Origin of the sequence: Oceanobacillus caeni, assembly GCF_042678465.1 — a bacterium.
GTDB lineage: Bacteria > Bacillota > Bacilli > Bacillales > Amphibacillaceae > Oceanobacillus > Oceanobacillus caeni.
Genome location: NZ_JBHTKV010000010.1, coordinates 57672 through 111555, shown reverse-complemented (window position 1 = coordinate 111555; position 53884 = coordinate 57672). Strand labels below are relative to the sequence as shown.

The window sequence follows — 53884 nt, the reverse complement described above, 5'->3', positions numbered from 1 at the left end:
GCCGAAAAAGTGTACAAAAATAGAGTGCCGGAAATATTGGTGTGAAAGACACACCGAGAAAAACTTGACACATACATAGTTAGAGTCATTCTTTTAAAATAGGCTAATATATAGTATACTTTTCATATATTAGCAGGGTTTAAGGAGGATTTTTATGTCCATAGAGCTAAATACGAATGATGGTCAAGTTACGATTACGAATGAAGTAATTGCGACAATTGCTGGGGGAACCGCCGAAGAATGTTATGGTATTGTCGGCATGGCCTCAAAAAGTCAAATTAGAGACGGAATAGCTGAAATACTTAGGAAAGAAAATTATTCTAAAGGTATTATCGTTCGTCAAGAAAACGAAAAATTACATATAGATATGTATATTATAGTTAGCTACGGAACCAAAATATCCGAAGTTGCTAGTAATGTACAGTCTCAGGTAAAATACGCACTGAATCAGTCGCTTGGTCTATCCATTGACTCCGTGAATATTTACATTCAAGGAGTTCGGGTAGCCCGAGATTAGGTTCTTTAAGTAGGAGGAAGTATTGTGACATTTGAAAAAATAGATGGCGTTATGTTAACAAATATGATTTTAACTGGAGCACATCATTTAGCCAATAACGCCAAAATGATTGATGCATTAAATGTATTTCCAGTACCGGATGGTGACACTGGAACAAACATGAATTTATCCATGACTTCGGGTGCAAATGAAGTGAAAAAATTAAATAGTTCCAATGCCTCAGAAGTTGCGAATGCATTTTCCAAAGGGTTATTAATGGGTGCTAGAGGAAATTCTGGGGTAATTTTATCTCAAATTTTCCGGGGCTTTGCAAAAGGGATGGAAAAAAAGGAAACCCTTACTGCTGAGGATTTTGCGATGGCAGTTGACTTTGGAGTGAAAACTGCTTATAAGGCAGTGATGAAGCCTGTAGAGGGTACCATTTTAACGGTAGTTAAAGATGCTGGAAAAAAGGCAGTAGAGACAGCAAAAACCGAAACAGATATTATCCAATTAATGGAAGTCATTTTGGAGGAGGCTAAGGCTTCCTTAAAGCGAACTCCAGAGCTCTTGCCTGTATTAAAAGAAGTTGGTGTTGTTGATTCAGGTGGACAAGGTTTGGTAACTATTTACGAGGGGTTTTTAGCCGCACTTAAGGGTGAAGAATTACCCGAAGGACTTTCTAATATCGATATGGAAGAAATGGTTAATGCAGAGCATCATAAAGTGACACAAGATTTTATGGATACTTCTGATATTAAATTTGGTTATTGCACGGAATTCATGGTGAAGTTTGAAGAAGAAAAGTTAGCTGAAAATCCATACAATGAAGATGAATTTCGAAAAGAATTAAGTGAAATTGGTGACTCTTTATTAGTTGTTTCTGATGAAGATATTGTAAAAGTCCATGTACATTCTGAAACTCCGGGGACTTGTCTTACGTTAGGTCAACGATATGGTAGCCTCATCAACATGAAAATTGAGAACATGCGTGAGCAGCATAGTGCAATTGTTGGAGATACGCATAAGAAAAAGGTTGCGGAAGAAGAAAAGAAAAAGTATGCTATCGTAACCGTTGCAATGGGTAAGGGGATTAAGGAACTTTTAGAAAGCCTTGGTGCTACCGTTGTTATTGAAGGTGGGCAAACGATGAACCCTAGTACTCAGGATATAGCAGATGCGATTAAACAAGCAAATGCTCGGAACGTTATAGTCTTACCGAATAACAAAAATATTAGAATGGCTGCGGATCAGGCTGCTGAATTAGTAGAAGAAACGGTTGCGGTTGTACCGACAACAACGATCCCGCAAGGTATTAGTGCCATACTTGCATTTCATCCCGAATCAGATATCGAAACAAATCAACAAACAATGGATTCTGCTAGACAACAAGTAAAGACCGGTCAAATTACTTATGCAGTTCGAGATACTCAAATTAATGGCATTACAATTGAAAAAGATAACTTTATGGGTATCATTGACGGAGATATTAAATCTTCTCATCCTAATAGAGAAGAAGCACTAAAACTATTGTTAAAAGAAATGATATCAGATGATGATGAAATAGTAACCGTGTTATATGGGGAAGATGTTCAATCGTCTGAAGTCGAGAAGCTTGTGGCATATATTGAAAGTGAATATGAGGATATTGAAGTGGAAGTGCACAAAGGGGATCAACCTATCTATTCCTATATTTTATCAGTTGAATAAATAAAACACCAAATTTTTGTACGAACCCGAAACTATAGTTTTGGGTTCGTCGGTTTGGTGTTTTTTATTTTTGAATCTCTACATGGTGATTCTGCTACTTTTTGTTATAATTTAATCTAAAGTTAAAAACGATTTTAATAGTTATTAATAGAAAGAGTGATTAATTTGCTTGATGAGTCTATTACAGAACTAACTGGAATAGGTGAAAAATACGCTGAGGAATTGGCATTATTAAATATTTATACCATAAGAGATTTATTAGAATATTTCCCTTATCGATATGATGTATTTGAAATTAAACCGCTTATTGAACTCATTCATGAGGACAAAGTGACGATTGAAGGTACCGTCATACATGAACCAAGACTTCAAGTTTATGGCAGAAAAAAATCACGACTTACGTTTACTGTTGAAGTAGAAGGTGTAGCGGTTAAGGCAGTAATGTTTAATAGAGCTTTTGCCAAGAAACAAATACATTCAGATGCCACTGTGACGTTAACGGGAAAATGGGATGCCCACAGGCTTCAAATAACTGTCAGCAATTATAAAATCGGACCAGCTAATCAAGATGCAACCATTCAACCTATGTATTCACTAAGAGGGAAGCTTACGAATGCAAGAATAAGAAAAACCATTCAATCTGCAATGGATTATAAATGGAATGAAATAACAGAATTTATTCCAGAGAGATATTTAACTTCCTATAAACTTCCTGAACGAAAAACTGCGATTAAAACAATGCATTTCCCACCGAATCGAATAGCTTTAAAACATGCGAGAAGAAGATTTATATTTGAGGAATTTTTACTTTTTCAATTAAAAATGCAATTATTACGTAAAATCAATCGTGAAGCTTCTATAGGAAACGCACAAAGTTACGATGAAAAGGAAGTTGAACAATTTATTCAAGGTTTCCCTTTTACCTTAACAAATGCACAAAGGAAATCTTTAAAAGAGATATTAAAAGATATGAAATCCCCGTACCGTATGAATCGTTTATTACAGGGAGATGTAGGGTCAGGAAAAACGGCTGTCGCAGCTATCGGGTTATACGCAGCAAAGACAGCGGGAAAACAAGGAGCTCTCATGGTACCGACAGAAATTTTAGCGGAGCAGCATTATGAATCCTTACTTGAATTATTTAAGGATAAAGCCAATATTGCGTTGCTAACGGGATCCATTAAAGGTAAGAGAAGGAAGGAAATCATATCTGCATTAGAAGAACATAAGATAGATATTTTAATAGGGACACATGCGTTAATTCAAGAGGATGTAAATTTTTCTGATTTAGGATTTGTTATTGTTGATGAACAACATCGTTTTGGCGTGGAGCAACGTAGAATGTTACGAGATAAAGGACTTAAACCTGATGTTCTTTTCATGACTGCTACACCAATTCCTCGTACGTTGGCTATAACGGCTTTCGGAGATATGGATGTCTCCACTATTAATGAAATGCCAAAAGGAAGAAAGGAAATTGAAACATACTGGGCGAAAGACAATATGTTCGAGCGAGTGTTACGTATGATTGAGAAACATGTAGCATTGGGAGAACAAGCATATGTTATTTGTCCACTTATTGAGGAATCGGATAAGTTAGATATTCAAGATGCGGTCGACTTATATGAGCAATTAACGGAATTTTTTCCACCTGAAGTTAAAGTAGGGCTGATGCATGGACGATTAAAATCGGCTGAAAAAGAAGAAGTAATGAAACAATTTGCCGACAATGAAGTACAGGTATTGGTATCGACTACAGTTGTTGAGGTAGGTGTGAATGTTCCTAATGCTACGATCATGGTAATTTATGATGCAGAACGTTTTGGACTATCGCAATTACACCAATTACGCGGAAGGGTTGGTAGAGGAGATAAACAAAGCTATTGCATTTTAATTGCTGATCCAAAAGGAGAAGTCGGTAAGGAAAGAATGAAAATTATGACCGAGACATCGAATGGTTTTGAATTATCAGAGCAAGATCTTAAATTAAGGGGACCAGGTGACTTTTTTGGTAAAAAACAAAGTGGTATGCCCGAATTTAAAGTAGCGGATATGGTACATGACTTTAAAGCCCTTGAAACAGCACGCTCCGATGCACAAGAAATTATTGAGAATAATCTTCTATATGCTGATGAGGAATATTATTATTTAAGACAACTATTAGAAAAAGACCCCTCATTTGCAAATATATTAGATTAATAACATTACTTGCATAAATATTAATGGTATAATATATTACTATTAGTACCAAGTCATAGAATGAGTCGGAAATGTGAAGTTTGCTGGCCGTTGTAGCCGGAGGGAATAAAGCTAATAGATTGAACGGTGCGTGATAGGATGAAGCGATCAAAGTCAGAACGACAAAAATTATTAAAAGAAAAGATAGAGAAAACACCATTTATAACGGACGAGCAATTGGCGAATTACTTCTCAGTTAGCATACAAACCATCCGGCTAGATCGGATGGAGCTTTCGATTCCGGAATTAAGAGAAAGGATAAGAAATGTAGCAACGAATCAATGGAATGAGACTGTAAAAGCACTACCACTTGAGGAAGTCATCGGAGAAGTAATTGATCTAGAATTAGACAGAAGAGCTATATCTATATTAGATATAAATAAAGATTTAGTATTCTCAAGAAATAAAATAGCCCGTGGTCACCATTTATTTGCTCAAGCCAATTCTCTTGCTGTTGCACTAATTAATGATGAACTAGCACTCACTGCAAAGGCTGATATAAGATTTACTAGGCAAGTAAAAGAAGGCGAACGAGTAGTGGCAAAAGCAATGGTAGAGGGGAACCAAAAAGGGCTAACAAAAGTTAAAGTAAATAGTTTTGTAGGAAATGAAAAAGTATTTACTGGAATATTTCATATGTACAGATCTACGGATAAAGGAGAAGACAATCATGAGATTAGCAATTGACGCCATGGGAGGAGACCACGCTCCGAAAGAAATAGTTTTAGGAGCTATGGAAGCTGTCTCTGAAATAAAAGATCTACATATCACATTAATAGGGGATGAAAAACAAATCAATCCACTATTAACGAATCGTGAGAATCTTGATATTATCCATACAGAAGAAGTTATTACTGGAAATGACGAACCAGTGAGAGCGGTAAGACGAAAGAAAAATGCTTCTCTTGTTTTAGCTGCAAAGGAAGTAAAAGAAGGACGTGCTGATGCATGTATTTCTGCTGGAAATACTGGTGCATTAATGAGTGCGGGGTTGTTTGTCGTAGGAAGAATACCTGGAATTGATAGACCTGCACTGTCACCAACATTACCAACTATAGATGGTAAAGGGTTTCTACTATTAGATGTAGGTGCAAATGTGGATGCTAAGCCACAACACCTTGTACAATATGCTATTATGGGTTCCGTTTATGCTGAAAAAGTGCGTTCCATTACTAACCCTACTATAGGATTATTAAATGTTGGTACGGAAGATGGAAAAGGCAATGATTTAACTAAAAAAACATTTGAACAATTAAAGAACGCACCTGTCAATTTTATTGGAAACGTGGAAGCACGTGATTTACTTGACGGGGTAGCAGATGTTGTAGTTACTGATGGATTCAGTGGGAATATCGCCTTAAAAACAATCGAGGGAACAGCAAATAGTCTTTTTACAATATTAAAAGATACGATGATGTCTTCTTTTAAAACAAAACTAGGTGCAGCAATTCTAAAAAATGATTTACGTGGTTTGAAAGGTAAATTAGATTACTCTGAATATGGTGGTGCAGGTTTATTTGGCCTAGCAGCTCCGGTTATAAAAGCTCATGGTTCTTCTAAACATAGAGCAATTGTAAGTGCTGTAAAACAAGCGAAACATATGGTGGATCATAATGTAACAGATACTATCAAAACAACGGTTGAATCAATGGAATATGAGAAGGAGTGAAGAAAATGAAACGTGTTGCTTTTATGTTTCCAGGTCAAGGTTCCCAAGATATTGGGATGGGAAAAGAATTTTATGATACATATCCAGAAGTTCAAGAACTTTTTCATAAAGGAAATGAATTATTAAATAAAGATATTACCAAATTAATGTTTGAAGGGCCGAAAGAAACGTTAACGGAAACGGAAAATGCTCAACCTTCATTATTGCTTTCAAGTATTGCTGCACATCAACTGCTTATTAAAGAGGAAATTGAACCTGTTATGACAGTTGGACATAGTTTAGGGGAATATAGTGCATTAGTTGCTGCAGGTGCAATAAGTTTTGATAATGCATTACCACTTGTTGCCACCCGAGGGAAATTAATGGAAAATGCCTTTCCAAAAGGCAAGGGTACCATGGCAGCTGTATTAGGCTTAAACGAGCAGGAAATCGCAAAGGCAATACAATCTATTACAGATGAAGTAGTGGATATTGCAAATTTAAATTGTCCAGGACAAATAGTTATTTCTGGTTCGAAGGAAGGAATTGAAGAGGCAAGTAAATTATTAAAGGAAAATGGTGCGAAGAGAGTTTTACCTTTAAATGTTAGTGGTCCATTCCACTCCAGATTAATGAAATCCGCGAACGAGGAATTCTCTAACTATTTAAATCAAATAGAATTTAATGATTCTAAAATTCCAGTTTACGCTAACGTTTCTGCTAAACCAGTTTCAAAAAAAAATGAAATAAAAGATCTTCTTATTAAACAATTGTATTCTCCTGTGAGATTTGAAGAGTCCATACGTAACATGATGGAGGAAGGAATAGATGCATTTGTGGAAGTTGGAAATGGCAAGGTTTTAAGCGGCCTTTTGAAAAAAATCGACCGGAAGATACCAACTTTCTCAATACAAGATATCGATTCAATGAATAAATTTATCTCATGGTATAAGGAGGATAACTAATGTTAAAAGGCAAAAATGCTTTAGTAACCGGTGCATCTCGAGGTATTGGAAGAGCAATTGCACTTGAACTAGCGAGGAAAGGTGCAAATGTTGCTGTGAATTATGCTGGCAGTGAAGAAAAAGCGCAACAAGTTGTGGAAGAAATTGAAAGCTACGGTGTAAAAGCATTCAAAATCCAAGCGAATGTTGCGAATGAATCGGAAGTTAAAGGCATGATAAAAGAAGTTACCAGCCAATTTGGTAGCCTAGATATACTTGTAAATAATGCTGGTATAACAAGGGATAATCTTTTAATGCGAATGAAAGAAGAAGAATTTGATGATGTCATTACTACAAACTTAAAAGGGGTATTCTTATGTACGAAAGCCGTAGCTAGACAAATGATGAAGCAAAGATCTGGTAAAATTATTAATGTTGCTTCGATTGTTGGTGTATCTGGTAACCCTGGACAAGCTAATTACGTGGCTGCTAAAGCAGGAGTCATCGGTTTAACAAAAACAACTGCGAAGGAATTTGCTTCACGTAATATTCTAGTGAATGCTGTAGCACCTGGATTTATTGCAACAGATATGACAGATCAATTAACAGATGAACAAAAAGAAGGAATGTTAGGGTTAATTCCTTTACATAAATTAGGACAACCTGAAGATGTTGCGAAAGTAGTTCGATTCCTTGCTTCAGATGATGCAAATTATATGACAGGTCAAACGCTTCATATTGATGGCGGAATGGTTATGTAAATTTCTTGAGTTTTTACTAGTAATTTATTTTATGGATATGATATTATACAATTTTAAGAAAGTCTTTTGAAATTAAAAATTTAGCTAAGAATAAGTTTTGCTAAATTAATTGATACTATTTGAAGGGAGGTGAATAGTAATGGCAGATGTGTTTGACAGAGTTAAAGCAATTATTATCGATCGTCTTGATGTAGATGAAGAAAAAATCACGCTAGAAGCATCTTTTAAAGATGACCTAGAGGCAGATTCACTAGACGTTGTTGAGTTAGTAATGGAACTTGAAGATGAGTTTGATATGGAAATTGCTGATGAAGAAGCTGAAAAAATTAATACAGTAGGGGATGCTGTTAATTACATAAATAGTCAACAGTAAACAATCCTAATAATAGGAAAGTCTCGCAAATTATTGCGAGACTTTCCGTATCTACTTCTCAGAGGTGAAAATATGGAACAACTGGAAAAGCAATTAAACCTGTCCTTTCATGATCATGATTTAATCAGGCAGGCTTTTACACATTCATCGTATGTGAATGAGCATCGGAAGGAAGTATTTTCGGATAATGAACGGTTGGAGTTTTTAGGGGATGCTGTTCTTGAACTAGGTGTGTCTCAATACTTGTATCGAAATCATGAACAAATGCCAGAAGGTGAAATGACGAAGCTAAGAGCTGCGATTGTGTGTGAACCATCTTTAGTAGGATTTGCACAAGATCTTCATTTTGGGGATTATTTGCTACTAGGTAAAGGGGAAGAGCAAACTGGTGGAAGAGAACGCCCAGCAATTTTAGCCGATGTATTTGAAGCCTTTCTTGGCGCGTTATATCTCGATCAGGGATTTGATATAGCTTTAGATTTTCTAAAAGAACATGTTTTTCCGAAAATAAAAGCTGGTACTTTTTCGCATGCGATGGATTATAAAAGCCAATTACAAGAATATATTCAGCAATATAAAAACAGAGTTATTGAGTACAAAATAGTGAATGAAAAAGGACCCTCACATAATAAAGAGTTTATTGCTAATGTATTCATTAATAATGAAGTTGTTGGCGAAGGAATTGGTAGAACCAAAAAAGAAGCAGAGCAAAGAGCAGCAAAGATTGCACTGGATACTTTTAATGCTTAGTAGAAAAGCTGTTATTCTGGGAATAACAGCTTTTTGCTATTTCTTATTTCTTTCTTATAGAGCCCAATTCTTCGACAAATGCTTGCGTCTCTAACGTACTAAGTTGTCCTTTTTTCTTAATGATATCGTACATTAGTTTCAGATCATCATATTTATTAATATCATAATCCTCAGCATCTAGTAACCCTCGATTTACCACATTTAATTTATCTGCTAATTCATCAAGAAGAATTTTAAGATTCTCTTGTGATGCTACTTTTAAATCCATTTGCAATCCCCCCATTTTAGATACAATTGCTAATCTGCGTTATGTATTGATTCCATACTTCTTTATGTCACTAATTTTATGATAAGATAAATGCGACAAAAAGCCAATGACTTTTTATCAAGTACGATAAAAAATCCGCCTTAGTTATCTGAACCCTCTATTATAATTATAACTTGGTGTTATTCCTTTTATTTATGTTTAATTATAAAAAATTGTTATTTCAATTATGGCTACGCTTGCAGTAAACTAAAAATAACCAATTTAATTAGTGTTCTTTACCTTTAAAAGATAATTATTTAGCTAACTTAAAAAGGAGTAGATTAAAAATGAGTCCGTACAAGATTGGCGTTCTATATGGTGACGGAATCGGTCCAGAGATTGTAGATTCAACTGTTGAGATAGTTAACGCAGCTAGCAGACGTTTGGAGCTGAACGTTTTGGAATTTCAATATCTCCCTATTGGTTGGGAAGCTATTGATAAATTAGGTCATCCGGTACCATCTTCAACAAAAGAAGCATTAGCTGAGCTAGATGGTTGGATTATGGGTCCCCATGATTCAGCTTCCTATCCTGATAAATTTAAAGAGATAAGAAACCCTAGTGGAGAATTACGTCATTCCTTTGATTTGTATGCGAATATTAGACCTTCGAAATCGATTCCAGGTGTAAAAGGTTTGGTAGAAAATGCAAATCTAGTTATTTATCGAGAAAATACGGAAGGCTTTTATCCAGATCGCAACATGTATTCAGGATCTGGGGAGTGGAAAATAACGCCGGATGTAGCTGTGTCCACCGGGGTCTTCACAAGAAAGGCTATTACAAGAATTGCGAAGGCAGCCTTTGAAGCGACTATGAGTAGAAGGAAAAAAGTGACGATTGTACATAAAGCGAATGTAATTAGACTAGGAACCGGTATGTTTAAAGATATTTGTTTGGAGGTTGCAAAAGATTATCCAGATGTTCAAGTGGATGATTATCATATTGATGCAATGACGGCTCACCTTGTAAGAAATATTCATCAGTTTGATGTTATTGTAACAGAGAATATGTTTGGAGATATTTTATCAGATTTAGCGGGAGAACTTGCAGGTAGTTTGGGGTTGGCACCATCCATTAACACGAATAGCCAACAGGTAATGGCTCAAGCTGCTCATGGATCTGCTCCAGATATAGCTGGTCAAAATAAAGCCAACCCCGTCGGAATAATCCTATCAACCGTAATGTTGCTTCAATGGCTTGGTGATAAGCATAAAGATGATAAGTTAATTGAAATTGCCAATCTGATAGAACAAAGTATATATACAGTTATGGGGAAAGGAATAAAGACGGTTGATTTGAATGGAAAGGAGACGACAACTTCTTTTACCAAAGCCGTTATGAATAAGATTCAACAACAAAAGTGAGAAATTACTACATAGTTATATACTTCCATACCAATACTACTCCCTAAAGCAACAAAGTAGACCACTATAAAAAACAGGTCTAGAATATAACATATAGGGTGGTATCTACCCTAAGAAATTTGCACACATTCATGAGAGAAGGGTTTTTATGGTATTTAAAAATGTAACTGTTGCTGGTAGTGGTGTACTAGGTAGTCAAATTGCTTATCAAATTGCCTTTAAAGGTTTTAACGTAAGCGTATATGACATTAATGATAAGGCTATAGAGACAGCAAAGGGACGGATTGAAAAGCTTAAAGATCGTTACAAAGAAGATCTTGGTGCCACTGATGAGCAGGTAAATCAAGCATATAAAAGTATGAACTTTTATTCTGATTTAGGAAAAGCTGTTGAACAGGCGGATTTGGTAATTGAGGCTGTTCCGGAACTAACGGATATTAAAATAATTTTCTACCATCAATTAGCGGAGGTTGCTCCAAAGCATACGATCTTTGCATCCAATTCTTCAACAATGCTTCCGAGCCAATTCGCTGATGCAACAGGTCGTCCAGAGAAATTTTTAATGCTGCACTTTGCAAATGAAATTTGGAAAAATAATACTGCTGAAATTATGAAGCATGAAAGAACGGACATGAAGGTATTTCAAGATTTAGTGGATTTTGCAAAAGAGATTGGTATGATTCCACTTCCAATCTACAAGGAGCAGCCTGGCTATATCTTGAACTCCCTATTGGTACCATTCTTGGATGCAGCTAAACAATTGCTAGTCAATGAAATAGCAGATGCTGAAACAATTGACAAAACGTGGATGGTTGCAACAGGTGCACCGAATGGACCATTTGCTACTCTTGATATCGTTGGGATTCGTACACCATATAACCTATCTAAAGCAAAAGGTGAAGCAGGAGACGAAAATGCCAAGAAAGTTGCTGAATATTTAAAGGTGAATTATTTGGACAAGGGTAAACTTGGTGTTGAATCAGGTGAAGGCTTCTACAAATATCCAAACCCAGCTTATAAAAATGAAGATTTCTTGAAATAGGTATTAAAAAGCGAAACTTATTCCCAAGTAGGGATTAAAAATATAAGTAATATGATTAAAAAGCTTCTCGAAATACGAGAGGCTTTTTTTACTTTTAGAGGAATATAGTAATAGAGTACAATACAAATATGCCTAATTAATATGTTTATGGTAAAATAAATGCGGTAAAAAGCCAATGACTTATGTGAAAGAACGAAAAAAGGTTCTTTTTATTTAGATATAGGAGAATGATTATGTATTTAAAACGGTTAGAAAGTGTTGGATTCAAATCATTTGCTGAACGTATCAGTGTTGATTTTGTTCCAGGTGTTACTGCTGTCGTTGGTCCTAACGGTAGTGGTAAAAGCAATATAACAGATGCAATCAGATGGGTGCTTGGAGAACAATCGGCAAAAACGTTACGTGGATCCAAGATGGAGGATATTATTTTCCAAGGTAGTGATTCAAGAAAACCGTTAAATGTAGCTGAAGTAACATTAGTTTTAGACAATCAAAATCATTCATTGCCATTAGATTATGACGAAGTTAGTGTAACAAGAAGGGTATATCGATCGGGTGATAGTGAATTTTATATAAATAAACAATCATGTCGTTTAAAAGATATTATAGACTTATTTATGGATTCTGGTCTTGGCCGTGATGCTTTTTCCATTATTAGCCAAGGAAAGGTAGAAGAAATTTTAAGTTCCAAAGCGGAAGAAAGACGAACTATTTTCGAAGAGGCTGCCGGGGTCTTGAAATATAAACAGAGAAAAAAGAAAGCAGAATATAAATTAGCTGAGACCCAAGAAAATTTAAATCGTGTGGAAGATATTATTTATGAGATTGAACAACAGAAAGAGCCCTTATGGGAACAAGCTGAAAAAGCAAAAAATTACATGAAATTAAAAGAAGAACTGAAGCAAGAGGAGATATCTCTTTTAATTACCGAAATTGAAAAGCTACATAATGAATGGAAAGCATTGTTGGATATAATCAATGAGAAAAAAAATGAAGAAATAAAGATGAAAACCTCCATTCGTCAAAAAGAATCCCAAATTGAAAAACAAAGACTACAAATAAATAAATTAGATAAAGAAATTGAAAATAAGCAAGATGAATTACTCCAGACTTCAGAGTTGCTCGAAAAATATGAAGGGAAAAAGCAATTATTTAACGAACGTTCGAAACACTTTGATGAAAATAAGCAAAAGTTAGAACGTTTAAAAGAAGAAACAGCAGAAAGTATTAGGAATCTAGAAAAGGAATTATTAGAAGAACAAGGGAAATTAACGAACTTATTAGATTCCAGGAAAAAAGCGAAGCAACAAATACAACAGTTACAGGAAAAATTGGCAATAAGTGAAGAGTCCATTTCTGATCAGATTGAAGGTTTGAAGTCAGATTATATTGAGTTTCTAAATAAACAAGCAGCTATCAGAAATGAAAAGCAATCCATTAAACAACAAAAACAACAAATATTTGGGAGGAAGGATAGACAAGCCTCAAGGTTTAAAGATTCATTGAGGCAAAGAGAAGAACTTTCGCTAAAGAAAGAAGAAACGGAAGCCAAATTAATTCAACAAGAGAAATTATGGACAACCATTCAAGAAGAAACGACCGATATTAAATCGAAGTTGGAAAAAGAAAGGAATTTATTTCAGGAATCACAAACAAAGTTTTATCAAGGTTATCAATATATAGAAAAGTTGAAATCCCAAAAAGAAATGCTTGAAGAAATGAAGGAGGACTTCCAAGGTTTTTTCCAAGGCGTAAAGGCAATTTTAAAAGCACGTGAACAAAAACAGTTAGAAAATATCCATGGTGCAGTCATTGAATTAATTGATGTTCCAAAGAATTACATTACAGCTATTGAGACCGTGCTTGGTGGTCAAGCTCAACATATTGTTGTGCAACATGATCTTGCAGCTAGAAATGCAATTCAGTGGTTAAAACAAACGAATAATGGTCGTGCTACTTTTCTCCCACTAGAGTCAATTCAAGAACGTTTCATAACGAATGACGTGCTTTTACAAATTAACAAACACCCCGGATTTATCGGTGTTGCTGCTAATCTCGTTCAAGTAGAATCTCTTTATCGTAAAGCCGTTAATCATTTAATGGGGCATGTAATCATATCGAAAACATTAAAAGATGCCAATGAAATTGCTCGAATGATCGGGCGGAGATTTCGGGTTGTAACGTTAGATGGCGATGTTGTGAATCCTGGAGGTTCGATGTCAGGCGGTGCGCTTAAGAAAACGAATCAATCTTTATTTTCTAGAGATAAAGATATAAAAGAATTAAATGAAAAGATAAATCAATTTCAACAAAAAATTACCTTGTTTGAACAAAAATTGGCTAATCAAAAAGAAAAAATTTCCGATCTAGAAAACCAATTCAAGACCAATGAAGAATCATTAGTACAAGAACAACAATCATTGCAAAAACTTCAGTCCTATTGTAAAGAATTAGAACTGAAATTGGATTCCTTAAATAACAATCTCTCTATATACGATCAGGATCATAAACAATATATTCATGAGAGTGAACGGCTAGAAAAAAGGGATAAAGAACTGACAAAAAAATTGCATGATATTAAACAGGAATTGGAAGAAATTCAAAAGAAGATGGATCAATTAAGTGAAGAAGAAACACAACTTAGAGATAGTAAAGAGGTAATGCAACAAGAATTACATCAATGTCAAATTTCTTTAGCAGAACAGGAAGAAAGGATAAAAAACCAGAAAGAAAAGGTAAAATCTGTAGAAACAAGGATAACGGAGTCTAATAATTTGCTACGTTCTTATAAAAAGGACCTAGATAATTTATACGAAATGGCTTATATTGAGGAAACGGAAGAAGAAATTGATCAAAAGCTGGAATTAAATCGCAAGAAAAAAGAAGGATTAACCAATCTTATTCAGGAAAGACGTTTACAACGCGCACAATTAACACAGATTATCCAAGATGAGGAAAAAGAATTAAAAGAAGAAAATAAAAGGCACCAAACTTTTGCTCAAGAGATACAACAAAAAGAGGTTCAAGCAAATCGTCTAGACGTCGATTTGGAAAATAGGTTAAACCATCTACAAACCGAATATACGATTACTTTTGAAAAAGCATCACAACTTTATGAAAAAGTAACAGATGTGACGGAGTCAAAAGCCCTTGTAACTGATTTAAAGGCAAGAATAGAAAGATTAGGAACGGTGAATTTAGGGGCAATTGACGAGTACGATAGGATTTCTGAACGATATGAGTTTTTATCTGGCCAAAGGAATGATCTTGTAGAGGCAAAAGAAACGTTATATTCTGTTATTTCGGAAATGGACGAAGAAATGATAAAACGATTTGATGATACATTTTCTAAAATAAAAGAAGAATTTGCGGTTGTTTTCCAGCAATTATTTGGTGGTGGTCATGCGGAATTAAAATTAACCGATCCCAAACATTTATTGGATACAGGTGTGGATATTATCGCCCAACCACCAGGGAAAAAATTACAAAACTTAGGGCTTTTATCTGGTGGAGAGCGATCTTTAACTGCTATAGCTTTATTATTTGCTATATTACGAGTACGTCCAGTCCCTTTTTGTATACTGGATGAAGTAGAAGCTGCTTTAGACGAAGCTAACGTTACTCGTTTTGCAAAATATATTAAATTGTATAGTGAAAATACACAATTTATTGTTATCACTCATCGTAAAGGAACGATGGAAGAAGCGGATGTCCTTTACGGAGTAACAATGCAGGAATCAGGGGTTTCTCGATTGGTTTCTGTAAGACTTGAAGACACGAAGGAATTAATTAATTCTTAAGGAGGTAGTTCACAATGGGTTTTATGGATAAGTTGAAAACTAAGTTTACACAAAATAAAGAAACCAAAAAAGTAAGTGAAAAATATAAAGAAGGTATGAAAAAAAGTAGAAATACTTTTTCCGGTAAGATTAACGACCTAATTGCGAGATATCGGAAGGTAGATGAAGACTTTTTTGAAGAATTGGAAGAAGTGCTTATTACTGCAGACGTAGGAGTTATGACAGTAATGGATCTAATTGACGAATTGAAAATGGAAGTGAAACGTCAAAATATAAAAGATACAAGTGAAGTGAAGAATGTCATTTCAGAAAAATTAGTTGAGATTTATCATGGTGACGATGATGAAGAAATAAAAACATTAAACATTCAAGAAGAAGGCTTATCCGTAATTTTAGTAGTTGGTGTAAATGGTGTAGGAAAAACAACTTCTATAGGGAAATTAGCAAATCAATTAAAACAGCAAGGGAAAAAAGTTGTGCTTGCAGCAGGGGACACTTTTAGAGCTGGTGCTATTGAACAGCTTGAGGTTTGGGGAGAACGTGCTGGTGTTGATGTCATTAAACACAGTGCGGGAAGTGATCCTGCCGCTGTCGTTTTTGATGGTATAAAAGCTGCCAAATCAAGAAATGCAGATGTTTTAATTTGCGATACTGCTGGGCGGCTTCAAAATAAAGTTAACTTAATGAACGAGCTTTCTAAAGTTAAACGCGTAATAGAGCGTGAAATTCCCGGTGCTCCACATGAAGTGTTATTAGTTTTAGATGCTACTACAGGTCAAAACGCGTTAAATCAAGCGAAAACATTCTCTGAAGCAACAGATGTAACTGGAATAGTTTTAACGAAATTAGATGGTACTGCAAAAGGTGGTATTGTACTCGCAATTCGTAATGAACTTAATATTCCAGTAAAATATGTTGGACTTGGAGAAAAAGTGGATGATCTTCAGCAATTTGATGCTAATGCATTTGTCTACGGATTATTCGCAGATATGTTAGAAGAAGAGGTAGAAGAAGAATAACTAGGTAGGAATATAATCCTTGACAGACAACCTTGTTAAAGTATGATATTATGTAAAGGAGATTCACTTAACAAAGGGGTGACGTTTTGATAGAGAAAACAACCCGGGTAAATTATTTATATGATTTTTATCAAACTTTATTAACTTCAAAACAACGAAACTATATGGAACTGTACTATTTGGAAGATTATTCTCTAGGTGAAATTTCTGAACTACATCAAGTTTCTAGACAAGCAGTTTATGATAATATTAAACGAACTGAATCGATGCTTGAGTCCTATGAAGAGAAACTTCACCTATATGAACGTTTTTTAAAACGGGCTTCTATATTAGAAAAAATGGAAGAATATACTTCAGATGAAAATATACTATCTTTCATTCAGCAATTAAAAGAATTAGATTAGGGGGAAACCTTCTATGGCATTTGAAGGATTAGCCGACCGTCTGCAAAGTACGATGAAAAAAATTACCGGTAAAGGTAAGGTTTCAGAACAAGATGTTAAAGAAATGACTCGCGAGGTACGCCTTGCATTGTTAGAAGCAGACGTTAACTTTAAGGTTGTGAAAGACTTAATTAAACGAATTAAAGAACGTGCTGTTGGACAGGAAGTGATGGAAAGTTTAACTCCTGGTCAACAGGTTATTAAAGTTGTTAAAGAAGAATTAACGAATTTAATGGGTGGAGAACAAAGTAAGATTGCGGTAAGCGACCGTCCGCCAACTATTATTATGATGGTAGGTTTACAAGGGGCTGGTAAAACAACCACTACAGGAAAGTTAGCTAACCATCTTCGTAAAAAACATAATCGTTCTCCACTGCTCGTAGCATGTGATGTGTACCGTCCAGCAGCGATTAATCAATTAGAGACGCTTGGTCAACAATTAAGTATGCCAGTTTTTTCTATGGGAACAGAAGCTAATCCTGTAGATATTGCTACAAAAGCAATTGAAAAAGCGAAAGAAGAACATAATGATTATGTCATTATTGATACTGCTGGTCGTCTTCATGTCGATACCGATTTAATGGATGAACTGCAACAAATCAAAGAAAATGTCAAACCAGATGAAATCTTCTTGGTAGTAGATGCCATGACTGGACAAGATGCGGTTAACGTTGCGGAAAGCTTTAATGAACAGTTGGACATAACTGGAGTAGTATTAACTAAATTAGATGGGGATACTCGTGGTGGTGCAGCCTTATCTATTAAAGCTGTTACCGATAAATCAATTAAATTTGCCGGAATGGGTGAAAAATTAGATCAGTTAGAACCATTCCATCCTGAACGAATGGCTTCTAGGATTTTAGGAATGGGGGATGTACTTTCCCTTATCGAAAAAGCACAAGCAAATGTTGATGAAAAGCAGGCAAAAGAATTAGAAGAAAAAATGCGTACCATGTCATTTACTTTTGACGACTTTCTTGAACAAATGGGGCAAGTAAGAAATATGGGGCCATTAGATGAACTTATTAACATGATCCCAGGTGTAAATAAGATGAAAGGTCTTAAAAATGCCCAAATAGATGAGAAACAGCTCTCGCAAGTAGAAGCTATTATTCAATCTATGACAAAAAAAGAAAGGCAAGAACCCGGCATTATTAATGCTAGCCGTAAAAAAAGAATAGCTAAAGGATCCGGAACTACCGTATCTCAAGTTAATCGTCTTTTAAAACAGTTCAATGAAATGAAGAAAATGATGAAACAAATGACCAACATGCAAAAAGGCAAAAAAGGCAAAGGATTTAACCTTCCGTTTATGTAGAAAAAGCATATGCCGACATTGGCCGCAAAGGTCGCATTTAGTCGGCCTTCCTTTATTACTTTGGGTCGATGTTGACTTTCATCACAAGGGTATAAGTGCGACTAAGCCTATGGTTTCACCAGTCCGAAAGTCTTCTTTATCGTGTCATGAGGTAAAGGAAGTCTCGCTACGGCTTTAGCGCTGGAGCTAGATTAGAAAAAGCAGACGCGCTCGGAAATTTGATTTATGGATTGTTACTTTATATAATGTAATGGAAAAACACTTTACAGACAAAAAATTATCTGTTAGAATCATATCTTGTGAATAACATTAATGGAGGTGCTATAAAAAATGGCAGTAAGAATTCGTTTAAAACGTATGGGATCTAAAAGAAATCCTTTCTATCGTATTGTTGTAGCAGATTCACGTTCTCCTCGTGACGGACGTAATATTGAACAGGTTGGAACTTACAATCCGGTTGCTAACCCAGCTGAAATTAAAATAGATGAGGATAAAGCACTTGATTGGATGAAAAAAGGCGCTAAACCAAGTGACACAGTTCGTAATCTATTCTCACAACAAGGCATCATGAAAAAATTCCACGAACAAAAAAACTAATAGTAAAGTAGTGTGATATCATGAAAGCCCTAATAGAATCGATTGTTACTCCGCTTGTTGATAGCCCTGAAGATATTGTTGTTACAAAAACAGAAGAAGATAGTAAGATTGTATACCATCTTACTGTTCACAAAGACGATGTTGGTAAGGTTATTGGCAAGAACGGGCGTATTGCAAAGGCGATTCGAACAGTTGTATATGCAGCTAAAACAGATGGGAAAAAACGCATTTACTTAGATATTATGTAATCGAAGGGAAAGGAACCTGTTGGTTTTACTTTCCCTTTTCTGTATTATTTTTAAGAGGATGTTCTAAAAGTCCGGTAAAAATGACACTTTGAATTTCTTTGTTGGTGATCATGGATTAAAGGAAGGCCGAATAAAAACAGCCTTTGTGACTAATGTCGGCATACCTAAATGTAGGGGCAGCGTTGCAACTTGTGTAGAATCGGCCCTTTTTATCCCCCTTTTTTAACGCGTATTGTAAGAGACCTTTTGTGAGAGTGAGGAAAATAATGAAGATAATAAAAAAAGTCCTAGTCAAACAAATAGTCACTGAGAAAAGTAGAAAAAAATTATTGAACCAGTTTAATAAGCAAAAAATGCGACTTGAACAAGAGTGTCAACAACTTCTGTTTGAAAAAAAGAAATTACAAAATAAACCCGGCGTTTCCAAACAAGATGTAACACGTAGATTTCAAAATGAAATTACGAAACGCAGGGAAAAAATGGACCTAATTGATTTTAAAATAGAACAAATGGAGATGCTTGAACTAGGTGTAGAAATAGTAGAAGACGAAGTTGAAGCTCTTGTTGAGGTTACAAAAGGAATGAATTGGGAAGAAATAATGAGCGAGCAATCCATTGTGATAAAAGATGGCATAATTGTTCGTATTGATAAATAGAGAAAGAAGAGTGATAATATGACAATAAACATGTTTAACGTTGGAAAAATTCTAAATACTCATGGTATCCGTGGGGAAGTAAAAGTTTTGCGGATTAGTGATTTTGATGACCGCTTTCAAATAGGTAGTACTGTCTACTTAGATAAAAAGGATGGGGAACCATTAGAATTAGTCATTGATGGACATCGTATACATAAAGGGTATGATCTTTTACAATTCGAAGGGTATCACAATATCAATGATGTGGAGAACTTTAAGGGGTTATATTTGAAAATATCTGAAGAGCAATTGACAGAGTTAGATGATAATGAATTTTACTATCATGAGATTATTGGCTGTGATGTGCATACTACAGATAATCAGTATATTGGTAAGATAAAAGAAATCTTATCACCTGGAGCAAATGACGTATGGGTTGTGAAACAGCCAAAAGGAAAGGATATTTTAGTACCTTATATAAAAGAAGTAGTGAAGTCTGTCGACATAGAAGAAAAAAACGTTAGGATAGAACTAATGGAAGGATTGCTAGATTAATGCACATCGATATTCTCACATTATTTCCCGAAATGTTTACAGGGGTTTTTCAGAGTTCCATTCTCAAAAGAGCAAGTGAACGAGGTCAGTTCAGCTATCAATTGGTGAATTTTAGGGATTATACGAAAAACAAGCATAATAAAGTAGATGATTATCCATATGGTGGTGGCGCTGGGATGGTTCTATCTCCACAACCTGTTTTTGATGCGGTTGAATCACTCTCAATAGCTACAGAGGGAAAAAAACCACGTATTATATTAATGTGTCCCCAAGGCGAACCTTATAACCAAAAAAAAGCGGAAGAATTTGCGAACGAAGATCATCTAATATTTATTTGTGGGCATTATGAAGGGTATGACGAAAGAATTAGAACACATCTTGTCACAGATGAAATATCGATAGGGGATTATGTATTAACAGGTGGAGAACTAGGCGCAATGGTAGTAGTGGACAGTGTAGTTCGTTTATTACCTGAAGTATTAGGAAATGAAAAGTCGGCAGTTCAAGATTCATTTTCTTCTGGTTTGTTGGAGCATCCACATTATACACGTCCAGCGAATTTCCGCGGTTTGGAAGTCCCTGATATTTTATTATCAGGTAATCATGCAAAGATTGAAAAATGGCGTAAAGAACAATCATTGAAAAGAACGTATGAACGAAGAAAAGATATGCTGGAGTCTATTCAGTTGTCTGATGAAGATAGGAAACTATTAAATAAAATAAAAAATGAAGATAGTTAAAACAAGACTTTAAATATAGTTGAACAAATGGTTGCTTTATGTTATATTAATGATTGTGCTTAAGTTCGTTTAAGCCGTAAAACGATGTTCCGCTGTTCTTAGAGAATGATGAACATTAGTTTGGAAGGAGAGTTTAGAATGCAACAATTAATTGCAGACATTACGAAAGATCAATTACGTACAGACCATCCTGATTTCCGTCCTGGAGATACTGTTAAGGTTCACGTTAAAGTTGTTGAAGGAACTCGTGAACGTATCCAGGTTTTTGAAGGTGTTGTTATTAAACGTCAAAACGGTGGAATCAGTGAAACATTTACAGTAAGAAAGATTTCTTACGGTGTTGGTGTAGAACGTACATTCCCAGTACATTCACCTCGTGTTGATAAAATTGAAGTAGTTCGTCGTGGTGTAGTACGCCGTGCTAAACTTTACTACCTACGTAATTTACGTGGTAAAGCTGCACGTATTAAAGAACGCCGATAATAAAGATAAGCCCACGCGCCCACAGGCTTTAGCGCTGGAGCTAAACATCTAAAAACTGTATACCAGTAATAAAAAAAGAACTTGAGTACTTAACCAAGTTCTTTTTTTATCCCACCTGAAAGGGCAGTAAGACTCCCGCCTTAAGCTTTTGGGGAAACAAAGAAGGTAGGTAGGAGATCAACTGCCCGTAAAGGTCCGATAAGTGCTACTAACCATCAATGAGGGATGAAGGATACCCCCCACTGATGGAAGTCTTCTTTATTAAAAACAATGAATGGTTTTTATTATTTAGTTCATTAAATTACGTGGATTATGATAAAATATAGTATAAAGAGATTGCGTGACGTGGAGGAGAACGCATGGCGAATAAAAAGAAAGAATGGTTTGATTGGTTAAAAGCATTATTACTTGCATTGGGCTTGGCACTTGTTGTACGTATGTTTTTATTCTCTCCAATAGTTGTCGATGGACCGTCGATGTTGCCAACCCTACATGACAAAGATCAAATGATAGTCAATAAAATAGGGTATAAAATCGGAGAACCAGAACGTTTTGATATTGTAGTATTTCATGCGTCTGCTCAAAAAGACTTTATTAAAAGGGTAATTGGTTTACCTGGTGAACACGTTGCTGTTAAGGATGAGGTTTTATATATAAATGGTGAGCCTGTTGAAGAACCATTTTTAAGTGAACAAAAAAGAAATTTGGGACCATATCAAACCTTAACAAATGATTTTACATTGGAAGAGTTACCAGGAGAGTTTACAACTATTCCAGAAGGTCACGTGCTCGTGTTAGGGGATAATCGGGGTAACTCAACAGATAGCCGAATGTTAGGGGTTATTTCGATGGATCAAATTGTAGGAAAAGCAAGTTTAATTTATTGGCCTCTGGATAGAATGCGAATCGTAGGAGAGTAGGACTTTTATGACTATACAATGGTTTCCAGGACACATGGCAAAAGCGAAACGGGAAGTAGAGGAAAAATTAAAACTAGTTGATTTTGTAATAGAATTGGTTGATGCTAGAGCACCATTGTCTTCACAAAATCCAATGCTTCGACAGGTATTGCAAAATAAATCTAAAATGATTGTTATGATGAAAAAGGATTTAGCTGATACGAAAATTACAGAACAATTCTTATCTTATTTTCAAGAACAAGATATACCAGCAGTAGCCGTGGATGTAAATGAGAAAGAGGATATAAAAAATGTTATTCAACTTGCCAAACAATTAGGGCAAGAAAAAATAAAAAAATTAGAAAAAAAGGGAATTAAGCCTAGGCCGGCAAGAGCGATGATTGTAGGAATTCCAAATGTAGGGAAGTCGACACTCATTAATCGACTTGCGAACAAAAAGGTCGCGAAAACAGGAGATCGACCCGGCATTACGAAACATCAATTATGGATTAAAGTTAAGAAAGACTTTGAGCTCTTAGACACTCCAGGAATTCTCTGGCCTAAATTTGAAGATCAAACAGTTGGCTATCGTCTGGCGGCAATTGGGACGATTAAAGATCAATTATTATCTCTACAGGATATAGTTGCTTTTGTTATTACCTTTATGCAAGAGCACTACCCGAATCGACTTATGGAAAGATATCAAATTGAACAGGATATGGATGATATGTGGGATATCTTTGTTAAAATTGGCAAACTTCGCGGAGCATTAGAAAGCGGTGGAAATGTAAATTTTGACAAAGTATCTGATCTTGTTTTAAGGGATTTAAGAACAGGAAGACTTGGTAAAATAACGCTTGAACGGCTATAAACATTCAAGTAATCTATTTGAAAATGACATCCATCTAGATTTGATGGATGTTTTATTTTGCGGGTAGGGAAATATTTGGTGAGATAAATCCTTCTCATCTGGGGTCTTCAATACTCGACCCACCGTAAAGATTTGTAAACTAAGTTATTCGCCGAGCCGGTATTCTAAAAAACAACATAGATAACGAGAGAGTAAGGTGTATTCATGAAAAAACAACCTATTTCAAAGCTTCAAAGCTTATTTAGACAAGGTTTAATAACTGAGGAGTTAGTGAGCGAATTAAGATTAGATGAACGAAAAGGTGTTCAAAATTTAATAAAGGGTTATGAAAAACAGAAACGTAAGGAAATGGAATTAGAAGTAAAGTATAATGAAATGTGTCAAATAGAAAATAGAGCTCGATCACTTGGAAAACAATATATAGCGGGTGTTGATGAAGCTGGAAGAGGCCCATTGGCGGGTCCGGTCGTTGCTGCGGCTGTTATACTACCATTGGATTTTAAATTACTTGGCCTAAACGATTCCAAACAACTTAATGAAGTAACTAGGGAAAAATACTATAAAATAATAATTGAAAAAGCGATAAGTTATGGTGTTGGGATCGTGGATAATAGAAAAATTGATGAAATTAATATTTTTGAAGCTACCAAATTAGCGATGACGGAAGCTATAAAAAATCTTCATGTTTCTCCTGATCATGTATTAATCGATGCAGTAAATTTGAAAAATCTCACGTATACGTATGAATCAATCATAAAAGGGGATGCAAAAAGTGTATCTATTGCTGCAGCAAGTATTATAGCAAAAGTAACGCGTGATCGAATTATGAAAGAAATACATAGAGAATATCCCGAGTATGACTTTGCATCAAATATGGGGTATGGTACTAAAATTCATATGGAAAAATTAAAGGAATTCGGCGCAACTCCATTTCATCGTTATACATTTGGACCAGTGCGGAATGCGCTCAATGTGAAGGAGGGAGTTACAGCTGAATATAAATAAAGTATTAGGAAAACCTTTTTCACAGTCTTCGTTTAATAACCCGGAATTAAATCAAGGCCAGATAGTAAGAGGGAAAGTTGCCAAATTGTTTCCGAACAATATGGCCCAAATTCAATTAAAGAATCAAACTGTTATAGCGAAACTTGAAATACCATTAGCGATTGGGGACCATTATCATTTTCAAGTTCATCTCTCTAATCAAGTGCTTTACTTAAAGGTAATTGGTAAAAAGTTAAAAAATCAATCTAAATTAGATATCCCCGCTTTATTGAAAAGTTTAGGTGTAAAAAATTCAGAAGCTAACCGATTATTTTTACAAAAATTGATGGTAGGCGGAGTCCCGTTTGAAAAGACACAATTGATGCAAGCACTAAAATTACTAGATACATATAAGAATAATGAACAAGTGCAAGATGTATTAAAAGAATTAATTCAACGTAGATTGCCTTTAACGGATTCCATATTTAAAGCGATCTATTCTAAGAATACAGAGAGTCAATCCAAGCTTATTAGTAATTTAATAAATGAACTTCAAAAACAAGAAAACTTTACCGATACTTATACCATGTTACGAAATTTTATCAAACCAGGTCCAATGCAAAGTAACAACTATTTTGAAGCCGAACCTAAAGAGCTTTTCCTTCGTCATCTTCATCAGTTTTTAGCAAATAGTGGATTAGACTATGAATATACGATAAGGAATCAAGGCGACATTACACAACCATCTATTAAGAGTTATTTATTACAAATGTTATCAGTGGACGGGGAGCATCAAATCCATGCTGAAAAGCTTCTTCATTATTTGAATGGAATGCAATTAAACACCATACATGAAACAGACAATTTCATCCAAGTTAATTTTAATTTGCCTGGTGAAGTATTAGGCTTGAATGAAGATTTAAATTTAGAACTAAAAAGTAAAAAGTCTGAAAAGGGAACGATTGATCCAAATTACTGTAGAATCTATTTTTATTTAGAACTAGAATATCTACAAGAAACCATAATCGATATGCATATACAGCAAAGAAATGTAACTATTACGGTGTATAATAATGTAGAAGGTCTAAAACAGGAAACTATCCCTTTACAAAAACGATTAAAATCTGGATTAGAAAAGTTAAATTATCATTTAACGAATGTTTTATTTAAACCAATACCATTTGAATCTAATATTTCAAGTACTGCTCTTAATAAAGATTATAATATTTCCAATTTTACAGGAGTTGATTTTCGAATATGACGAATAAAAAAGCAGTATCCTTAAAATATAATCGAATAGAGCATTCGGCTCCTGTAGTTACCGCAGCTGGAAAGGGGGCAATAGCGGATGAAATTCTTGAAATTGCAACTAATAATCAAATTCCAGTAGTAGAAGACATCGCATTAGTAGAATTACTTTCAAAACTTAATATAAATGAGACAATTCCAGAAGAATTGTATGAAGCAGTGGCAGAGGTTTTTGCGTTTATATACAATACTGAACAAAGTATTAAACAAAATAAATGACAATTTTGTGATAACTTAAGATTGTTTTTCTTGTTTAAATTATAATTTTTATATACAATGAAATAGCAGTAATTATATTAGGAGGATGAACAATGAACATTCACGAGTACCAAGGTAAACAAGTTTTACGTGAATTCGGTGTAAAAGTTCCCAATGGACACGTAGCTTATACAGTGGATGAAGCTGTAGAAGCAGCAGAAAAATTGGGCAGTGCTGTAACCGTTGTCAAGGCACAAATTCATGCTGGAGGCCGCGGAAAAGCTGGTGGAGTTAAAGTAGCTAAAAATTTGGATGAAGTTCGTACATATGCAAATGAAATTTTAGGAAAGACATTAGTTACTCACCAAACTGGACCAGAAGGAAAAGAGGTTAAGCGCCTTCTTATTGAGGAAGGATGCGATATCAAAAAAGAATACTATGTTGGTGTTGTTTTAGACCGTGCTACTTCTCGTGTCGTTATGATGGCGTCTGAAGAGGGTGGAACGGAAATTGAAGAAGTTGCTGCAGAAACCCCTGAAAAGATTTTTAAAGAGGTAATCGACCCAGTTGTTGGACTAGCACCTTATCAAGCTCGTAGACTAGCATTTAACATAAATATTCCAGATGAACTAGTTGGGAAAGCTGTTAAATTCATGACGGGTTTGTATGATGCATTTATAGCAAAAGATTGCTCCGTTGCGGAAATTAACCCATTAGTTACAACTGGTGATGGCGAGGTACTTGCATTAGATGCTAAATTAAACTTTGATGATAATGCTTTATATCGTCAGCCTGAAATTATGGAATTACGTGACTTAGAGGAAGAAGATGAAAAGGAAATCGAAGCTTCTAAATATGATTTAAGTTATGTAGCTTTAGATGGAAATATCGGTTGTATGGTAAATGGTGCTGGACTTGCTATGTCAACGATGGATATTATTAAATATTTTGGCGGCGAACCGGCAAACTTCCTTGATGTTGGGGGCGGGGCAACTGCTGAAAAAGTAACAGAAGCATTTAAGATAATTTTATCTGATCCTAATGTTAAAGGTATTTTTGTAAATATCTTTGGTGGAATTATGAAATGTGACGTTATTGCTGAAGGTGTTGTAGAAGCAACAAAACAAGTAGGTTTAGAGATTCCTTTAGTAGTTCGTTTAGAAGGTACAAATGTTGATTTAGGGCAGAAAATATTAAATGAATCCGGTTTGAATATTACTTCAGCAGATTCCATGGCTGATGGTGCGCAAAAAATTGTAGCAATGGTGAAATAAATTTGATAGAAAGGACGTACAAAAATGGGCGTATATTTAAATAAAGACACGAAAGTAATTGTCCAAGGAATTACTGGTGGTACTGCTAGATTCCATACAAAACAAATGCTTGAATACGGTACGAAAATTGTTGGTGGTGTAACCCCTAAAAAAGGTGGTTCAGAGGTAGATGGTGTACCAGTTTTTAATACATTACAAGAAGCGGTTGATAAAACTGGAGCAACAGTATCTGTTGTTTATGTACCAGCACCATTTGCTGCAGACGCAATTATGGAAGCGGTTGATGCAGAATTAGATTTAGTAATCTGTATTACAGAGCATATTCCAGTATTGGATATGGTAAAAGTCAAGCGTTATATGGAAGGTAAGAAGACTAGATTAATTGGACCAAACTGTCCAGGTGTAATTACTTCTGACGAATGTAAAGTTGGAATAATGCCAGGATATATCCATACAAAAGGACATATTGGTGTAGTTTCACGTTCTGGAACATTAACATATGAAGCAGTGCATCAATTATCTCAAGCTGGTTATGGGCAAACCTCTGCGGTTGGAATTGGTGGAGACCCTGTAAACGGTACAAACTTCATCGACGTGCTAAAAGCGTTTAATGAAGATCCAGAAACAGAAGCGGTTGTTATGATTGGTGAAATTGGCGGTACTGCAGAGGAAGAAGCTGCAGAGTGGGTTAAGGCAAATATGACAAAACCTGTAGTCGGCTTCATTGGCGGTGCAACAGCTCCTCCAGGGAAACGCATGGGACATGCTGGAGCGATTATTTCTGGAGGTAAAGGTACCGCAGAAGAAAAAATCCGTGTTATGAACGAATGTGGAATTGCTGTAGCCGATACACCTGCTGTAATTGGTGAAACAATGATTAAAGTCCTAAAGGAAAAAGGCCTAGATCAAAAATGTAAAACACACTAGAAAAGCGAAAGTAGCCGTTTAGCGACGTACGGACTGGACTGAGCCGTAGGAGATAAAGGAAACACGGCGGACGTAGTGAGTCGATGTTGACTTATCGTACGGAGGTGAAGGAAGTCACGCTAGTCGCTGGCTACTTAGGCTATACAAGAAAAGCGGTATTAATATAATAGAACCTAAAAGAATATTCTTTTAGGTTCTATTAACTATTAAAAAAATTACATACAGGACGTGATGAATTGAATAATGTTCGACTCCGATTGATTCATATCTCCAGATGTCGCGGCATAACAAGAAGAATAATCCGCAGACTTCTTCATATCGATTCCACGTTAAGTGGCGTCTACCAATTAACCCCTCATGATATATCAAAACAACTTCGAATCCCTCTTAAAAATGCGACATTATTTTACCATGATCTTCATCAAAATATAGTAAGAAAACAGTTAATAGAAGATTTAAGATTATATAACATTATTACGATAGTTGACGAAATTTATCCTGCTATGTTAAATACAATAAAAGATGCACCGCTCGTTTTATATGCTAAAGGAGATTTATCCTTACTACAATATAATCAAAAGTTGAGTGTGATAGGTACTAGAAATCCATCTAATAAGGCTATGCTCAAATTAGAACATATCGTCAAGCCATTGGTTAAGGATAATTGGTTAATTGTTAGTGGTTTAGCAAAAGGCATAGATAGTTTAGCTCATCAAACTGCTTTAGTTAATCATGGTAAAACAATTGCGGTATTAGGAAGTGGATTTCATCATATATATCCAAAACAGAATACAAACCTATTCCATCAAATTGCCAAATACGGATTAGTTTTAACTGAGTATCCACCAAATATTCCACCTGCTAAGTACCACTTTCCAGAACGAAATCGGATTATAAGTGGACTTAGTTTTGGGACTTTAGTAATTGAGGCAATGGAAAGAAGTGGAACCTTAATTACTGTAGACCAAGCTCTAGATCAAGGAAGAGAAGTGTATGCTGTACCAGGGTCTCCAACCGTTCCCCAGACAAAGGGTTGTAATCAAATGATTCAAGACGGTGCTAAGTTAGTTCAATCCCCTGATGATATTCAAGAGGATTGGGACTATTTATCTCACCTAAACGGGAAGTAAGACTCCCAACCTGTAAAGGTACGATAGGCGCGACTAACCTTCAGCGGGGATGAAGTACCCCCATCAATGGAAGTCTTCTTTATCAAAAAATTATGATTAAAAAAGAAAAAACAGTAACAGTTTGTTTGACAAATTCATTATAACTATTTAGTATTAGTGAGGATTTAAAATTATTTTGTAAGGTAATATAATTCCCTTGAAGTATATAAAATAAGATTACTAAGTAAAAGTATATTTCACATACTTCTATAAGGCTCCATAAAGAGAAAAATTCAAAGATATTGCCAACCTCATCTTAGGAGGATCATAGATGAAAGATTATCTTGTTATTGTAGAGTCACCTGCAAAAGCGAAAACAATTGAACGCTATTTAGGAAAAAAATATGAAGTTAAAGCTTCTATGGGCCATGTCCGCGATTTGCCAAAAAGTCAAATGGGTGTAGACGTAGAAGAAAATTTTAAACCAAAATATATTACAATACGTGGTAAAGGTGATGTGTTAAAAGATTTACGAAAGTCAGCAAAAAAGGCTAAAAAAATATATTTAGCAGCCGACCCGGATAGAGAGGGAGAAGCAATTGCTTGGCATTTAGCACATATCTTAAATGTAGATGAAAACTCAGATTGTCGAGTCGTATTTAATGAAATTACAAAAGATGCTATTAAAGAATCATTCAAACATCCACGTTCGATTGATATTGATCTAGTCAATGCGCAACAGGCTCGACGTATTTTAGACCGATTAGTTGGTTATAATATCAGCCCAATACTTTGGAAAAAAGTAAAGAAAGGGTTAAGCGCAGGCCGTGTACAATCAGTAGCAATGAAACTAATCGTAGATCGTGAGAAAGAAATTGAAACATTCGAGCCTGAAGAATATTGGTCGATTGAGGCTGAATTTTTAAAAAATGAGACAGTGTTTGAAGGCCAATTTTATGGTGAAAATGGTAAGAAACAGGAATTAAAAACGGAAGCCGATGTAAAAGAAATTATAAACAAATTAGATAAGAAATTTACAATTGAAAAGGTTACAAAACGAGAGAGAAAGCGCAATCCAGCTCAACCTTTTATTACTTCATCCCTACAACAGGAAGCAGCGAGAAAGTTGAATTTCAGGGCAAAGAAAACAATGATGATAGCCCAACAATTATATGAAGGGATAGATTTAGGTAAGAAATCTGGAGGAATCACTGGTTTAATTACGTATATGCGTACTGATTCTACTAGAATTTCGGATACTGCAAAGTCGGAAGCCTATGATTATATAATAGAGAAGTTTGGGAAGGAATATCATGGAGGAAATAAACCTAAAAAAAATAATGAAGGTGCACAAGATGCCCATGAAGCTATTCGTCCGACTTCAGTAAATAGAGATCCAAAATCATTAAAAGAAATACTATCAAGAGATCAATACAGATTATATAAGTTGATTTGGGAACGCTTTTTAGCAAGTCAAATGGCTCCTGCTATCATGGATACAATGACGGTTCATTTATTCAATAATAAAATAGAGTTCCGTGCAACAGGTTCAAAAGTTAAATTTAAAGGTTTTATGAAAGTATATGTTGAAGGAACAGACGATAATAAAAAAGTAGAAGAGAAATTTCTACCAGATTTATCGGAAGGCATGGTTGTGGATTCGAAGGAAATCATACCAAATCAGCACTTTACTCAGCCCCCTCCACGTTATACAGAGGCGAGATTGGTGAGAACAATGGAAGAGCTCGGTATTGGTAGACCTTCCACATATGCACCAACACTAGATACCATACAACGTCGTGGATATGTTACGTTAGATAATAAACGATTTATCCCGACAGAACTTGGTACAATCGTTAATGAATTAATGGAAGAATTTTTTCCCGAAATAATCGATGTTGATTTTACAGTAAAAATGGAAGGTGACCTAGATTCCATCGAGGAAGGAAAACGTAACTGGGTTTCTACTATTGATGAATTTTATAAAGATTTTAGTAAGAGATTAGAAAAAGCCGAAAAAGAAATGGAAAAAATAGAGATAAAAGATGAACCAGCTGGAATAGATTGCGAAGAATGTGGTCACCCAATGGTATATAAGATGGGGAGATATGGAAAATTCTTAGCATGTTCGAATTTCCCGGATTGTAGGAATACAAAACCAATATTGAAAGAAATTGGTGTTAAGTGTCCGAAATGCGAGGAAGGAAATATAGTAGAACGAAAATCTAAAAAACGAAGAACTTTTTATGGGTGCGATCGTTTTCCTGAATGTGATTTTGTATCTTGGGATAAACCAATACAGAGACCGTGTCCAAAATGTGAATCACTATTAGTGGAAAAGAAAAATAAAAAGGAAACACAAGTACAATGTACAAATTGTGATTATAAAGAAGAAGTTCAGAGTTAGTATTCAGGCTGTTCACTACAAGTGAATGGCCTTTAACATTGTAATAAATTAAATTCCTAAAAAAGGAATAATTTTTTACGTTTTTGGCTATAAAGGATATTAATTCACATAATTTTCATTTTCCTCATCTTTCTAAAAAGATTGAATTGTATTTTATTGACTATGTGAAAAAGAATGCTATAATTATCAATTGTTGATTGCATAAATAAACAAATTGCATGACAAATCAAATAATTGTGTTATAATCAATTTGTGTTAAACCATTCAGAATTTTACTTCAATTCAGTTAAATTGGTTGCAATCAAAAAGTACTTATGATATGCTTTTAAAGCCAAATGGGGTGAATGGAATGCCGGAACAGAATTTTGTGAAATACTCCAAAGCTTTTATGGAATATTTACAAATTGAGAAGAATGTTTCCCCCTACACTATTATGTTTTACCAAAAAGACATTGAAATTTTTTTTGCCTTTTTAAAAAGAGAATCCATACATGAATTGGAACAGGTCGACTCAACTGTCATTCGACTATTTCTTACCCAACTTTATGAAGAACAACTAAGTAGGAAATCAGTTTCTAGGAAAATTTCTTCATTAAGAAGTTTTTTTAAATTCCTAGAAAGAGAAGGGTTAAACACGGGTAATCCATTTTCACTCATTACATTACCAAAAGATAAGAAAGCTGTTCCTACCTTTTTATATAAGGAAGAAATGGAAAAATTATTTGAGGTAAGTGATTTAACAACACCGCTGGGCCAACGCAACCAGGCATTAATCGAAATATTATACGGAACAGGTATCCGTGTAAGTGAGTGTCAAGGGATTTCATTGAAAGACATTGATTTTTCTATTGGAACCATCTTTATTAGAGGAAAGGGAAATAAAGAACGTTACGTTCCATTTGGAAGATTTGCAGAAATTGCCCTTGAAACATACTTGAACGAAGGTAGGAAGATTTTGCAAGAAAAGTCGAAAAATGAATTTGATGCTCTATTTTTAAATGCAAAAGGAACTCCTTTAACTGCAAGAGGAATAAGAGTTATATTAAATAAAATGGTCGATGATGCTGCATTGACAGTTCATGTTCATCCTCATAAACTCAGACACACATTCGCAACACATATGTTGAATGAAGGTGCAGATTTACGAATTGTTCAGGAACTTTTAGGACATGAGAGTTTATCGTCTACACAGATATATACTCATGTCACAAAAGATTACTTGCGAGATGTTTATATGAAAAGTCATCCGCGAGCAAAAGATTAAAAGAGGTGAGATGAGTGACTATTGAAATGCACGCAACAACAATTTTTGCAATTAAGCATAATGGTCAATGCGCCATGAGTGGAGATGGCCAAGTGACATTAGGTAATGCGGTTGTGATGAAACATAAAGCTAAAAAGGTAAGAAGATTATTTAATGGGCAAGTCTTAGCAGGATTTGCAGGTTCTGTAGCTGATGCCTTTACGTTATTTGAAAAGTTTGAAGAGAAATTACAAACATATAATGGAAATTTAACACGTGCTGCGGTAGAACTAGCTAAGGAGTGGCGTAGCGACAAGGTATTAAGAAAATTGGAAGCAATGCTTATTGTCATGAATAAGGACCAAATGTATTTAGTATCTGGTACTGGTGAAGTTATTGAACCAGATGACGGGATTCTTGCAATTGGTTCAGGTGGTAATTATGCCCTTAGTGCTGGAAGAGCTTTAATTAAGTATTCTGAAGGGTTAACAGCAAGAGAAATTGCTCAAGCAGCACTTGAAATTGCTGGAGAAATCTGTGTATTTACGAATGATCAAATCACTTTAGAAGTACTTGAATAGAAGGGGGCCATCTAAAGTATGAGTATCCGTTATACTCCTAGAGAAATAGTGGACCAATTAGATAAGTATATTGTAGGACAAAAAAATGCTAAGAAATCTGTAGCAGTCGCCTTAAGGAATCGTTTTAGACGAATGCAATTAGAAGATTCGATAAAAGATGAGATTGTGCCAAAAAATATTTTGATGATGGGTCCTACCGGGGTTGGTAAAACAGAAATTGCAAGAAGACTTGCTAAACTTGTCGGTGCACCTTTTGTTAAAGTAGAAGCGACTAAATTCACCGAGGTTGGGTATGTTGGAAGAGATGTTGAATCTATGATTCGGGATTTAGTAGAAATGTCTATTAGAATGGTAAAAGAAGAAAAAATGAATGAAGTTAAAGATCAAGCCGAAAGAGAGGCTAATCGCAAACTTGTTAAATTACTTTTACCACAAGCTAAAAAACAAAATACAATAAAAAATCCTCTTGAAGTGTTTTTTTCAACACAATCATCGGAAGAAGAAAGTGATAATAGCGAGAAAGATGAAGAGTTCAATCATAAAAGAACACAAATAGAACAGAAACTAGCGCTCGGTGAATTAGAGGATCATATAGTAACGGTGGAAATCGATGAAATGCCGCCTTCCATGTTTGATATGCTTCAAGGTTCGGGGATGGAGCATATGGGAATGAACATGCAAGATATGTTTGGGCAATTTATGCCTACCAGGAAAAAGAAACGAAAACTCCCTGTGTCTGAAGCAAGAAAAGTATTAACTAATCAAGAAGCACAAAAATTGGTTGATATGGAAGAAGCAGCACAAGAGGCAATTGAACTAGCAGAGCAGTCCGGAATTGTTTTTATCGATGAAATTGATAAAGTTGTTGGTAAGGACAATAGTTCAGCAAATGTTTCAAGAGAAGGGGTTCAACGCGACATTCTACCAATTGTCGAAGGGTCTACTGTCATCACAAAGCATGGCGCGGTAAAGACTGATCATATTCTTTTTATAGCTGCAGGTGCTTTTCATATGGCAAAGCCATCCGATTTAATACCAGAGTTACAAGGAAGATTTCCGATAAGAGTAGAATTAGAGAAATTGTCTGTTGAAGATTTTAGACGTATCCTTACCGAACCATCCAATGCATTAATCAAGCAATATCAATCTTTATTGAAAACGGAAGGTATAAATGTAATATTTACTGACGATGCTATTATTAGACTGGCAGAAATTGCATTTCAAGTAAACCAAGAAACCGATAATATTGGAGCAAGAAGACTTCATACAATCTTGGAAAAATTACTAGAAGATTTATCTTTTGAAGCACCAGATATAACGATGGAAGAAATTAAGATTACACCTAGCTATGTTGATGAAAAACTTAAATCAATAGCTGAAAATAGAGATCTTAGTCAATTTATATTATAGTTTAAAGAATGAAATGGAGGATTTACAACATGAAACTATTAGATCGAGCAAGAAAAATCAATGCAATGTTACAAAAAGCAACTGGAAAATCTGTTAATTTTAATGACATGTCCGCATCTTTAAGAGATGTAATTGGTGGGAATGTTTATATCCTAAGTAGACGTGGTAAATTACTTGGATATGCAGTAAACCAAGAAATGTCTAATGACCGAATGAAAAATATGTTAGAAGAAAGAAGATTTCCTGAAGAATACACTCAAGGACTTTTCAGTATTCATGAAACAACAGCAAACTTAGATGTGAATAGTCAATTTTCTGTATTCCCTGAAGAAAATAAGGAATTATTTAAAGATGCTTTGACAACAATCGTTCCTATCATTGGTGGTGGAGATCGTTTAGGCACATTAATTCTAGGTAGAGTAGATGAGAGCTTTAACGATGATGATTTATTGCTAGCTGAATATGGAGCAACAGTTGTAGGTATGGAAATTCTTCATGAAAAGACTGAAGAAATTGAAATGGAAGCAAGGAGTAAAGCTGTTGTACAAATGGCTATTAGCTCATTATCCTATAGTGAGTTAGAAGCAATTGATCATATTTTTGAAGAATTAAATGGTATGGAAGGACTTTTAGTTGCAAGTAAAATTGCTGACAGAGTAGGTATTACTAGATCAGTAATAGTTAATGCGCTAAGAAAATTAGAAAGTGCTGGTGTCATTGAGTCACGTTCATTAGGAATGAAAGGTACTTATATTAAAGTATTAAATGATAAATTCTTAGTTGAGCTCGATAAATTACGTTCAAGATAAAAGCTAGGTTTCCAACCTGGCTTTTTTTCGTCAGGAAATTAGAAAATTTGTATGGCTATGGATAACTTAGATACAGAAATAGCCACGTCCGGCTCCAGCGCCCAGCGACTAGCGAGACTTCCTTCACCTCCGTACGATAAGTCAACATCGACTCACTCCGTTCGTCGTGTTTCCTTTATCTCCTACGGCTCAGTCCAGTCCGTACGTCGCTAAACGGGCGCTTGCGCCTTTGTTTTTGAAATTTTCCAATACCCTTCTGTTTATAATCTCCAAGGAATTTAAAATGATACCCCAATTTAAAATCTCTGTGTTGTTATTGTTGTTATTATTATTCACATAAAAGTCACATTTCTGTTCATGCAATTTTCGACATTTTATGTATCGTTTTTTAATTAAATAAGTTAAAATGATATAGGTAATAAGTATTAGTGAAAAATTATTACTTTACATCAGGTGTTTTAAAAGTTTATCACATCTAAACGGGCTGTAAGACCCACCTCAAGCTTCCGGCGAAACAAATAAGGTAGGTGAGGGATGAAGGAAAGCCCCTACCGATGGAAGTCCGTTATCTATTTTGTGATTAAACTCCCAACTAATGGTAATTAATACAAATAAATTTTTTCACTTTGGAGCAAAAAATGTCGAAATGTAGTGACTTTGATCTCTGAATAAATTAAAATGTTCTAGTGTAATCTTTTAGTAACATATTTGTAAAATATATTAATAAGTAATAGGGGGGATACCGGTGGATTTATTTGGAAGTACTATTCGTACGTTAGAAAATTCACTTGATTATGCATCAACCAAAAATCGAGTCATTTCAAATAATATTGCAAATGTCGATACGCCTAACTATAAAGCAAAAGATGTAGTATTTAAAAATATATTAGACGATGCCATTCAATCAAATTTAGAAGCTAAAAAGACAAATGATAAACACCTTTCGTTTCATTCGGAAAGTAATTCTACATATCGTGTCATAACAAAAAATAACACTATTTATAATCACAATGGTAATAATGTGGATATTGATAAACAGATGAGTGACTTAGCCAAAAATCAAATCTATTATAATAGTTTAGTTGACCGTATGAATGGGAAGTTTAATAGTCTTAGAACTGTAATAAGAGGTGGAAATTAATTATGTCGATTTTTGATGCTCTGAATACGAGTGCAAGTGCATTAACGGCACAAAGATTACGGATGGATGTTGTTTCATCTAATATCGCTAATGCGCAAACAACTCGTGCAAAAGTAAATGAAAATGGGGAATATGATCCTTATAGAAGAAAAATGGTCGTACTTGAATCGGATAATCGAAGTTTTAAACAATACCTTGAGAAAGCATCAAGAAATAACAATTCTTCCTTAGGTGTGAAAGTTTCGGAAATAGTTGAAGATGAAAAACCGTTTAAATTAGAGTTTAATCCAAATCATCCTGATGCGGACGAAAATGGTTATGTACGGTTGCCAAATGTTGATCCACTTCAAGAAATGGTCGATTTAATGAGTGCAACAAGATCTTATGAAGCAAATATAACAGCCGTTAATTCTAGTAAAAGCATGTTAATGAAAGCTTTAGAAATCGGAAAATAAGAAATAAGGAGATTATGGTATGAATCCGGGAATTGATTCAATTGGTATGAATGTAAATTCAATACCAACAAAAAAAGTAGGTTCATCTGTAGAATCAAAACAAAACTTTGCAAATGTATTAAAAGGTGCAGTCGATAGTTTGAACAAAATTCAAATTGAATCAGACAAGAAAACGGAAGCTCTCGCAAGTGGAAATATCGATGACCTACATGATGTGATGATCACAGCACAAAAGGCGAGTATCACTTTAGAAACTACAGTGCAAATTCAAAAAAAAGTGATAGATGCTTATAACGAGATTATGAGAATGCAAGTCTAATTTATTTCTAGAGGATGTTCAAAAAGTCCGGTGAGAATAACATGCCACTATGTAGGGGCAGCGTTGCAACAAATTTTTACGGTGAGACGAGTAGTCGGAGTCCCAGAGCGTTACGACTTTAGCCGACCTTGGTCCTTTTCATCCTCCTTTTTGAACACGCACTACTAGTTAATTTTTTTTGCGCTTTAGTTAGGGGATATTATGAATGAAAGAGAAGTTATTAAAATGGAAGGATTCAACTGTTTCTTTTTGGACAAACCGTTCTAAAAAACAAAAGATAATCTTTATTAGTTCGATACTATTGCTGATTATTATTATTGTTGGAACGGTGTTGCTAACTTCTAAGACAAAGTACGTAACATTATATAGTGATTTGTCATTACAAGAAGTGGATCAAATTAAAACAGAATTGGATTCAAGAAGTATTCCATATGAATTGTCAAATGGTGGGACCACCATTTCGGTTCCAGAAGAACAAGGTGATTCATTACTAGTTGATTTAGCCGGGCAAGGGATACCTAATAGTGGGAATATAGATTATTCCTTTTTCAGTGAAAAATCTTCTTGGGGTATTACGGATAATGAGTTTGATATTATGAAACTTGATGCAATGCAAACGGAACTTGCTAATTTAATGAAAAGTATTGAAGGAATTAATGACGCTAAGGTTATGATTAATATTCCGAAAGAACCTATTTTTGCAAGTGATACAGTTGGTGAAGCTAGTGCATCTATAGTTTTAAATACAAAACCAGGTTATCAATTTCAAGGAAACCAAATAAATGCACTATATAATCTCGTTTCACAGGCTGTTCCTAATTTACCACAGGAAAACATCGTTATTATGAATCAGTATTTTGAGTATTATGATCAAGAATCACAAAGTCAATATCTAGCACAAGATGCACATACATATCAGCAGAAAGTGAAACATGATGTTGAACGTGATATACAAAAACGTCTACAACAAATGCTCGGTAATATGGTTGGGATGGAAAATGTAATAGTTTCGGTGACCGCCAATATAGATTTTACTCAAGAAAATAGAACTGAGGAATTAGTAGAGCCAGTAAACATTGATGATATGGAAGGCCTTCCTGTTAGTATGGAGACCATTAAAGAATCTTATTCAGGTGATGGTGCACAAGGTGGTGTTGCCGGAACCGGGGATGAAGATGTAACCAATTATCAAGCAAATGAAGAAGATGGAAATGGCGACTACGAGATGGACAAGGAAACAATTAATTATGAGTTTAATCGTATTCGCAAAGAGATTGTAGAAAGTCCATACAAAGTAAGAGATTTAGGTGTTCAAGTTGCGGTAGACAGTGTGAAAAACGTCACAGGTAAGCCTGAATATTTATCCCAACAAGAACAGAATGCTGTTCAGGATGGGATTTCATCCATATTAGATTCCATTGTATCGACATCTATTGATGAAGAATACGGGGAAATTGATCCAGATGAGAAAGTTTCAATAGTATTTCAGGAATTTACCGATGGGTCAACAACTGAAGATGCTGTGAAACCAACCATTCCTATATGGATGTATATCGCTGGAGCTATATTACTGATTATTATTTTAATCCTAGTTTTTATGTTATTTAAAAATAGAAAAACGAAAGATGAATTTGAAGAAGAAGTAGAAGATACAGTTATCTCTCAAAGTATAAATGAAATACCAGATTTGGAACATGAAGTGGAATCAGATTCAGTCGTTAGAAGGAAACAATTAGAAAAAGTTGCAAAAGAAAACCCTGAAGAGTTTGCTAAATTGTTGAGAAGTTGGATCGGTGAAGATTAGGAGGGAGATTATGGTTAGATCAAAAGACGTTGTATTAACAGGAAAACAGAAAGCTGCAATTCTTTTAATCGCACTCGGTCCTGATGTGTCTGCTCAGGTTTATAAATACTTAACAGACGAAGAAATTGAAAGGTTAAGTTTGGAAATTTCTTCTGTAAAAAAAGTAGATCCGAATGTTAAAGAGGACATAATCGAACAATTTCACCAAATAGTTGTTGCTCAGGATTATATTTCGCAAGGTGGGATTGGCTATGCAAAAACTGTACTGGAAAAAGCATTTGGTAAACAGGAAGCTTCAAACATCATTAATAGGCTAACATCATCGTTACAGGTCAGACCTTTTGATTTTGCAAGGAAGGCTGACCCACAACAACTTTTAAACTATATCCAGGGTGAACATCCGCAGACTATAGCATTGGTTCTTTCCTATTTAGATTCGGAACAAGCGGGTCAAATACTATCCGCATTACCACAGGAGATGCAGGCTGATGTGGCGAAACGAATTGCAACGATGGATTCTACCTCACCTGAGATAATTAACCAAGTTGAACAAGTCCTAGAGAGAAATTTATCCAGTACTATTACAGAGGATTATACACAAACTGGTGGAATTCAAGCTGTTGTAGATGTGTTGAATGAAGTAGACAGAAGTACTGAAAAAACAATTCTCGATGCTTTGGAGACACAAGAACCAGAACTTGTTGATGAAATTAAGAAACGGATGTTCATTTTTGAAGACATTGTTATACTTGATAACCGCGCAATCCAACGTGTGATTCGTGAAGTAGATGATGAGGATTTAAGATTGGCATTGAAAGTTTCTAGTGAAGAAGTGAAAAATCTAATCTTTTCTAATATGTCCCAACGTATGGTGGAAACATTTAAAGAGGAAATGGAATACATGGGTCCTGTTCGATTACTTGATGTAGAAGAAGCACAAACTAGAATTGTCTCTACTATTAGAAAACTAGAGGATATTGGCGAAATTGTTATTGCACGTGGTGGAGGAGATGATATCATTGTTTGATTCACAGAAAATGAATCATTCGCCAGCACAAAAACGGGTAATTAAAATCAAATCACATGAATTTTTCAAGACGGAAGAACACGTGAATAGTGGGCTCTCAAAACAAGATGAGCTGGATAACATTCAAAATGAAATTCGTTCAGCCATGGAGCAACTAAATTTGTTAAAGACTCAACAAGCTAAACAAATAGAAACGACAAAAAAAGAAATTGAAACCGAAAAAAACAATTGGCAACAAGAGAAAAATGAGTGGATTGAAAAAGCAAAAGAAGAAGGATATAAGAGCGGCTATTCCGCAGGTGAAGAACAGGCTTTACGAGAATACCGGGATTTAATCGACCAGACAAATTCTGTTATCCAACGTGCAAACGAGGAATATCATGCAATAGTTGCGAAAAGTGACGAATCTATTCTAAATTTAGCTATTTATGTTGCGGAAAAAATTTTAAATCAAAAGATAGAAGAAGACTCAAATGCATTTTTTGATATTATCAAAATCGCAATAAAAGAATTGCAGGACCAATCGGATATTTCTATTTATTTGCATCCAAATAAATATTCATTTGTTTTAGACCATAAGCAGGAATTAACTCAGCTTTTAGAAAACAATTTGAAACTATCTATTTATGTTAAAGAGGAATTGGATGTAAATGCATGTATTGTTGAGCATCCCTTTGGTCAAATCGATGCAAGTATTGATACGCAATTAAGTCAAATAAAGCAAATATTACAAGATGTTGTACAGGAGAATGGTCATGAATGAGGCTCAACTTTACTCAGCAATTGATCAGGCCGTTCCATATAAATTTTATGGAAAGGTGTTACGTGTCGTTGGGCTAATGATAGAATCACAGGGACCGCATGCTAATATTGGTGATGTTTGTCATATCCATGTGATGAAGGGGAAAGCTCCTATACTTTCAGAGGTAGTGGGGTTTAATAATGAGAAGATTATTTTAATGCCTTATTCCGAAGTAAATGAAATTGGCCCTGGTTGTTTAGTAGAATCAACTGGAAAGTCATTAACAGTTAAAGCAGGAAGTGATTTAATTGGTTCCGTTGTTGACCCATTAGGATATCCTTTAGATCAAACTCCGCTTCCCAAAGGGTTAACTAGTATATCAACCGATCAGACCCCTCCTAATCCCATGCTTCGCCCTCCTATTTCTGAACCAATACAGGTAGGAGTTAAAGTGATAGATTCTTTACTGACAGTAGGTAAAGGACAAAGAATCGGTATATTTGCAGGAAGTGGAGTTGGGAAAAGTACATTACTAGGTATGATAGCTAGAAATAGTAAGGCAGATATTAATGTCATTGCTCTAATTGGGGAGCGTGGGAGAGAAGTTAGGGAATTTATTGAGAAGGATTTAGGCCCAGAAGGATTAAAACGATCTATTGTTGTAGTAGCCACTTCTGATCAACCTGCGTTAATGAGGATCAAGGGGGCTTATACTGCTACAGCAATTAGTGAATATTTTAGGGATCTTGGTTACCAAGTTAATTTAATGATGGATTCTGTAACACGTGTAGCGATGGCCCAAAGAGAAATTGGGCTTGCAGTCGGTGAACCTCCAACGACGAAAGGATATACACCTTCTGTTTTTTCCATTCTACCAAAACTCTTAGAACGGACTGGGACAAACGCTTCGGGCACGATTACCGCCTTTTATACGGTACTAGTTGATGGAGATGACATGAATGAACCAATCGCTGACACGGTGAGAGGTATTTTAGATGGCCACTTTGTAATGGATAGAAAAATTGCTGAACGTGGTCAATACCCAGCAATAAACGTTTTGAAATCTGTTAGCCGGGTGATGAATCAAGTTACTACGAAAGAACACCAAAGAAATGCAAATCTATTAAGAACTTTCATATCAAGTTATGAAGATAATGTAGAATTAATCAACATTGGTGCATATAAACCGGGCACAAATAAAGATATCGATCGTGCAATATCTTTATATCCAAAAATTCAAGCATTTTTAAAACAAGATGTCGAAGAAGTCATTTCTTTAGAAGAAACCATTCATTCTATGGATAGCTTGTTAAACGGAGGATGAATAAATGGCTAATACAATGGTTCTCACTAAAATTTTACAACTTAGAGAAAATGAAAAGAAAATGGTTCAGAAAGATTATACCCAGTCAACGGAAAAATTTGAATCCGTAGCTATGGATTTATATCGTTTATTGAAGAAAAAAGAGAATGCTGAAAAAATGTATGAAGATTACATAAACGCTAGTGTACCTTTGCACCAGATTAAACAGATTTCCTTTTATATCGATTCTATAAAAGATGACATTCTTGCCTTTCAACAAAAGGTCAATAAAGCAAGAAACGAAATGGAATTAAAACAAGCTGAATTAACAGACGCTCATATTGAAGTGAAAAAGTTTGAAAAGTTAATAGAACGTCGAACAAACGAGGAACGTCATTATCTTAAAAAAGTAGAAAATGCGTTTATGGATGAAATTTCATTAAATCAATTTATGAACAGTAAAAATAGGTGAGTTCATGGCGAAAAAAGAAAAAGATAAAAATAGAAAGATAAATCCATTTCTTTGGTTCTTATTTGCAGTAGTTATACCAGTTGCCGTAGTTATTTCTATAGTACTAGTTATTCTAAATATAGCTGGATTTAATACATTTGACTGGTTAAAAGAAAAAGGCAATAATGTCCCCATTGTTTCTAATATGATAAGTAAAGATGATGAGGAACCACAACAATCCACAGAAATGCATTTACAAAAAGTAATTGAAGAAAAAGATAAAAAAATTGAAGATCTAAATCAAAGTATGGATGATCAGGAAGCACAAATCCAAGAGTTAGAAAGAGAAATTACTCGATTAGAAAAGAATGATTCGGATACTAAAAATATCCAAGAAACAAAGGAATTGGAAGAGGAAGACTCCAATAAAAAAGTAAAAACAGTGGCAAAATCATATGAGAAAATGGCACCGGAAAAAGCGGCTGAAATATTGGAAAACATGAGTGATCGATCTAGTGTTGTATCCATTTTAAATGCAATGTCTAATGATTCTCGTGGCGAGATATTACAAGAGATGGACCCTAAAAAAGCTGCAGAAGTTACTAAGAATTTAATGGAAAATTAATAATTTCCCTATTGAAAGGAGGTGAAGTAATGAATACCGTTGGCACTTCTATTCCTTTGTTGGATAAAGTTATGGAACCGATGAATCAGGGGAAGTTTACCGTTACGGAAAATCCTTCTTTTGAACAAATTCTAAACAATCAAGGTCCCGATATAGGTGATTTGGATAATACAAATGTTAATGGATTAAAGTTAGAACAAGAAGATAACGTGTTAACAGACGAACAATCTTCTTATGAGCGGGATAATCAAGAGGAAGTTTCGCAGGAGAATGAAAAACAACCAGTGAATCAAGAAGAGCTAATGGATTTTTTACAGAACATGAACGAAATAGAAGAACAAAATCAAATCATACATAACCAGCTTGCTATGTTGATAGATCAAATTTTGGAAAAACCTGAAACAGTTGATCATGTATTGATAAGAGATGTACTTCAATTCATTAATAAACTAGAAGAACAAACGCAAGAGACAAATAATGGTTTCCAAAGTGACTATACACATTTAACTACAGATGGTGCCTTTATCATGCAAACTGAAAGTAGCCCACTGATAACCAATGGTATGAATAAAGAAACACTAGTAGAAAACAAAGGTACTTTGAAAGATATTATTTTGGATTTTGATAGTTTAATAAAACAAATTAAAAATCCAGATGATTTACCAAAAATTTCACCTAAAGTGTTAGAACTTTTAAAGGACTATTTGAAACTGGATAAATCAGGCGAAAACTTAAATACTATTCTTCAACAAAGTAACGTCGACAATGAAGAACAAATCATTTGGAAAGATTTAATCGATTCATTTTCTAAAAGGGAATCAATGAAACAGAAGTACAATGATCACTCGGAAGTTACGAGTAAAGATGTAACAAAATGGTTGGTAAAATCGTTTGAGAAACATAATCTGCTAGAGCAGGTTTCAACGAATCAAATTCATACTGGTACCCCCTTATCGAAAATAGAGCAGCATGTGATTCATTTAAACAATAATCAAGATAAAACAACTGTAAATCAACAGTTACTCAAACAATTTGAATCCATTATGAAATCAAGTCGATTTTTAGCTACTCCAAATGGGACGAATCAGCTATCTATTAGATTAAACCCTGAAAACTTAGGGGAACTGAGAGTAAGACTGATGCAAATGAATGGAGAAATGACTGTTAAAATTGTTGTTTCTACTCAAGTTGCTAAGGAAATGCTTGAATCTAATATGAATCAGTTAAGGAATATGTTTCTTCCGCATCAGGTAATGATAGAAAAACAAGAGTTACATACACAAGGAAATATGATGCAAAGGGAATCTAGCTCCAATCATCAATGGGAAGGAAACGGTGAACAACAATCTAATCACTCGAATCAAGAAAGAAACCATACTTCCGAAGACGACAAGGAGTTAACCTTTCAAGACCTTTTAATGAATGTCAAAGTATAGGGGACTTAAATAATGAATAAAATCGACCCATCATTATACCTATCTAACCAAAATACAAGTAGGGAACCAAAACCTACTATAGATAAAGATGGCTTTTTAAAAATACTGATGACACAATTACAAAATCAAGATCCAACAGCTCCAATGAATGAAAATGAAATGGTTCAACAAATGGCTACACTGACTTCATTGGAACAAATGATGAATATGTCTAAATCCATTGAGTTACTTGTTAATAGTCAGGTCGAATCACCGGTTACCCAATATAGTCACTTGATTGGCAAATATGTAACCTACCTTTCTAGCGGAGAGGATTCTGAAACTTCCCGCGAAGAAACTGGAAAAGTTATTGCAGTGAGCCAACGTGATGGTATTGCAATATTGGAGTTAGATAATAAAGAAAAAGTTGAAGTAACTAAAGTTTCAAAAGTTAGTTTAAATTGATGTAACAGATGATAAACAAGTAATAGGGGAAGTGATAAAACTGGATCATCGAGTTCATCAAGTACCATCACATTATGCCCTACATTTTCCAGTAGGAGAAAAGAAAGTATCAAATAATGCTATTCATTCTTTTAAGGATATTTTAGCGAATGAACAAAAATTAAAAATTAGTAAACATGCCAGTCAACGATTAACGGAGCGAAATATCAATATAGAAGACAAAGAGTGGCAATTGATAGAAACGAAAGTGGCAGAAGCAAGAAAAAAAGGAATAACCGATTCATTGGTGGTAACGAACCAAGCTGCTTTACTAGTTAGTACAAAGAATAATACGGTAGTTACCGCAATGAACAGAGAAGAAGCAAATCATAAAATATTTACTAATATTAATGGAACGATTTTAATAAATGGATAGGCTGGACCCATATGGGGGGCCAATAGCTGTTGAATGACAGATACAGCTAATTTTGAAAGGGGAAAATAAAAAATGTTACGTTCAATGTATGCTGGAATTTCAGGGACGAAAAACTTTCAAACTAAATTAGATGTGATAGGTAACAATATCGCCAATGTAAACACTGTTGGATTTAAAAAAGGAAGAGTGGCGTTTCAAGATATGTTAAGTCAAACAACAAAAGGAGCCGAGGGCCCAACTGGTGCAAAGGGTGGTATTAATGCATCGCAAGTTGGATTAGGTGGGCAACTAGGATCAATTGATAATATCCAAACTCAGGGGTTCCGTCAAATTACGAGCAATCCATTAGACCTTGCCTTGGAAGGGGATGGAATGTTTGTAGTTGAAGGCAATGGTACTACTTACTACACACGTGCAGGAAATTTTTATTTGGATGACGAGGGATTTATTGTTGATGCGAATGGAAATTATTTACAAAGTGTGGACGGGAATAATATTCAAATACCAAATGATGCACAAAGCTTTAGTATTCAAAAAAATGGGGTAGTTAATTTTATCAATGCACAAGGTGGAACAGAGACTGCTGACACGATAGGAATTGCGAATTTTTCCAATCCGGCAGGGTTAGAAAAAGCTGGGAGCAATCTTTATCTAAATACACCAAATGCTGGGTTTAATGGTATAGCGACACCTGAAACAGAAGGAACCGCATCTATCATAAGTGGTTCATTAGAAATGTCCAACGTTGATCTCGCTGAAGAATTTACAGAAATGATTACGGCTCAACGTGCTTTCCAAGCAAATACTAGAATTATTACAACATCAGATGAAATTTTACAAGAACTTGTTAACTTAAAACGATAATAAGGAGGTAGGTAGAGACTATTAAACTATGTCTCTACCACCGTATATGATTGAATTAATACGTTTAAATGGGGATTCATTTAATCTGAATGCCATGCTAATTGAACAAGTAGAATCGTTACCTGACAGTACGACCATTACACTAATTAATGGTAAAAAATTAGTTGTAAAAAATAATAAAACCGATATTGTCCAAAAGGTAACTTCTTTTTACCAGACGATAGGATTTCAATTTCCCGCGAAAACAGGTGATAGAAATGAGTAAATTAGTGAAAACGATGCTAACATCTTTAGCTATATTATTGATAGTTGTGATTGCAGGTTTTGTTGTCGTAATAAATGTAACAGATGCTAATGATCAATCTGAAGAGTTGGGTATCGATAAAATGGTTGAATATTCCTATCAAACACCTGAGATTACAACAGATTTATCAGATGGTAGTTTTGTAAGAGTGCAATTTCAAATCGTAACAAACAATAAAGACGCCAAAGAAGAAATAGAAAAACGCGACTTTCAATTAAAAAATATATTAATCAAGGAGCTCGCAACAAAAACAGAGAAAGACTTTAAATCTAATTTGACAGATATAGAATTACAACTAAAAACTAAATTAAATGAAGTAATGACTGAAGGAGAAGTTATTGACGTATACACAATAAACAAGATCTTGCAATAACTCCACTTTGGAGGTGAGTGTCATTATGGAAGAAATTCTATCGCAAAATGAAATTGATGCACTACTTTCAGCCATAACATCAGGTGAAATGGATGCAGAACAATTAAAAAAAGAAGAGAAGGAAAAGAAAGTAAGGGCCTATGATTTTAAAAGGGCATTACGCTTTTCAAAAGATCAAATCCGAAGTATTTCACGAATCCATGAAAATTACGCTAGATTACTGACCACTTTTTTCACAACTCAGTTGAGAACGTATGTAAATATCTCTGTTACATCCGTTGATCAGGTACCATATGAGGAATTTGTTAGGTCGATACCAAGATTGACAGTTTTGAATATTTACAGTGTAGCACCACTTGATGGTAAATTAATTGTTGAAATAAATCCTAACATAGCATATGCGTTAATCGAACGAATTTTAGGTGGAAAAGGAACGGCTTCGAATAAAAATAGTAGTTTTACTGAAATAGAAAAACTACTACTTACCCAATTATTTGAAAAAGGGGTATACTGTCTTGCTGAAGCTTGGAATTCCATTGCAGAAATCGATCCAGTACTGGAAGATTTTGAAGAGAACCCCCAGTTTATTCAAATGGTTGCACCAAATGAAACGGTGGTGGTTGTTTCCTTAACAACTACTGTTGGGGAATCAAGTGGTGTTATTAATATTTGTATTCCTCATGTTATTTTAGAACCAATCATTCCGAAATTATCGGAACATTATTGGATGCAATCTCATCAAAATACGAGAGACGATGAGGCGTACCATTTATTGTCAAAACAAGTACAGGAAGCGGAGGTATTAATTACTTCCATTTTAGGAAATGCAAATATTACAATTGATGAGTTTTTAAAATTAAAGAAGGGAGATGTCATAGCGTTGAATACAGCTATTGATGATCCTTTAACTTTAATTATAAATAACCAACCTAAATATTATGTTCAACCTGGAAAACATAAGAACAAAATGTCTGTGCAAATATTAGATGAAATGATAAGGGGTGAATAAGGGTGCCCAATGATGATGGAATGTTAACACAAGAGGAAATTGACGCGCTTTTAAACATTGGTTCACAAGATGAAGCACAAGATTCTCTTGAAAATAAAACAGAAGAAAAACTATCAAATATTGAGATTGACACGTTAGGAGAAATAGGAAATATTTCATTTGGAAGTTCTGCTACTACTTTATCTACACTCCTAAATCAGAAAGTAGAAATTACTGTACCTGAGGTTTCCATTATAAATAAAACGGATTTAGCCAATTCTATAACGTTTGAACCTGTTAGTGTTCAGGTGAACTATATAGAAGGATTAACAGGAAAAAATGTATTCATTATTAAAGCACTTGATGCAGCTATTATTGCTGATGTAATGCTAGGTGGGGATGGTTTAAATCCAGAAACTGAATTGAATGAAATCCATTTAAGTGCGGTACAAGAAGCGATGAATCAAATGATGGGTACTGCAGCTACTAGTATGTCGACCATATTTAATACGAAGGTAGACATATCACCACCGTCTGTAATAGATGATACAGTGGATCAGAAAGATATTTTTCAAGAAGAATCCTATGTGAAGATTTCATTTACATTAAAGATTGGGGATTTAATTGATTCTAATATGATGCAGTTAATGCCTATTAGTTTTGCAAAACAAACCGTATCGCAGCTATTAAATGATTCTAATGAAGCTGAACCGGAAAGTGCTGACTTACCTGTACTTGAAAATAATGAATTAGATCATAATGAATTAGTTCATAAGGAACAACCCAATCAGAATCATTATTCAGAACCAGCTTCGAATCAATCGGTACAACAACATAATCCGCAATTTATAGGAAATAGTATGGTACCTGAACAATCTCAAGTTCAAGGAGCTTCTTTTTCAGAACTTGAAAAAGTTGATTTGAATCAAAATGAACATCGAAACTTGGATATGCTTATGGATATTCCGTTAAATGTAACAGTTGAACTGGGAAGAACAAAGCGTGCCATAAGGGATATAATTGAATTTAGTAAAGGATCCATCATTGAACTAGATAAATTGGCTGGAGAACCAGTAGATATACTTGTTAATAATAAGCTAATTGCGACAGGGGAAGTTGTTGTAATAGACGAGAATTTTGGTGTAAGAGTTACAGATATTGTAAGCAAAACGGATCGATTAATGAAATTAAAATAGGAAAAGCGGAAGCGCCCGTTTAGCGACGTACGGGCTGGACTGAGCCGTAGGAGATAAAGGAAACACGACGAACGAAGTGAGTCGATGTTGACTTATCGTACGGAGGTGAAGGAAGTCTCGCTAGTCGCTGGGCGCAGGAGCTAGACATCTTTTAAGATAATAATTAGGAGGAAAAAATAATGAGTAAAAAAGTACTGATCGTTGACGATGCAGCGTTTATGCGTATGATGATTAAAGATATCTTAACGAAAAATGGTTTTGAAGTAGTGGGAGAAGCTCAAGATGGAGCACAGGCTGTAGAAAAATATAAAGAATTATCTCCAGATCTAGTTACAATGGATATTACAATGCCGGAAATGGACGGTATTACTGCTCTAAAACAAATTAAAGAAGTTAATCCAGAAGCAAAAGTTATTATGTGTTCCGCAATGGGGCAACAGGCAATGGTTATTGATGCAATTCAGGCTGGTGCCAAAGACTTTATTGTAAAACCGTTTCAGGCAGATCGTGTAATGGAAGCAATTCAAAAAGTGATAGGTTAAAAGAGAGTGAGCAAGTTGGGTAAAAATTTCCTATATGGTTTTCTAGTTTGTTTTATATATTTTACTACTGCATCTCCAATGGATGTTATCGCATCTCCTGATAGCGTAATGGACTGTATAGCTGAAGAGAATTGTGATGAAGAGAATAGAAACGTAGAACCTCCAGAAAATGAAAAGATATTTTCGGAGGATTCTAATCAGGGATTAGTTCTGTTTGATTTAATAAAAATGGTTTTTGCATTAATTCTTGTAATAGCCCTTATTTACATTGTGTTAAAGTTTTTAAATCAGCGGAACAAATTAACTCCAAAAGGAAAAATGGTAGAAAACTTAGGTGGTATATCGTTAGGACAAAGTAAATCAATCCAAATTATTCGAGTAGGACCTAAAGTATATGTAATTGGTGTAGGTGACGATATCAATTTGTTAGAAGAAATTACAGATGAAGAAATAAAACAAGAATTAATAAACAATATGAATGTAACGAACGACAATATGGCTCGTTCGTTGTTACCATCATTCAGATCTTACGGGGCCAATACCAATAATAAAAAAGATTTTAAAAGATTATTTTCAAATGAACTTGAAAAATTGAAACAAAATCGAAATGACTTGATCCATAATCAAAAGGAAGATAAACATGAGTAATTTTATAGATATGTTTTCAAGTTCTGACCCGACGAATGTTGCTACATCAGTAAAGCTAATTTTATTATTAACTGTTTTATCCCTAGCACCGGCAATATTAATATTAATGACTAGTTTTACTAGAATTATTATTGTTTTGTCCTTTGTCCGAACATCACTTGCGACCCAACAAATGCCACCAAATCAAGTATTAATTGGGATTGCATTATTTTTAACTTTTTTTATTATGGCACCGACTTTTAATGTAGTTTATGAAGATGCTTTAGAACCTTTATTTAATGAGGAAATAACATTAGATGAAGCATACACGAAAGCTAGTATGCCATTAAAGGAATTTATGGCAAAACAGACAAGGCAGAAAGATTTAGCATTATTTTTAAATTATACAAATGCAGAAAGACCTGAGAGTATAAAGGAGATTCCCCTTACGACTTTAGTACCGGCGTTTGCCATCAGTGAGTTAAAAACAGCTTTTCAAATGGGCTTTATGATTTTTATTCCATTTCTAATTATTGATATGGCAGTAGCTAGTATTTTAATGTCGATGGGAATGATGATGCTGCCACCAGTAATGATTTCCTTACCGTTTAAAATCTTATTATTTGTACTTGTAGATGGATGGTATTTAATTACGAATTCATTGCTACAAAGTTTTTAAGAGTAATTTACATTGAAAGAGGCACAGAAGAATGAGCAGTGAACATGTAATATCATTGGCAGAAAATGCAATATATACTTTATTACTAATCGCAGGACCGTTATTGATTTTGGCTGTTGCAGTTGGGCTAATTATCAGTATTTTTCAAGCAACTACGCAAATTCAAGAACAAACCTTGGCATTCGTTCCTAAAATCGTAGCAGTATTAGTAGGATTAATTTTTTTTGGTCCATGGATGCTTAATCTAATCGTTGATTTTACTGTTAATATTTTCCAAAACTTAAATCAGTTTGCAGGGTAATGTATGTTAGGAGAATCTATAGTTAGTTTCCCAATATTATTGCTTTTATTTGCACGTGTTTTTTCTTTTTTTGTAACGATGCCATTGTTTTCTTACCGAACTATACCTTTGCCATTTAAGCTTGGATTTAGTTTCTTTTTAGCGTTAATTATGTCTTATACAGTAGATAGTCCTACTATCATAATGGATCATACGTATGTATTTTTATTAATGAAAGAGGTTTTGGTCGGTTTATTAATTGGTCTAATTGCTTTTATTATTATTTCTGCTGTACAGGTTGCTGGGGGATTTATTGATTTTCAAATGGGATTCGCTATTGCCAATGTGATGGATCCACAGACAGGTGCTCAGAGTCCTTTAACCGGGCAATTTTTAAATATTGTATCACTCCTTTTTTTATTATCCGTAAACGGTCATTATCTGATTATTGATGGGATAGTAAATAGTTATGAATTTATCGCTATCGATCAATTTATTCCATTTGCTAATAAATCGATAGCAGATTTTGTAATTGATAGTTTTAATACAATGTTTCTCATTGCCTTCCAAATGGCTATTCCCATCGTGGGTTGTTTATTTTTAGTAGATATAGCATTGGGAATTATTGCAAGGGCTGTGCCGCAGCTTAATGTATTTGTAGTCGGACTTCCATTAAAGATCCTTGTTAGTATTATTGCTATTTTTGTGTTTTTAAGCTTATACTACACACTCGCTAAAAAATTATTCGAATTAATGTTCATTACCATGAGGAATCTCATGAAATTATTTGGGGGTGGCTAGTTTGCAAATGAAATTAGACTTACAATTTTTCGCAGGAGAAAAAACGGAAAAAGCCACTCCGAAAAAAAGACAAGATCAAAGAAAAAAAGGTAAAGTTTCTAAAAGTCAGGACGTTAACACAGCCCTACTATTGTTGTTTTGTATAATTGGTTTAATTGTTTTTGGTAATTACATGTTAGGTCAAATGTTGAATTTATACGAGTATACTTTTACAGAATTAATTAATTGGAACATTACAGAAGGAACGACACAACGATTATTTACTGGTGTCGTTCTAGAAGCAGGAAAAATAGTTGCTCCTATAATGGTACTAGGTTTAATTGGTGGATTAGTTGCAAATCTATCACAAGTTGGGTTTTTATTTACAACAGAGCCACTGAAATTTGACCTAAAAAAAATAGACCCTGTTCAAGGTGCAAAACGTATCTTTTCCATTAGAGCACTAGTCGAATTACTAAAATCATTATTGAAAATAACATTCATTGGTTCTATTACTTTTTTTATCATTTGGATTTATAAAGATGATATGCTAATGACCGCATTTTTAAATGCTAATGGTGCATTAACTTTTTTCTCTAAAGTTACGATGACAATGGCGATTGCAGCAATTATCGCATTATTGTTTTTGTCCATATTTGACTATGCATACCAAAGATTTGATTACGAAAAAAATATGAGAATGTCAAAACAAGATATCAAGGACGAGTATAAAAATATGGAAGGGGACCCTTTAATTAAATCTAAAAGGAAAGCCATTCAAAGAGAGATGGCGACCCGAAGAATGATGAGTGAAGTACCAAACGCGGATGTAATTATTACGAACCCAACTCATTTTGCAATTGCAATTAAGTATGATGAAAAAATTGCAACAGCACCATATGTCTTAGCAAAAGGAACAGATCAAGCGGCATTAAAAATTAAAGAAATCGCGAAGGAAAATAATATATATATGGTTGAAAACAAACCATTAGCACGATCCTTATATAAAGTGATTGATGTTGGGGATGTCATACCCGAAGCGTTCTATCAAGCTATTGCAGAAATATTAGCTTATGTGTATCGAGTAGAAAAAAATGTTTAATTTGAGGAGAGACCATCGTGAAAGTTAGAGATTTATCCGTATTAATAGGTGTAATAGTTATTATTGTTATGTTAGTAGTACCTTTACCTGGTGGTCTATTAAGTGTACTTCTTCTATTAAATATTTCATTATCCCTAATTGTCATATTAGTTGCTATGAATACAAAGTCCACGTTAGAGTTTTCTGTCTTTCCAACATTACTCTTATTATTAACCTTATTTCGTTTAGCTTTGAATGTTTCTACAACTAGATCTATCTTATCTGAAGGTGAAGCAGGAGGAGTTGTCGATACGTTTGGATCATTCGTTATTGGGGGTAATCCTCTCGTCGGTTTTGTTGTTTTCATTATCTTAGTAATTATTAATTTTCTAGTTATTACAAAAGGATCTGAACGTGTTTCAGAGGTTGCTGCACGTTTTTCTCTTGATGCCATGCCGGGAAAACAAATGAGTATAGACGCAGACTTAAATGCCGGGCTCATTTCGGAAAAAGAAGC

59 protein-coding genes (1 of these 59 running past the window's edge) are annotated in these 53884 nt (G+C 34.8%); 58 read left to right on the top strand and 1 reads right to left on the bottom strand.

From position 1 onward, the window contains the following. Positions 1–154 precede the first annotated feature (154 nt). The 9 genes from ACFQ18_RS09510 (at position 155) to rnc (ending at position 8920) form a co-directional block, all read left to right on the top strand. On the top strand, positions 155–517 hold the full coding sequence (locus tag ACFQ18_RS09510) for an Asp23/Gls24 family envelope stress response protein (protein WP_047186009.1): 363 nt from the start codon (positions 155–157) through the stop codon (positions 515–517). Between the two features lie 24 nt (positions 518–541). Further along, positions 542–2206 carry a DAK2 domain-containing protein gene (locus ACFQ18_RS09505; protein ID WP_204798256.1) on the top strand — a complete coding sequence of 555 codons (1665 nt, stop codon included), beginning with the start codon at positions 542–544 and terminating at the stop codon, positions 2204–2206. Between the two features lie 165 nt (positions 2207–2371). Continuing rightward, entirely contained in the window at positions 2372–4405 is a 2034-nt protein-coding gene (recG, locus tag ACFQ18_RS09500) for an ATP-dependent DNA helicase RecG (protein WP_204798255.1), read from the top strand. Between the two features lie 138 nt (positions 4406–4543). Continuing rightward, a complete protein-coding gene (gene fapR / locus ACFQ18_RS09495) occupies positions 4544–5131 on the top strand; it encodes a transcription factor FapR (protein ID WP_204798254.1) in 588 nt (195 codons plus the stop codon). After that, entirely contained in the window at positions 5115–6113 is a 999-nt protein-coding gene (plsX, locus tag ACFQ18_RS09490) for a phosphate acyltransferase PlsX (RefSeq protein ID WP_204798253.1), read from the top strand. Before fapR ends, plsX begins: the two co-directional genes overlap by 17 nt. Positions 6114–6118: 5 nt before the next feature. After that, on the top strand, positions 6119–7057 hold the full coding sequence (gene fabD / locus ACFQ18_RS09485; RefSeq protein ID WP_047186013.1) for an ACP S-malonyltransferase: 939 nt from the start codon (positions 6119–6121) through the stop codon (positions 7055–7057). Continuing rightward, a complete protein-coding gene (gene fabG / locus ACFQ18_RS09480) occupies positions 7057–7797 on the top strand; it encodes a 3-oxoacyl-[acyl-carrier-protein] reductase (protein ID WP_047186014.1) in 741 nt (246 codons plus the stop codon). The genes fabD and fabG overlap by 1 nt, the downstream gene beginning before the upstream one ends. A gap of 139 nt (positions 7798–7936) precedes the next feature. Then, complete coding sequence (gene acpP / locus ACFQ18_RS09475) at positions 7937–8170, top strand: acyl carrier protein (RefSeq protein ID WP_047186015.1); 234 nt, start codon at positions 7937–7939, stop codon at positions 8168–8170. Between the two features lie 72 nt (positions 8171–8242). Continuing rightward, complete coding sequence (gene rnc, locus ACFQ18_RS09470; RefSeq protein WP_047186016.1) at positions 8243–8920, top strand: ribonuclease III; 678 nt, start codon at positions 8243–8245, stop codon at positions 8918–8920. A 43-nt stretch (positions 8921–8963) separates the two neighbouring features. Here rnc and ACFQ18_RS09465 read toward each other — a convergent pair whose 3' ends face one another. Further along, positions 8964–9188, bottom strand: coding sequence for a DUF1128 domain-containing protein (locus tag ACFQ18_RS09465; RefSeq protein WP_047186017.1), 225 nt, complete (start codon positions 9186–9188; stop codon positions 8964–8966). Between the two features lie 326 nt (positions 9189–9514). Here ACFQ18_RS09465 and ACFQ18_RS09460 point away from each other — a divergent pair, with 326 nt between their 5' ends. The 49 genes from ACFQ18_RS09460 to flhA form a co-directional block, all read left to right on the top strand. Beyond that, positions 9515–10591, top strand: coding sequence for an isocitrate/isopropylmalate dehydrogenase family protein (locus tag ACFQ18_RS09460; RefSeq protein ID WP_204798252.1), 1077 nt, complete (start codon positions 9515–9517; stop codon positions 10589–10591). A gap of 148 nt (positions 10592–10739) precedes the next feature. Then, positions 10740–11633 carry a 3-hydroxyacyl-CoA dehydrogenase gene (locus ACFQ18_RS09455; protein ID WP_204798251.1) on the top strand — a complete coding sequence of 298 codons (894 nt, stop codon included), beginning with the start codon at positions 10740–10742 and terminating at the stop codon, positions 11631–11633. A 233-nt stretch (positions 11634–11866) separates the two neighbouring features. After that, positions 11867–15433 carry a chromosome segregation protein SMC gene (gene smc / locus ACFQ18_RS09450; RefSeq protein WP_204798250.1) on the top strand — a complete coding sequence of 1189 codons (3567 nt, stop codon included), beginning with the start codon at positions 11867–11869 and terminating at the stop codon, positions 15431–15433. Positions 15434–15447: 14 nt separating this feature from the next. Further along, the gene (ftsY, locus tag ACFQ18_RS09445) at positions 15448–16452 is read left to right on the top strand and encodes a signal recognition particle-docking protein FtsY (protein WP_047186021.1); all 1005 of its coding nucleotides are present in this window, start codon (positions 15448–15450) and stop codon (positions 16450–16452) included. A gap of 86 nt (positions 16453–16538) precedes the next feature. Next, on the top strand, positions 16539–16856 hold the full coding sequence (locus ACFQ18_RS09440; protein ID WP_047186022.1) for a putative DNA-binding protein: 318 nt from the start codon (positions 16539–16541) through the stop codon (positions 16854–16856). Positions 16857–16869: 13 nt separating this feature from the next. Beyond that, positions 16870–18213: a signal recognition particle protein gene (gene ffh, locus ACFQ18_RS09435; RefSeq protein WP_204798249.1), complete on the top strand. Its 1344-nt coding sequence runs from the start codon at positions 16870–16872 to the stop codon at positions 18211–18213. 330 nt (positions 18214–18543) lie between these two features. Beyond that, positions 18544–18810: a 30S ribosomal protein S16 gene (gene rpsP / locus ACFQ18_RS09430; protein ID WP_047186024.1), complete on the top strand. Its 267-nt coding sequence runs from the start codon at positions 18544–18546 to the stop codon at positions 18808–18810. A gap of 20 nt (positions 18811–18830) precedes the next feature. Beyond that, positions 18831–19058, top strand: coding sequence for a KH domain-containing protein (locus tag ACFQ18_RS09425; RefSeq protein ID WP_047186025.1), 228 nt, complete (start codon positions 18831–18833; stop codon positions 19056–19058). A gap of 266 nt (positions 19059–19324) precedes the next feature. Then, the gene (locus ACFQ18_RS09420) at positions 19325–19714 is read left to right on the top strand and encodes a YlqD family protein (RefSeq protein ID WP_047186026.1); all 390 of its coding nucleotides are present in this window, start codon (positions 19325–19327) and stop codon (positions 19712–19714) included. Between the two features lie 18 nt (positions 19715–19732). Next, entirely contained in the window at positions 19733–20248 is a 516-nt protein-coding gene (gene rimM, locus ACFQ18_RS09415; RefSeq protein ID WP_047186027.1) for a ribosome maturation factor RimM, read from the top strand. Continuing rightward, positions 20248–20988 carry a tRNA (guanosine(37)-N1)-methyltransferase TrmD gene (gene trmD, locus ACFQ18_RS09410; protein WP_047186028.1) on the top strand — a complete coding sequence of 247 codons (741 nt, stop codon included), beginning with the start codon at positions 20248–20250 and terminating at the stop codon, positions 20986–20988. Before rimM ends, trmD begins: the two co-directional genes overlap by 1 nt. A 138-nt stretch (positions 20989–21126) precedes the next feature. Next, positions 21127–21471, top strand: a complete 345-nt coding sequence (gene rplS, locus ACFQ18_RS09405; protein ID WP_047186029.1) for a 50S ribosomal protein L19 — start codon at positions 21127–21129, stop codon at positions 21469–21471. 359 nt (positions 21472–21830) lie between these two features. Continuing rightward, positions 21831–22391 carry a signal peptidase I gene (gene lepB, locus ACFQ18_RS09400; RefSeq protein WP_060667979.1) on the top strand — a complete coding sequence of 187 codons (561 nt, stop codon included), beginning with the start codon at positions 21831–21833 and terminating at the stop codon, positions 22389–22391. 7 nt (positions 22392–22398) lie between these two features. Continuing rightward, on the top strand, positions 22399–23241 hold the full coding sequence (ylqF, locus tag ACFQ18_RS09395) for a ribosome biogenesis GTPase YlqF (protein ID WP_047186031.1): 843 nt from the start codon (positions 22399–22401) through the stop codon (positions 23239–23241). Between the two features lie 204 nt (positions 23242–23445). Then, positions 23446–24246 (top strand): ribonuclease HII, encoded by an 801-nt coding sequence (locus ACFQ18_RS09390; RefSeq protein WP_047186032.1) that lies wholly within the window; start codon positions 23446–23448, stop codon positions 24244–24246. An 85-nt stretch (positions 24247–24331) separates the two neighbouring features. Then, complete coding sequence (locus tag ACFQ18_RS09385) at positions 24332–25486, top strand: hypothetical protein (RefSeq protein ID WP_128723432.1); 1155 nt, start codon at positions 24332–24334, stop codon at positions 25484–25486. Beyond that, positions 25483–25752, top strand: coding sequence for an EscU/YscU/HrcU family type III secretion system export apparatus switch protein (locus tag ACFQ18_RS09380; RefSeq protein WP_047186034.1), 270 nt, complete (start codon positions 25483–25485; stop codon positions 25750–25752). The genes ACFQ18_RS09385 and ACFQ18_RS09380 overlap by 4 nt, the downstream gene beginning before the upstream one ends. A 92-nt stretch (positions 25753–25844) precedes the next feature. Then, a complete protein-coding gene (gene sucC, locus ACFQ18_RS09375) occupies positions 25845–27005 on the top strand; it encodes an ADP-forming succinate--CoA ligase subunit beta (RefSeq protein WP_047186035.1) in 1161 nt (386 codons plus the stop codon). A 24-nt stretch (positions 27006–27029) separates the two neighbouring features. Then, entirely contained in the window at positions 27030–27932 is a 903-nt protein-coding gene (sucD, locus tag ACFQ18_RS09370) for a succinate--CoA ligase subunit alpha (RefSeq protein ID WP_047186036.1), read from the top strand. Positions 27933–28168: 236 nt separating this feature from the next. Further along, the gene (gene dprA / locus ACFQ18_RS09365; RefSeq protein WP_047186037.1) at positions 28169–29062 is read left to right on the top strand and encodes a DNA-processing protein DprA; all 894 of its coding nucleotides are present in this window, start codon (positions 28169–28171) and stop codon (positions 29060–29062) included. Positions 29063–29372: 310 nt separating this feature from the next. After that, a complete protein-coding gene (gene topA / locus ACFQ18_RS09360; protein ID WP_047186038.1) occupies positions 29373–31448 on the top strand; it encodes a type I DNA topoisomerase in 2076 nt (691 codons plus the stop codon). A gap of 349 nt (positions 31449–31797) precedes the next feature. Further along, complete coding sequence (xerC, locus tag ACFQ18_RS09355) at positions 31798–32712, top strand: tyrosine recombinase XerC (RefSeq protein WP_145542843.1); 915 nt, start codon at positions 31798–31800, stop codon at positions 32710–32712. Between the two features lie 14 nt (positions 32713–32726). Further along, positions 32727–33272: an ATP-dependent protease subunit HslV gene (gene hslV, locus ACFQ18_RS09350; protein WP_047186040.1), complete on the top strand. Its 546-nt coding sequence runs from the start codon at positions 32727–32729 to the stop codon at positions 33270–33272. 18 nt (positions 33273–33290) lie between these two features. Continuing rightward, entirely contained in the window at positions 33291–34682 is a 1392-nt protein-coding gene (gene hslU / locus ACFQ18_RS09345; RefSeq protein ID WP_204798248.1) for an HslU--HslV peptidase ATPase subunit, read from the top strand. Between the two features lie 29 nt (positions 34683–34711). Continuing rightward, positions 34712–35491 (top strand): GTP-sensing pleiotropic transcriptional regulator CodY, encoded by a 780-nt coding sequence (gene codY, locus ACFQ18_RS09340; protein WP_060667973.1) that lies wholly within the window; start codon positions 34712–34714, stop codon positions 35489–35491. Between the two features lie 745 nt (positions 35492–36236). Next, positions 36237–36632 carry a flagellar basal body rod protein FlgB gene (gene flgB / locus ACFQ18_RS09335; RefSeq protein WP_047186043.1) on the top strand — a complete coding sequence of 132 codons (396 nt, stop codon included), beginning with the start codon at positions 36237–36239 and terminating at the stop codon, positions 36630–36632. A 2-nt stretch (positions 36633–36634) separates the two neighbouring features. Then, the gene (flgC, locus tag ACFQ18_RS09330; RefSeq protein WP_047186044.1) at positions 36635–37087 is read left to right on the top strand and encodes a flagellar basal body rod protein FlgC; all 453 of its coding nucleotides are present in this window, start codon (positions 36635–36637) and stop codon (positions 37085–37087) included. 19 nt (positions 37088–37106) lie between these two features. Then, entirely contained in the window at positions 37107–37406 is a 300-nt protein-coding gene (gene fliE / locus ACFQ18_RS09325) for a flagellar hook-basal body complex protein FliE (protein WP_047186045.1), read from the top strand. A 205-nt stretch (positions 37407–37611) separates the two neighbouring features. Continuing rightward, positions 37612–39210, top strand: coding sequence for a flagellar basal-body MS-ring/collar protein FliF (fliF, locus tag ACFQ18_RS09320; protein WP_047186046.1), 1599 nt, complete (start codon positions 37612–37614; stop codon positions 39208–39210). A 10-nt stretch (positions 39211–39220) separates the two neighbouring features. Next, positions 39221–40237, top strand: a complete 1017-nt coding sequence (gene fliG / locus ACFQ18_RS09315) for a flagellar motor switch protein FliG (protein WP_047186047.1) — start codon at positions 39221–39223, stop codon at positions 40235–40237. Continuing rightward, positions 40230–41000, top strand: a complete 771-nt coding sequence (gene fliH, locus ACFQ18_RS09310) for a flagellar assembly protein FliH (RefSeq protein ID WP_047186048.1) — start codon at positions 40230–40232, stop codon at positions 40998–41000. The genes fliG and fliH overlap by 8 nt, the downstream gene beginning before the upstream one ends. Next, a complete protein-coding gene (fliI, locus tag ACFQ18_RS09305; protein WP_047186049.1) occupies positions 40993–42303 on the top strand; it encodes a flagellar protein export ATPase FliI in 1311 nt (436 codons plus the stop codon). The genes fliH and fliI overlap by 8 nt, the downstream gene beginning before the upstream one ends. A gap of 4 nt (positions 42304–42307) precedes the next feature. Beyond that, entirely contained in the window at positions 42308–42754 is a 447-nt protein-coding gene (gene fliJ / locus ACFQ18_RS09300) for a flagellar export protein FliJ (RefSeq protein ID WP_047186050.1), read from the top strand. A gap of 4 nt (positions 42755–42758) precedes the next feature. Next, on the top strand, positions 42759–43358 hold the full coding sequence (locus ACFQ18_RS09295; RefSeq protein WP_047186051.1) for a MotE family protein: 600 nt from the start codon (positions 42759–42761) through the stop codon (positions 43356–43358). Positions 43359–43387: 29 nt separating this feature from the next. Then, on the top strand, positions 43388–44794 hold the full coding sequence (locus tag ACFQ18_RS09290) for a flagellar hook-length control protein FliK (RefSeq protein ID WP_047186052.1): 1407 nt from the start codon (positions 43388–43390) through the stop codon (positions 44792–44794). Positions 44795–44806: 12 nt separating this feature from the next. Next, complete coding sequence (flgD, locus tag ACFQ18_RS09285) at positions 44807–45238, top strand: flagellar hook assembly protein FlgD (protein WP_047186053.1); 432 nt, start codon at positions 44807–44809, stop codon at positions 45236–45238. A gap of 40 nt (positions 45239–45278) precedes the next feature. After that, the gene (locus ACFQ18_RS09280) at positions 45279–45653 is read left to right on the top strand and encodes a TIGR02530 family flagellar biosynthesis protein (protein ID WP_047186132.1); all 375 of its coding nucleotides are present in this window, start codon (positions 45279–45281) and stop codon (positions 45651–45653) included. Between the two features lie 72 nt (positions 45654–45725). Then, positions 45726–46517, top strand: a complete 792-nt coding sequence (gene flgG / locus ACFQ18_RS09275; RefSeq protein ID WP_047186054.1) for a flagellar basal body rod protein FlgG — start codon at positions 45726–45728, stop codon at positions 46515–46517. 28 nt (positions 46518–46545) lie between these two features. Next, complete coding sequence (locus ACFQ18_RS09270; protein WP_370447399.1) at positions 46546–46782, top strand: flagellar FlbD family protein; 237 nt, start codon at positions 46546–46548, stop codon at positions 46780–46782. Further along, positions 46775–47194, top strand: a complete 420-nt coding sequence (gene fliL / locus ACFQ18_RS09265) for a flagellar basal body-associated protein FliL (protein ID WP_047186055.1) — start codon at positions 46775–46777, stop codon at positions 47192–47194. The genes ACFQ18_RS09270 and fliL overlap by 8 nt, the downstream gene beginning before the upstream one ends. A gap of 25 nt (positions 47195–47219) precedes the next feature. Further along, a complete protein-coding gene (gene fliM, locus ACFQ18_RS09260; protein ID WP_047186056.1) occupies positions 47220–48203 on the top strand; it encodes a flagellar motor switch protein FliM in 984 nt (327 codons plus the stop codon). 20 nt (positions 48204–48223) lie between these two features. Continuing rightward, the gene (gene fliY / locus ACFQ18_RS09255; protein ID WP_047186134.1) at positions 48224–49378 is read left to right on the top strand and encodes a flagellar motor switch phosphatase FliY; all 1155 of its coding nucleotides are present in this window, start codon (positions 48224–48226) and stop codon (positions 49376–49378) included. Positions 49379–49557: 179 nt separating this feature from the next. Beyond that, on the top strand, positions 49558–49920 hold the full coding sequence (locus ACFQ18_RS09250; protein WP_047186057.1) for a response regulator: 363 nt from the start codon (positions 49558–49560) through the stop codon (positions 49918–49920). A gap of 15 nt (positions 49921–49935) precedes the next feature. Continuing rightward, positions 49936–50568 carry a flagellar biosynthetic protein FliO gene (locus ACFQ18_RS09245; RefSeq protein ID WP_204798247.1) on the top strand — a complete coding sequence of 211 codons (633 nt, stop codon included), beginning with the start codon at positions 49936–49938 and terminating at the stop codon, positions 50566–50568. Continuing rightward, positions 50561–51226 carry a flagellar type III secretion system pore protein FliP gene (gene fliP, locus ACFQ18_RS09240; protein ID WP_204798246.1) on the top strand — a complete coding sequence of 222 codons (666 nt, stop codon included), beginning with the start codon at positions 50561–50563 and terminating at the stop codon, positions 51224–51226. The genes ACFQ18_RS09245 and fliP overlap by 8 nt, the downstream gene beginning before the upstream one ends. 31 nt (positions 51227–51257) lie before the next feature. Further along, positions 51258–51527, top strand: coding sequence for a flagellar biosynthesis protein FliQ (gene fliQ / locus ACFQ18_RS09235; protein WP_204798245.1), 270 nt, complete (start codon positions 51258–51260; stop codon positions 51525–51527). A gap of 3 nt (positions 51528–51530) precedes the next feature. After that, positions 51531–52307 carry a flagellar biosynthetic protein FliR gene (gene fliR, locus ACFQ18_RS09230; RefSeq protein WP_204798244.1) on the top strand — a complete coding sequence of 259 codons (777 nt, stop codon included), beginning with the start codon at positions 51531–51533 and terminating at the stop codon, positions 52305–52307. Between the two features lies 1 nt (position 52308). Beyond that, entirely contained in the window at positions 52309–53388 is a 1080-nt protein-coding gene (gene flhB, locus ACFQ18_RS09225; RefSeq protein ID WP_204798243.1) for a flagellar biosynthesis protein FlhB, read from the top strand. Positions 53389–53405: 17 nt separating this feature from the next. Then, on the top strand, positions 53406–53884 hold the 5' end (the start) of the coding sequence (gene flhA / locus ACFQ18_RS09220) for a flagellar biosynthesis protein FlhA (protein WP_204798242.1). Its footprint extends 1558 nt past the window's final position; the window shows 479 of its 2037 coding nt (coding positions 1–479); it begins with the start codon at positions 53406–53408; the stop codon falls past the right edge of the window.

Coding starts and splice junctions, on each gene's coding strand:
- ACFQ18_RS09510 (WP_047186009.1), top strand. CDS start 155: ATGTCCATAGAGCTAAATACGAATGATGGTCAAGTTACGATTACGAAT.
- fapR (WP_204798254.1), top strand. CDS start 4,544: ATGAAGCGATCAAAGTCAGAACGACAAAAATTATTAAAAGAAAAGATA.
- plsX (WP_204798253.1), top strand. CDS start 5,115: ATGAGATTAGCAATTGACGCCATGGGAGGAGACCACGCTCCGAAAGAA.
- fabD (WP_047186013.1), top strand. CDS start 6,119: ATGAAACGTGTTGCTTTTATGTTTCCAGGTCAAGGTTCCCAAGATATT.
- fabG (WP_047186014.1), top strand. CDS start 7,057: ATGTTAAAAGGCAAAAATGCTTTAGTAACCGGTGCATCTCGAGGTATT.
- acpP (WP_047186015.1), top strand. CDS start 7,937: ATGGCAGATGTGTTTGACAGAGTTAAAGCAATTATTATCGATCGTCTT.
- rnc (WP_047186016.1), top strand. CDS start 8,243: ATGGAACAACTGGAAAAGCAATTAAACCTGTCCTTTCATGATCATGAT.
- ACFQ18_RS09465 (WP_047186017.1), bottom strand. CDS start 9,188: ATGGATTTAAAAGTAGCATCACAAGAGAATCTTAAAATTCTTCTTGAT.
- ACFQ18_RS09460 (WP_204798252.1), top strand. CDS start 9,515: ATGAGTCCGTACAAGATTGGCGTTCTATATGGTGACGGAATCGGTCCA.
- ACFQ18_RS09455 (WP_204798251.1), top strand. CDS start 10,740: ATGGTATTTAAAAATGTAACTGTTGCTGGTAGTGGTGTACTAGGTAGT.
- smc (WP_204798250.1), top strand. CDS start 11,867: ATGTATTTAAAACGGTTAGAAAGTGTTGGATTCAAATCATTTGCTGAA.
- ftsY (WP_047186021.1), top strand. CDS start 15,448: ATGGGTTTTATGGATAAGTTGAAAACTAAGTTTACACAAAATAAAGAA.
- ffh (WP_204798249.1), top strand. CDS start 16,870: ATGGCATTTGAAGGATTAGCCGACCGTCTGCAAAGTACGATGAAAAAA.
- rpsP (WP_047186024.1), top strand. CDS start 18,544: ATGGCAGTAAGAATTCGTTTAAAACGTATGGGATCTAAAAGAAATCCT.
- ACFQ18_RS09425 (WP_047186025.1), top strand. CDS start 18,831: ATGAAAGCCCTAATAGAATCGATTGTTACTCCGCTTGTTGATAGCCCT.
- ACFQ18_RS09420 (WP_047186026.1), top strand. CDS start 19,325: ATGAAGATAATAAAAAAAGTCCTAGTCAAACAAATAGTCACTGAGAAA.
- rimM (WP_047186027.1), top strand. CDS start 19,733: ATGACAATAAACATGTTTAACGTTGGAAAAATTCTAAATACTCATGGT.
- trmD (WP_047186028.1), top strand. CDS start 20,248: ATGCACATCGATATTCTCACATTATTTCCCGAAATGTTTACAGGGGTT.
- rplS (WP_047186029.1), top strand. CDS start 21,127: ATGCAACAATTAATTGCAGACATTACGAAAGATCAATTACGTACAGAC.
- lepB (WP_060667979.1), top strand. CDS start 21,831: ATGGCGAATAAAAAGAAAGAATGGTTTGATTGGTTAAAAGCATTATTA.
- ylqF (WP_047186031.1), top strand. CDS start 22,399: ATGACTATACAATGGTTTCCAGGACACATGGCAAAAGCGAAACGGGAA.
- ACFQ18_RS09390 (WP_047186032.1), top strand. CDS start 23,446: ATGAAAAAACAACCTATTTCAAAGCTTCAAAGCTTATTTAGACAAGGT.
- ACFQ18_RS09380 (WP_047186034.1), top strand. CDS start 25,483: ATGACGAATAAAAAAGCAGTATCCTTAAAATATAATCGAATAGAGCAT.
- sucC (WP_047186035.1), top strand. CDS start 25,845: ATGAACATTCACGAGTACCAAGGTAAACAAGTTTTACGTGAATTCGGT.
- sucD (WP_047186036.1), top strand. CDS start 27,030: ATGGGCGTATATTTAAATAAAGACACGAAAGTAATTGTCCAAGGAATT.
- topA (WP_047186038.1), top strand. CDS start 29,373: ATGAAAGATTATCTTGTTATTGTAGAGTCACCTGCAAAAGCGAAAACA.
- xerC (WP_145542843.1), top strand. CDS start 31,798: ATGCCGGAACAGAATTTTGTGAAATACTCCAAAGCTTTTATGGAATAT.
- hslU (WP_204798248.1), top strand. CDS start 33,291: ATGAGTATCCGTTATACTCCTAGAGAAATAGTGGACCAATTAGATAAG.
- codY (WP_060667973.1), top strand. CDS start 34,712: ATGAAACTATTAGATCGAGCAAGAAAAATCAATGCAATGTTACAAAAA.
- flgC (WP_047186044.1), top strand. CDS start 36,635: ATGTCGATTTTTGATGCTCTGAATACGAGTGCAAGTGCATTAACGGCA.
- fliE (WP_047186045.1), top strand. CDS start 37,107: ATGAATCCGGGAATTGATTCAATTGGTATGAATGTAAATTCAATACCA.
- fliF (WP_047186046.1), top strand. CDS start 37,612: ATGAAAGAGAAGTTATTAAAATGGAAGGATTCAACTGTTTCTTTTTGG.
- fliG (WP_047186047.1), top strand. CDS start 39,221: ATGGTTAGATCAAAAGACGTTGTATTAACAGGAAAACAGAAAGCTGCA.
- fliI (WP_047186049.1), top strand. CDS start 40,993: ATGAATGAGGCTCAACTTTACTCAGCAATTGATCAGGCCGTTCCATAT.
- fliJ (WP_047186050.1), top strand. CDS start 42,308: ATGGCTAATACAATGGTTCTCACTAAAATTTTACAACTTAGAGAAAAT.
- ACFQ18_RS09295 (WP_047186051.1), top strand. CDS start 42,759: ATGGCGAAAAAAGAAAAAGATAAAAATAGAAAGATAAATCCATTTCTT.
- ACFQ18_RS09290 (WP_047186052.1), top strand. CDS start 43,388: ATGAATACCGTTGGCACTTCTATTCCTTTGTTGGATAAAGTTATGGAA.
- flgD (WP_047186053.1), top strand. CDS start 44,807: ATGAATAAAATCGACCCATCATTATACCTATCTAACCAAAATACAAGT.
- flgG (WP_047186054.1), top strand. CDS start 45,726: ATGTTACGTTCAATGTATGCTGGAATTTCAGGGACGAAAAACTTTCAA.
- ACFQ18_RS09270 (WP_370447399.1), top strand. CDS start 46,546: ATGTCTCTACCACCGTATATGATTGAATTAATACGTTTAAATGGGGAT.
- fliL (WP_047186055.1), top strand. CDS start 46,775: ATGAGTAAATTAGTGAAAACGATGCTAACATCTTTAGCTATATTATTG.
- fliM (WP_047186056.1), top strand. CDS start 47,220: ATGGAAGAAATTCTATCGCAAAATGAAATTGATGCACTACTTTCAGCC.
- fliY (WP_047186134.1), top strand. CDS start 48,224: ATGTTAACACAAGAGGAAATTGACGCGCTTTTAAACATTGGTTCACAA.
- ACFQ18_RS09250 (WP_047186057.1), top strand. CDS start 49,558: ATGAGTAAAAAAGTACTGATCGTTGACGATGCAGCGTTTATGCGTATG.
- fliP (WP_204798246.1), top strand. CDS start 50,561: ATGAGTAATTTTATAGATATGTTTTCAAGTTCTGACCCGACGAATGTT.
- fliQ (WP_204798245.1), top strand. CDS start 51,258: ATGAGCAGTGAACATGTAATATCATTGGCAGAAAATGCAATATATACT.
- fliR (WP_204798244.1), top strand. CDS start 51,531: ATGTTAGGAGAATCTATAGTTAGTTTCCCAATATTATTGCTTTTATTT.